The organism is Lactobacillus kefiranofaciens (genome assembly GCF_900103655.1).
Lineage (GTDB): Bacteria > Bacillota > Bacilli > Lactobacillales > Lactobacillaceae > Lactobacillus > Lactobacillus kefiranofaciens.
On record NZ_FMXC01000008.1, the window covers coordinates 1 to 57,671 of the forward strand.

At 38.4% G+C, this 57,671-nt stretch carries 53 protein-coding genes, 1 tRNA gene and 4 pseudogenes (1 of these 58 running past the window's edge); 53 read left to right on the top strand and 5 right to left on the bottom strand.

The window, feature by feature from the left end; genetic code table 11:
• Window positions 1–139 precede the first annotated feature (139 nt).
• From dhaK to BLP58_RS04495, 20 genes and pseudogenes are all read left to right on the top strand, one after another.
• Window positions 140–1,135, top strand: a complete 996-nt coding sequence (gene dhaK / locus BLP58_RS04415) for a dihydroxyacetone kinase subunit DhaK (protein WP_013853669.1) — start codon at window positions 140–142, stop codon at window positions 1,133–1,135.
• Window positions 1,136–1,147: 12 nt separating this feature from the next.
• On the top strand, window positions 1,148–1,732 hold the full coding sequence (gene dhaL / locus BLP58_RS04420; RefSeq protein ID WP_025084140.1) for a dihydroxyacetone kinase subunit DhaL: 585 nt from the start codon (window positions 1,148–1,150) through the stop codon (window positions 1,730–1,732).
• Window positions 1,729–2,100 carry a dihydroxyacetone kinase phosphoryl donor subunit DhaM gene (gene dhaM, locus BLP58_RS04425; protein WP_013853671.1) on the top strand — a complete coding sequence of 124 codons (372 nt, stop codon included), beginning with the start codon at window positions 1,729–1,731 and terminating at the stop codon, window positions 2,098–2,100. Before dhaL ends, dhaM begins: the two co-directional genes overlap by 4 nt.
• A gap of 248 nt (window positions 2,101–2,348) precedes the next feature.
• Window positions 2,349–2,747, top strand: a complete 399-nt coding sequence (locus tag BLP58_RS04430) for a hypothetical protein (protein WP_013853672.1) — start codon at window positions 2,349–2,351, stop codon at window positions 2,745–2,747.
• 162 nt (window positions 2,748–2,909) lie between these two features.
• Window positions 2,910–3,422, top strand: a complete 513-nt coding sequence (locus BLP58_RS04435) for a S8 family serine peptidase (RefSeq protein ID WP_236695769.1) — start codon at window positions 2,910–2,912, stop codon at window positions 3,420–3,422.
• Window positions 3,352–3,984 (top strand): S8 family serine peptidase, encoded by a 633-nt coding sequence (locus BLP58_RS04440; protein WP_081462941.1) that lies wholly within the window; start codon window positions 3,352–3,354, stop codon window positions 3,982–3,984. The genes BLP58_RS04435 and BLP58_RS04440 overlap by 71 nt, the downstream gene beginning before the upstream one ends.
• A 6-nt stretch (window positions 3,985–3,990) precedes the next feature.
• Complete coding sequence (locus BLP58_RS04445) at window positions 3,991–6,540, top strand: Fn3-like domain-containing protein (protein ID WP_025084143.1); 2,550 nt, start codon at window positions 3,991–3,993, stop codon at window positions 6,538–6,540.
• 38 nt (window positions 6,541–6,578) lie between these two features.
• On the top strand, window positions 6,579–8,900 hold the full coding sequence (locus BLP58_RS04450; protein ID WP_025084144.1) for a mucin-binding protein: 2,322 nt from the start codon (window positions 6,579–6,581) through the stop codon (window positions 8,898–8,900).
• A gap of 16 nt (window positions 8,901–8,916) precedes the next feature.
• Window positions 8,917–9,972 (top strand): mucin-binding protein, encoded by a 1,056-nt coding sequence (locus tag BLP58_RS04455; RefSeq protein ID WP_025084145.1) that lies wholly within the window; start codon window positions 8,917–8,919, stop codon window positions 9,970–9,972.
• Entirely contained in the window at window positions 9,959–12,805 is a 2,847-nt protein-coding gene (locus BLP58_RS04460; RefSeq protein WP_049775952.1) for a mucin-binding protein, read from the top strand. Before BLP58_RS04455 ends, BLP58_RS04460 begins: the two co-directional genes overlap by 14 nt.
• A complete protein-coding gene (locus BLP58_RS04465) occupies window positions 12,802–13,065 on the top strand; it encodes an LPXTG cell wall anchor domain-containing protein (protein ID WP_013853673.1) in 264 nt (87 codons plus the stop codon). Before BLP58_RS04460 ends, BLP58_RS04465 begins: the two co-directional genes overlap by 4 nt.
• 240 nt (window positions 13,066–13,305) lie before the next feature.
• Window positions 13,306–14,595 (top strand): YSIRK-type signal peptide-containing protein, encoded by a 1,290-nt coding sequence (locus BLP58_RS11765; protein WP_013853674.1) that lies wholly within the window; start codon window positions 13,306–13,308, stop codon window positions 14,593–14,595.
• A gap of 162 nt (window positions 14,596–14,757) precedes the next feature.
• Complete coding sequence (locus BLP58_RS04475; protein WP_013853675.1) at window positions 14,758–18,786, top strand: mucin-binding protein; 4,029 nt, start codon at window positions 14,758–14,760, stop codon at window positions 18,784–18,786.
• Window positions 18,750–18,887 (top strand): annotated as a pseudogene (locus BLP58_RS12735) (mucin-binding protein); the annotation flags it as partial. The gene BLP58_RS04475 and the pseudogene BLP58_RS12735, both read left to right, overlap by 37 nt.
• Window positions 18,888–18,917: 30 nt before the next feature.
• Window positions 18,918–20,243 carry an LPXTG cell wall anchor domain-containing protein gene (locus BLP58_RS04480; RefSeq protein ID WP_025084148.1) on the top strand — a complete coding sequence of 442 codons (1,326 nt, stop codon included), beginning with the start codon at window positions 18,918–18,920 and terminating at the stop codon, window positions 20,241–20,243.
• Window positions 20,244–20,319: 76 nt separating this feature from the next.
• The gene (locus BLP58_RS12085; RefSeq protein ID WP_158306205.1) at window positions 20,320–20,934 is read left to right on the top strand and encodes a mucin-binding protein; all 615 of its coding nucleotides are present in this window, start codon (window positions 20,320–20,322) and stop codon (window positions 20,932–20,934) included.
• 12 nt (window positions 20,935–20,946) lie between these two features.
• Window positions 20,947–21,582: pseudogene (locus BLP58_RS12090) on the top strand (mucin-binding protein); the annotation flags it as partial.
• Between the two features lie 60 nt (window positions 21,583–21,642).
• Window positions 21,643–22,347: a mucin-binding protein gene (locus tag BLP58_RS12095; RefSeq protein WP_013853677.1), complete on the top strand. Its 705-nt coding sequence runs from the start codon at window positions 21,643–21,645 to the stop codon at window positions 22,345–22,347.
• Window positions 22,348–22,468: 121 nt separating this feature from the next.
• Window positions 22,469–22,729, top strand: a complete 261-nt coding sequence (locus tag BLP58_RS04490; RefSeq protein ID WP_013853678.1) for a bacteriocin immunity protein — start codon at window positions 22,469–22,471, stop codon at window positions 22,727–22,729.
• Window positions 22,730–22,776: 47 nt separating this feature from the next.
• A complete protein-coding gene (locus BLP58_RS04495; RefSeq protein ID WP_013853679.1) occupies window positions 22,777–24,060 on the top strand; it encodes a phosphatidylserine decarboxylase family protein in 1,284 nt (427 codons plus the stop codon).
• A 61-nt stretch (window positions 24,061–24,121) separates the two neighbouring features.
• On the opposite strand, the gene BLP58_RS04500 is transcribed toward BLP58_RS04495, so the two are convergent.
• Complete coding sequence (locus BLP58_RS04500) at window positions 24,122–24,442, bottom strand: PspC domain-containing protein (RefSeq protein WP_013853680.1); 321 nt, start codon at window positions 24,440–24,442, stop codon at window positions 24,122–24,124.
• 208 nt (window positions 24,443–24,650) lie between these two features.
• Here BLP58_RS04500 and BLP58_RS04505 point away from each other — a divergent pair, with 208 nt between their 5' ends.
• The 6 genes from BLP58_RS04505 (at window position 24,651) to BLP58_RS04525 (ending at window position 30,144) form a co-directional block, all read left to right on the top strand.
• A complete protein-coding gene (locus BLP58_RS04505; protein WP_013853681.1) occupies window positions 24,651–25,682 on the top strand; it encodes a LacI family DNA-binding transcriptional regulator in 1,032 nt (343 codons plus the stop codon).
• A gap of 96 nt (window positions 25,683–25,778) precedes the next feature.
• Complete coding sequence (locus BLP58_RS04510; RefSeq protein WP_013853682.1) at window positions 25,779–26,867, top strand: PTS sugar transporter subunit IIC; 1,089 nt, start codon at window positions 25,779–25,781, stop codon at window positions 26,865–26,867.
• The gene (locus BLP58_RS04515) at window positions 26,867–27,325 is read left to right on the top strand and encodes a DUF3284 domain-containing protein (RefSeq protein ID WP_013853683.1); all 459 of its coding nucleotides are present in this window, start codon (window positions 26,867–26,869) and stop codon (window positions 27,323–27,325) included. The genes BLP58_RS04510 and BLP58_RS04515 overlap by 1 nt, the downstream gene beginning before the upstream one ends.
• A complete protein-coding gene (locus BLP58_RS04520) occupies window positions 27,322–29,544 on the top strand; it encodes an alpha-galactosidase (protein ID WP_013853684.1) in 2,223 nt (740 codons plus the stop codon). Before BLP58_RS04515 ends, BLP58_RS04520 begins: the two co-directional genes overlap by 4 nt.
• Before the next feature lie 138 nt (window positions 29,545–29,682).
• Window positions 29,683–29,820: a Panacea domain-containing protein gene (locus BLP58_RS12310; RefSeq protein WP_013853685.1), complete on the top strand. Its 138-nt coding sequence runs from the start codon at window positions 29,683–29,685 to the stop codon at window positions 29,818–29,820.
• On the top strand, window positions 29,821–30,144 hold the full coding sequence (locus tag BLP58_RS04525) for a Panacea domain-containing protein (protein ID WP_013853686.1): 324 nt from the start codon (window positions 29,821–29,823) through the stop codon (window positions 30,142–30,144).
• Between the two features lie 517 nt (window positions 30,145–30,661).
• Here BLP58_RS04525 and BLP58_RS04535 read toward each other — a convergent pair.
• A tRNA-Leu gene (locus BLP58_RS04535) sits at window positions 30,662–30,745 on the bottom strand.
• Between the two features lie 88 nt (window positions 30,746–30,833).
• Between BLP58_RS04535 and BLP58_RS04540 the strand changes: the two genes are divergently transcribed.
• From BLP58_RS04540 to BLP58_RS04600, 13 genes are all read left to right on the top strand, one after another.
• Window positions 30,834–32,132 (top strand): serine hydrolase, encoded by a 1,299-nt coding sequence (locus BLP58_RS04540; RefSeq protein WP_013853688.1) that lies wholly within the window; start codon window positions 30,834–30,836, stop codon window positions 32,130–32,132.
• 3 nt (window positions 32,133–32,135) lie between these two features.
• Entirely contained in the window at window positions 32,136–32,984 is an 849-nt protein-coding gene (locus BLP58_RS04545; protein ID WP_013853689.1) for an NAD(P)H-hydrate dehydratase, read from the top strand.
• Window positions 32,985–33,104: 120 nt separating this feature from the next.
• Entirely contained in the window at window positions 33,105–33,776 is a 672-nt protein-coding gene (locus BLP58_RS04550; RefSeq protein ID WP_013853690.1) for a L,D-transpeptidase, read from the top strand.
• A gap of 143 nt (window positions 33,777–33,919) precedes the next feature.
• Window positions 33,920–34,795: an Rpn family recombination-promoting nuclease/putative transposase gene (locus BLP58_RS04555; RefSeq protein WP_013853691.1), complete on the top strand. Its 876-nt coding sequence runs from the start codon at window positions 33,920–33,922 to the stop codon at window positions 34,793–34,795.
• A gap of 269 nt (window positions 34,796–35,064) precedes the next feature.
• On the top strand, window positions 35,065–36,750 hold the full coding sequence (gene argS, locus BLP58_RS04560; RefSeq protein ID WP_013853692.1) for an arginine--tRNA ligase: 1,686 nt from the start codon (window positions 35,065–35,067) through the stop codon (window positions 36,748–36,750).
• A 108-nt stretch (window positions 36,751–36,858) separates the two neighbouring features.
• A complete protein-coding gene (locus tag BLP58_RS04565) occupies window positions 36,859–37,776 on the top strand; it encodes a class II fructose-bisphosphate aldolase (RefSeq protein ID WP_013853693.1) in 918 nt (305 codons plus the stop codon).
• 72 nt (window positions 37,777–37,848) lie between these two features.
• The gene (locus tag BLP58_RS04570) at window positions 37,849–38,337 is read left to right on the top strand and encodes an NUDIX domain-containing protein (protein WP_013853694.1); all 489 of its coding nucleotides are present in this window, start codon (window positions 37,849–37,851) and stop codon (window positions 38,335–38,337) included.
• A 21-nt stretch (window positions 38,338–38,358) separates the two neighbouring features.
• Window positions 38,359–38,628, top strand: coding sequence for a hypothetical protein (locus BLP58_RS04575; protein WP_013853695.1), 270 nt, complete (start codon window positions 38,359–38,361; stop codon window positions 38,626–38,628).
• Between the two features lie 256 nt (window positions 38,629–38,884).
• Window positions 38,885–39,550: a hypothetical protein gene (locus BLP58_RS12100; protein WP_013853696.1), complete on the top strand. Its 666-nt coding sequence runs from the start codon at window positions 38,885–38,887 to the stop codon at window positions 39,548–39,550.
• Entirely contained in the window at window positions 39,551–40,252 is a 702-nt protein-coding gene (locus BLP58_RS04585; protein ID WP_013853697.1) for a GHKL domain-containing protein, read from the top strand. It abuts the gene before it with no gap.
• Between the two features lies 1 nt (window position 40,253).
• Window positions 40,254–41,033, top strand: a complete 780-nt coding sequence (locus BLP58_RS04590; protein WP_013853698.1) for a LytR/AlgR family response regulator transcription factor — start codon at window positions 40,254–40,256, stop codon at window positions 41,031–41,033.
• Window positions 41,034–41,240: 207 nt separating this feature from the next.
• Window positions 41,241–41,849 carry a hypothetical protein gene (locus tag BLP58_RS04595; RefSeq protein WP_013853699.1) on the top strand — a complete coding sequence of 203 codons (609 nt, stop codon included), beginning with the start codon at window positions 41,241–41,243 and terminating at the stop codon, window positions 41,847–41,849.
• Between the two features lie 49 nt (window positions 41,850–41,898).
• Window positions 41,899–42,348, top strand: a complete 450-nt coding sequence (locus BLP58_RS04600; protein WP_013853700.1) for a hypothetical protein — start codon at window positions 41,899–41,901, stop codon at window positions 42,346–42,348.
• A 144-nt stretch (window positions 42,349–42,492) separates the two neighbouring features.
• Here the strand turns inward: BLP58_RS04600 and BLP58_RS04605 are convergent, their stop codons facing one another.
• On the bottom strand, window positions 42,493–43,143 hold the full coding sequence (locus BLP58_RS04605) for a Crp/Fnr family transcriptional regulator (RefSeq protein ID WP_013853701.1): 651 nt from the start codon (window positions 43,141–43,143) through the stop codon (window positions 42,493–42,495).
• Between the two features lie 155 nt (window positions 43,144–43,298).
• Between BLP58_RS04605 and BLP58_RS04610 the strand changes: the two genes are divergently transcribed.
• The 6 genes and pseudogenes from BLP58_RS04610 (at window position 43,299) to BLP58_RS04640 (ending at window position 47,325) form a co-directional block, all read left to right on the top strand.
• Window positions 43,299–43,853: a hypothetical protein gene (locus BLP58_RS04610; protein ID WP_013853702.1), complete on the top strand. Its 555-nt coding sequence runs from the start codon at window positions 43,299–43,301 to the stop codon at window positions 43,851–43,853.
• Window positions 43,854–43,993: 140 nt separating this feature from the next.
• Window positions 43,994–44,197, top strand: coding sequence for a hypothetical protein (locus BLP58_RS04615; RefSeq protein WP_013853703.1), 204 nt, complete (start codon window positions 43,994–43,996; stop codon window positions 44,195–44,197).
• Between the two features lie 9 nt (window positions 44,198–44,206).
• Window positions 44,207–44,707: pseudogene (locus BLP58_RS04620) on the top strand (GyrI-like domain-containing protein); the annotation flags it as partial.
• Between the two features lie 419 nt (window positions 44,708–45,126).
• A complete protein-coding gene (locus BLP58_RS04630) occupies window positions 45,127–46,020 on the top strand; it encodes a peptidase dimerization domain-containing protein (RefSeq protein ID WP_013853705.1) in 894 nt (297 codons plus the stop codon).
• A 2-nt stretch (window positions 46,021–46,022) separates the two neighbouring features.
• Window positions 46,023–46,841 (top strand): DUF3100 domain-containing protein, encoded by an 819-nt coding sequence (locus BLP58_RS04635; protein ID WP_013853706.1) that lies wholly within the window; start codon window positions 46,023–46,025, stop codon window positions 46,839–46,841.
• On the top strand, window positions 46,834–47,325 hold the full coding sequence (locus BLP58_RS04640) for a hypothetical protein (protein ID WP_013853707.1): 492 nt from the start codon (window positions 46,834–46,836) through the stop codon (window positions 47,323–47,325). Before BLP58_RS04635 ends, BLP58_RS04640 begins: the two co-directional genes overlap by 8 nt.
• Before the next feature lie 116 nt (window positions 47,326–47,441).
• Here BLP58_RS04640 and BLP58_RS04645 read toward each other — a convergent pair whose 3' ends face one another.
• Window positions 47,442–47,726 carry an HU family DNA-binding protein gene (locus BLP58_RS04645; RefSeq protein WP_013853708.1) on the bottom strand — a complete coding sequence of 95 codons (285 nt, stop codon included), beginning with the start codon at window positions 47,724–47,726 and terminating at the stop codon, window positions 47,442–47,444.
• Between the two features lie 331 nt (window positions 47,727–48,057).
• Between BLP58_RS04645 and BLP58_RS04650 the strand changes: the two are divergent.
• The 4 genes and pseudogenes from BLP58_RS04650 to BLP58_RS04665 all read left to right on the top strand — a co-directional run bounded on the left by BLP58_RS04650 (window position 48,058) and on the right by BLP58_RS04665 (window position 52,578).
• Window positions 48,058–49,356 (top strand): annotated as a pseudogene (locus tag BLP58_RS04650) (extracellular solute-binding protein).
• A gap of 121 nt (window positions 49,357–49,477) precedes the next feature.
• Window positions 49,478–50,296: a triphosphoribosyl-dephospho-CoA synthase gene (locus BLP58_RS04655; RefSeq protein WP_013853709.1), complete on the top strand. Its 819-nt coding sequence runs from the start codon at window positions 49,478–49,480 to the stop codon at window positions 50,294–50,296.
• Window positions 50,297–50,389: 93 nt separating this feature from the next.
• Window positions 50,390–51,478, top strand: coding sequence for an ATP-binding protein (locus tag BLP58_RS04660; RefSeq protein ID WP_013853710.1), 1,089 nt, complete (start codon window positions 50,390–50,392; stop codon window positions 51,476–51,478).
• 56 nt (window positions 51,479–51,534) lie between these two features.
• On the top strand, window positions 51,535–52,578 hold the full coding sequence (locus BLP58_RS04665; protein WP_013853711.1) for an FMN-dependent dehydrogenase: 1,044 nt from the start codon (window positions 51,535–51,537) through the stop codon (window positions 52,576–52,578).
• Between the two features lie 51 nt (window positions 52,579–52,629).
• Here the strand turns inward: BLP58_RS04665 and BLP58_RS04670 are convergent, their stop codons facing one another.
• On the bottom strand, window positions 52,630–53,487 hold the full coding sequence (locus tag BLP58_RS04670; RefSeq protein ID WP_013853712.1) for an RluA family pseudouridine synthase: 858 nt from the start codon (window positions 53,485–53,487) through the stop codon (window positions 52,630–52,632).
• Between the two features lie 89 nt (window positions 53,488–53,576).
• Between BLP58_RS04670 and BLP58_RS04675 the strand changes: the two genes are divergently transcribed.
• The 4 genes in view from BLP58_RS04675 to BLP58_RS04690 are tightly spaced (at most 18 nt apart) and all read left to right on the top strand, a layout consistent with a single transcriptional unit that may run on beyond the window.
• The gene (locus BLP58_RS04675) at window positions 53,577–55,634 is read left to right on the top strand and encodes a PBP1A family penicillin-binding protein (protein ID WP_013853713.1); all 2,058 of its coding nucleotides are present in this window, start codon (window positions 53,577–53,579) and stop codon (window positions 55,632–55,634) included.
• An 18-nt stretch (window positions 55,635–55,652) separates the two neighbouring features.
• Window positions 55,653–56,003 carry a YlbF/YmcA family competence regulator gene (locus tag BLP58_RS04680; RefSeq protein ID WP_013853714.1) on the top strand — a complete coding sequence of 117 codons (351 nt, stop codon included), beginning with the start codon at window positions 55,653–55,655 and terminating at the stop codon, window positions 56,001–56,003.
• 8 nt (window positions 56,004–56,011) lie between these two features.
• Complete coding sequence (locus tag BLP58_RS04685) at window positions 56,012–57,229, top strand: metallophosphoesterase family protein (RefSeq protein WP_013853715.1); 1,218 nt, start codon at window positions 56,012–56,014, stop codon at window positions 57,227–57,229.
• On the top strand, window positions 57,210–57,671 hold the 5' portion of the coding sequence (locus BLP58_RS04690) for an ATP-binding protein (protein WP_013853716.1). The gene runs 2,037 nt beyond the window's last position; only the first 462 of its 2,499 coding nucleotides appear in the window; the start codon lies at window positions 57,210–57,212; its stop codon lies beyond the right edge, outside the window. Before BLP58_RS04685 ends, BLP58_RS04690 begins: the two co-directional genes overlap by 20 nt.

Genomic DNA, 57,671 nt, shown 5'->3' on the forward strand with positions numbered 1-57,671 from the left:
TCAAAAAATAAAAAAACGAAATTATCTGTTATTAAAGAATTTCTTCAATTCTAGGATCTTTTTTGCATCGGCTGAACTTTCAGATTGAATTAGGTTAGAATAATAGTTGAACCCGATTCCATTAGAAAGAAGGATCTTTATGAAGAAAATTATCAATGATCCACATGATGTTGTCCCAGAAATGGTCGATGGGATGACGAGATCATATCCACAATATATTGAAAAGATCGAAGGTACGGAAGCCGTTGTTCGTAGCGATAAGGACTCGATGAAGGGCAAGGTCGGTATCGTCAGTGGTGGCGGTTCTGGTCATGAACCAACTCACGCCGGCTATGTCGGTGAGGGGATGCTGAGCGCCGCTATCTGCGGACAGGTCTTTACTTCACCTACGCCTGATCAGATCTACGCTGCAATTAAGGCTGTTAACCAAGGCAAGGGCGTTTTCTTAGTTGTTAAAAATTATTCTGGCGATGTGATGAACTTCGATATGGCCAAAGACTTGGCCAGCATGGATAATATTCCGGTTAAATCAATCGTGGTTGATGACGATATTGCCGTTGAAAACAGTACCTTCACTCAAGGACGTCGTGGTGTTGCCGGCACGATCTTCATGCACAAGATTTTAGGTGCAGCCGCACAACAAGGCGCCAGCTTGGACGAAATCGACGAATTGGCTCATAAAGTTTTGCCAAACATTAAGACGATTGCCGTGGCTCTTTCTGCCGCAACTAACCCAGAAGTAGGTAAGCCAGGTTTTGTTTTGAAAGATGACGAAATCGAATACGGTGTCGGCATTCACAGTGAACCAGGCTATCGCCGTGAAAAGATCAAGCCATCTAAGGAATTAGTTGAAGAATTAGTTGGCAAACTGAACGATGAGATGAAGCTTGATGGCAATAAGAAGTACGCCTGCTTAGTTAACGGCATGGGTGCAACGCCGCTGATGGAGCAATACATTTTTGCCAATGATGTTTTGAATAAATTGCAAGAATTCAACATCAAGCCAAGCTTCATGAAGGTCGGCAACTATATGACTTCTATTGATATGGCTGGGATTTCATTAACCTTGTTTGAAATCAAAGACGACAAGTGGCTCGACTACTTGAACTATCCAGTTAAGACGATTGGTTGGTAGAAAGGACAAAAGATGACATTAACAGTTGATACATTATGCACTTGGATGAACAAGTTCGCAGATAAGGTCGAAACTAATAGGCAGCACTTAAGCGATTTGGATACGCCAATTGGTGACGGTGATCACGGCTTCAACATGGATCGTGGCATGAAGGCCGTTGAAGAGAAATTAGCAACTAAGCCAGCTGACTTGACCAGCGGCTTTAAGACGATTGCTATGGCCTTGATCTCTACTGTCGGTGGAGCTTCTGGCCCATTGTATGGTACGGCTTTTCTAGAAATGGCAAAGAAGAGCGCTTCTACTGATGATCTTAATGAACTGCTGGAAGCAGCTCTTGCCGGAATTGAGATGCGCGGTGGCGCTAAGCCGGGCGACAAGACGATGGTCGATGTCTGGGATAAGTTGGTTCCAGAGGTAAAGGCTGGCAATTTGACTGAAGATAAAATTAAAGCCGCAGTTTTGGCAACTAAGGACATGGTTGCACATAAGGGACGTGCTTCATACTTAGGCGAACGTTCCAAGGGTCACATCGATCCTGGTGCTGAATCAAGTGGCTACTTATTCGAAGCAATGCTGGAAACGGAGGGCTTATTATGAGCTTAGGCATTACATTAGTGTCGCACGTGCCCGACATTGCGAATGGCTTGCCCCAATTATTAAAGCAAGTAGCCAAGGACGTGCCAATTACCACGGCTGGTGGTACGAATGACAATGATATTGGCACAAGTATGGAAAAGATCATGCATGCTTTTGATGAGAACTCCGCTGATGAGATCTTGGCTTTTTATGATTTAGGCAGTGCCAAGATGAACTTGGAGATGGCGATGGAAATGAGCGACAAGAAGGTGCACCTCTACGATGTGGCCTTTATTGAGGGCGCATATACAGCGGCATCCCTGATCCAAGCAGGCGTTGGCTTAGCCGATGTTGAAAAACAATTAAAACCGCTGAAAATCAAAGATTAATCTCCAAAAATAAATTAGATCCGAGTCAATTCGACGCGGATCTTTTTTTATCTATAAAATAACAATAATGAATAAATTATGATATTAATATAATTACTGAAAATCACAAGTAGTTTTTTATTAAATCCTAGTGTAAAGCTAGTTTATATGCATTAACCTGGCCTAATATATAAATCGATTTTGTTTGTTTTTATGCTAAAATAACTTTCGATAATGATAATTATTAAAATTTTATTGGAGGGAAACAAGTGAAAGGCAAGAGTAATTACAATTTAGTTGACTATTCTTACGTATTTTCTGCAAAGAAGAAGTTGGAGCTGGAACACGGCAAGAAAGGGACCGTCGTTTTCGGCAAGATGAAGAACAAGTGGGCCGTTGCGGCTGCTGTTGCGCTGGCATCAGGCTCGGTTGTTTTATTTGCACCTAATGGTAAGGTTCAAGCCGCTGAAGTTGATCCGAATGTGAAGACGGAACAAGTTGAGACTAAGCAGGCAGAACAAGGTCAGTCTAAGAATGATGCGGTTGTAGAGGATGACAAGACTGCTACGGCACCAGAGAAAAAGGCTGCTCCAGTTGAAAACAACGCGCAAAAGGCGCAACCTAAGCAAGCCATAAAATCCGCAGATGATGACGAAACAGATGATTAAGGCGATCAAGAGACGCCAAATCAACCTGTAGGGGATGACGAAGCTGATCGAGCTTATTATCGAAGTCAAAACAAGCCTATCAATACTCCTGATCATATTAAAGGTAATGTTCAAGGCGCACGGGACCAAGGCTATAAGGGTGAGAGCATTGCCGTAGCTGTAATTGATTCTGGTGTTGACACCACTCACAAGGACTTTCAGACTGCACCGAAGAATCCTAAGTTTTCAAAAGAAGACATGGAAAAAATTATTTCTAAGTTAGGTCATGGTCGTTACGTTAGCCCTAAGTTCCCTTATGTTCATAATATGATTACTGGTGATGACGATCAGATTAAAGAAAATGATAAGGCTACAGCTCCTGAAGGCGAAGGCCCTCACGGCCAACATGTAGCTGGAATCATTGCAGCTGATGGTCATTCTAATTCTGATCATAATGAATATGTTGTTGGGGTAGCTCCAGAAGCTCAATTAATGTTTTTGAAGTACTTTAGTGATGATGGAACTACAGGGGATGTAGCTGAATCAATTTATGATGCTGTTAATGCAGGTGCTGATGTAATTTCATTATCGCTTAATAGTGCACCTAATGTACCAAATATGAATAATGCCGATCAAAAAGCAATTCGCTATGCAATTGATCATGGCGTGGTTGGTTGTTTCTATCTCAGCATCTAATGATGGTAATTCAGCTGCAGTCGATGCTACGAATAATATTTCAGATAAGGATGATTATGTACCAGGTTTAAATGCAGGGAATTATCAGCCATTTAACTCAGGCACTATTGGCGATCCGGCCGACTCTCCAGATCCTATTACCGTAGCGGCTGAGCAGTCAATGCAAGGCGAAGATAGCGACATGGGAGAATTTACATCCTGGGGTCTGCTTCCTGATTATACTTTAAAGCCAGATGTATCAGCTCCAGGTCGTGATATTCTTTCAACGGGAAATGATAATCAATACGTTAAAATGGATGGTACTTCAATGGCGGCACCATTTAACTCAGGCGTAGCTGCCTTAGTTATCCAACGATTAAAGAAGACCAATCCTAACTTGCATGGTGCTGCTTTGGTTCAGGCAGTAAAGGGTCTGATCATGAGCACTGCTAATCCGCAATTGGATATAAATAGCGATAGCAATGCGATTGTCTCTCCTCGTAGACAAGGTGCTGGTCAAATTGATGCCGGCGCAGCAACTGCGTCACCAGTTTACATTACTACTGATGATGGCACTAGTTAACTTAGCTTGCGCAATATTAAAGATTCCACTAGCTTTAACTTGATTTTCCATAATTTGAGCGATCAGGAACAAACTTATACCTTTGATGATTTAGGCGGAGGCTACACTGAACAACGTGATCCGGATACCGGTGTATTTGGTGATGTTCAATTAGCTGGTGCACGTGTTAATGGTGAAAACAGTATTATTGTTGCTCCTAATTCAACTGCTAAGTTTACTTATACATTAAAGTTAACCGGCATAAAGCAAAACCAATTGGTTGAAGGTTATGTGCATTTTGCTGGTGATAATGGACAAGCGGATCTTTCTGTGCCATATCTTGGCTACTATGGCGATATGACTAATGAGCATGTCTTTGATAAGAATGCTAATGAAGATGATACTGATATTTTAGGTAATCGTCTGACTAATGAAGATAATTATCCACGTGGAATTGCGGATGAATATTCATTAAAAGAATTAGTTAAGCAAAAAAAGAAAGACCAAAAAGAGTATAAGTGGCAACAAGTAGCTAAATTGTATGAAAGCGGCGAGGTTGCATTCTCACCTAATGTTACTGCCTTAGGCAGCCTTAATGTAAATAATGCCTTTACAATCGAAGGCAGTAAGAAAGATGATGCTGGTTCCGCATATAGTCTTAGTTTAGGCTCGAATAGCATCGTTAATACCGGTAATTTAACTTTAGCCAACGTTACTATTAACGGCAGTATTCTGGGCAATGGTCAAGTTAATATTGCTGGCAATGTAACTTCCAACGTTGACGCAGTTAATGCTAAGACTTTAACTAATGACCAGTTGACCCAACAGATTGGCAATATCTGGAGAGGTGCTGATACTCGTAACTGGAAGGCTGCTAACATTCAGGCTGCTAAGCTTAATGTGGCTCAAGGTGCCAGCCTGACGATTAATCATTCCATTACTGGTGATGGGATTACCCAGCCTAACTACGGCAGTATTAATGTAGGAATCAATGGCAAGTTAAATATTAACCTCAAGGATGGCCAGACAGCTAACCGCGCTAATGAGCAAAATATTAGCTTAGATAATGCTAATGCTGGCGTGCGGATTCTGGATAACGGTACCTTTACTACGGATGATAGCGCGGCAGTTAATATTAATGCTGGACATGGACGCGCGATCGTGATTGATGAACCATTTGGTGGCAGAGTTCCTGTTCAAGATACAATTTTAGCTGAATGGGAAAACGGTCGTACTGGCGATCGTTCTGCACAAGCAGCTCGGCACCGTAATACGATGACTTTAGGCAACAGTACCCAGATGAAGCTTACTGGTCGTGGCGGTATTTTGTTAGGCTACACTGCTACGTTAACTACTGGTGATCACAGTATTATTCATATTGATAACCAAGGCAATGGTGAAGGGCTGCTGCTTGATGCTAATAGTAAAGTAGAGGTATCACCTCATTCACAGTTATTGATGACCTCCAACGGTAAGGATAAGACTGGCAGCTATGACGGTGGCAACTACATTGGGATGGGTCAAGATGGCCAATTCCGGGTAGAACATGATGCTACTTTCCGCTATAAATTAATTAATGCCGGCAACGGTATGGATCGTTCATGGGCAGATAACTTCAATATTATTTCACAAAATGTTGGTGCTCACCCCGAAGTTTATGTGGGCAACGATGCAGTCTTTGATGGACAAAGCGATTATTCACAATTTAATGGTGAAATCTTCTCCTTCTCTTTGGATAATGGTTCACCTAAGAATGAAGACTTCTTTACTATTGATGGTGCTAAATATGTCAACTGGCAGCGTAATGCGGTAGTTCCGCCTGTTCCAGGCCCAGTGGGTGGTACTTCTCCCCAAGGGAACCTGTATTACTCAATGGCTAGAAGCATTATTGGTGCTTCAGGCAAGAAGTATTACATCTTTAAGTGGAATAACGCCAACTTAAACGGCAGCAATTACACCTTTACTGATACTAGTTCAGATGCGATCAAGCAATCGATTGACAACTTCAAGAACTCTTCCTATGAATGGTGGAGTGGCATTGATCATCTAGCTACTTCTTATAGTAGAAAAGGCAATGCAGCCGAGGCTCCAGGACATGACGTGTCTGCTAGTGATATTACTGGGGTAGATACGACTGGTGAAAAGCATGGCATTCCGGTTAATAAGTTCTCCAGTACGCCTTCAGATGATACGGGTTTTGATCCTAAGAACTCACAGCGTTTAGTATTAGTAGCAACGATTATTCCTACGCAGGTTGATGATACTCAGCAAACTGAGGATCCTTATCAAGTTCAAGTCAAATATGTTGATAATTTGGCTCCTGGACAAGCGGAACTTCATCAAAAGGGGATCAACGGTTTAGTAAGAACAACCAAGACAACTTATTACAATGTCGATCCCGCAACTGGTGAAAAGACAATAGATACCAGTAAGGGTATAGATGGCCACTCAGTTACGACAACCGTTTTGAATAAAAAGCGGGATGAGAGATCATCTATATCGGTAAGCAAAGCGCCACGATTGATTATTACTATCAAGGCGGGGATGCAGATAACAATGCCCAGCCGATTCGAGTAGATAACCAGAATCTCTCAGCCACGGTTAGTGCTAGTCCAGTGGTCACCAATGCTCAAGGGGATGTCATCTTTAATAAGGCTGGCGATCCCACTGCTAATACAATTGAGTACAATGATAGTGCTGATATTGCTAAAGGTAAGGCAGCAGTTCAAAGATTAACCGGTTTGCCAATGGATCAAGTTAAAGTTTTACAAAACGATTGGGCTACGGCTGTCAAGAACCAGACTAATAAGTATGATATTACTGGCTTGACCAAGACCGCGATTACCCAAGCGGCTGAAAAAGCTGGTTTAAACCAAACGGTCCAAGTAGGCGTGCCCGAGAAGCTACCACATTATAAAGTGATCATTGGCTGCAATAAGTGGGAAAACAAGGCCGGCACGATGACGGTTAACTTTCTTGACCAAGCAACCAAGAAGGCAATTGCTACTCCTAACACTGCCTTATCGGTAAGCGTACAGTACATCACTAATCCTAATAATGGTGTTTCATATAATGGCAGACCGCAGGCCTTTGATAATGGTCAAAAGATTACCATAAATGATAATCAATGGAATCCGCAAAATGGCAACTTTACTTATGGCTATGTAAATCTTCCACAGACGATCACCGATGATGGCATTAAGTATGAATTAGTTAAGAACAATCCGGTTGATCCAGCTAATGCTCAAAGAGGCGATCAAGTCGGTGGCGTAGTTGGGACCTTTGCTAACAGTTATAATGCAGCAATTAATGTTTATTATCAAAAAGTGAAGACGCCGACTCCCGTTGAAGAGGGTTCGGTTACCGTAATTTTCCATGATGATACGACTGATACCCAGATTCCTGATGTTGGTTATAGTTCCGGTGAAAAGCCAGCTGGCACGAGTTTTGATTACAATCCAGCTGAACAAGAAAAAGAGCTAGAAAATCAAGGCTACGTTTACGTAAAGACCAATGGCACTCTTCCTAGCGATGGTAAAATTCCTGCTAAGAAGATAGCAGTAGTCATTTATATGGCACATGGCGTGCAGCCGGTAAATCCTGGTACTCCAGAAAAAGATATTCCTAAGGGCACTCCTGAAGAAGCACAGCCTAAGAACTTGACTGAAGAGGCAGTGCGTCATATTCACTATGTCTTAGATGATGGTTCAGGCAAGCCGGACGCCCAGAAGCCTCCAATGACGGGCTTACCAGCTGATACAATTAGAAAGCAAACCGTAACCTTCACTGGCAATACTTATGTTGATAAAATTACCGGTCAAATTGTTAATGCTAAGCGAGTTGATGGCAAATGGATAGTTGATACTGCAAGTACGGCTGTTCCGGGTATTAATTGGACAGCTAATAATGATGGCAAGTTTGCTGGTTTTGATACGCCAGTAGTCAAAGGCTATAATGTTGTGCCAACTAGCGTTGGTGAACAAAAGGCTGTGCCGAAGGACGACATTAACGTTTATGTAGTTTACAGTAAAATGCCAATTACTCAGCAAGCTAGCGTGACGGTAATTTATCACGACGACACTGCTGACCAAAACTTGCCTGGTGGCTGGACTTCTGGCAAAGAAGACCAAGGTACGCCGGTTAAGTATACTCAAGCTAATATTAATCAAACGGTCGCAGATTATGAGAAGAAGAACTATCACTATGTCAGAACCGATGGCACGCTTCCGACTGAAATACCAGCCCAAAATGTTACCGTTGTGGTTCACCTAGCTCATAATATGATCCCGGTAAATCCTAATACGCCAGATAAGCATGGGGTAAATCCGGATCAACTAGAAGCAACCTATACTTCCACTTTGCATTATCAAACTAAGGCTGGCAAGACGCTTGCTCCTGATAGCAGTCAATCATCTACTTGGACGCGGCAGGTCACCGTTGATGCGGTTACTAATAAGGTGGTCGATAAAGGACAATACACCACTAACTGGCAATTAATAGGACACGATAATAAGTACAATAACTTCAATGTTCCAGTCGAGATTGGCTATATAGCAGAGAAGACAACTAAAGATGGAGCTCCGGTAACTACTATCGTGCCTGGCCAACTTAAGGTCCAAAGAAACTTGGAAGATACTGTTATTTATGACAAGTTAGCTAAGATAATTCCAGTCGATTCAGCTCACCAGCCAATTCCTGGGGTAGCAGCTGTGCCATATCAGAATGATCCCAGTGATCCAACCAAGATTTTGCCAGATGAAGAGAGTCCACAGGTTCCTGCTACTTGGCAGATTGAGCCTAAGCAGCCAGCGGGCGTTACTCCAGATATTAAGACCAATATCGCTAAGGTAAATCCAATCGATCCAACTAAGCCAACGGAGATTATTTATCAAAAGACCCCAATAGGAGATTATTTATCAAAAGACCCCAATAGTTGAAGAGCAGCAGGCTACTTTGCAAATTGTGGATCAGGATGCCAATGATGCCGTACTTGATAGTTATACTAGTCAGGGCAAGGCAGATGCTGAGATCAATTTCACTAATTACACGCCGCAAGTAGTCGTAGACTGGGTAAATAAAGGTTATGAAGTAGTTAATGCGAAGAATGACAACGATTCAGCTATCGCTGCCAGCTTAACAGGTACTGATCCAGCTAAGTGGAAGTTCGGTAATTTTGATAATAATCAGAAGATAGTTCAAGCCTTTACTATTACGTTGAAGCATAAGCACACTACTTTTAATCCGCAAAATCCGGGTCAGCCTAATGAGCCACTTAACCCGAAGGATCCAACAGGCCCAAAGGTAACCCAAGCAATGCTTGATTATCAAGAAACTTATACTGCAACTGTTCATTATGAAGGTGCTGGCAAAGATACTCCTGTAGATAATGTCCAGAGATCAACGTGGACGCGGTCTATCACTGTTGATAATGTAACCGGTGGAATTCTCAATACTACTCCATGGGTAAGTACAGATTCTTATAAGAATGTGCCAACGCCAGTGGTTCAAAGCTACCATGCTAATAAGGCTAATGTTCCAGCTCCTAAGAATGAACGCAAGGATATTATTAACTATGTTCTATACGCTCCAAATGGTGCAATCGTACCAGTAGATCCAGATGGCAATCCAATTCTGGGCGTTAAGCATCCGGTCTTCCCAACTGATCCAACTAATCCAACTAAGCCAGCTGTTGGCAAAGTACCAACTGCCCCAGATGGTTGGCTCCCAACTAAGCCAAATGAAAAGCCAGGCGATCTGATTAGTCCAGATCCTCAGAATCCATCTGCAGATGTTAAGGTACCATTCCATAAGCAAGAGACTCCACCTCCTGTAATTACGGAACAGAAGGCACAGGTACAGTATATTGATCTTGATGAACATGATAAGATCATGTCACAATCACCAATTCTTACTGGTAAGTCTGGTGCTAAGATTGATTATTCAACTGCTAAGTCAATTAAGACTTATGAAGATCAGGGTTATGTATTAGTCAACGATGGCTTTTTCTGATAATCCAGTATTCAATGATATTCCTGATCAAACCCAAATCTTTAAAGTAACGTTCCGTCATGGACAAACAACCGTCACACCTGAAAAACCAGGTAAGCCAGGTCAGCCGATTAATCCGAATAATCCTGACGGCCCTAAGTATCCAACTGGTACAGGGATTAATGATCTTGAAAAGTCAGGTAAACAAATAATTCATTATGTTGGTGCTGGTGAGAAGACTCCGAAGGATAACCAACAAGATACTACCTTTACTAGAAAGATTACTTTTGATAATGTAACTGAAAAGATTATTGATTCCGGCACCTGGACACCTGCTAGCCACCAATTCACGGTTGTGAATACCCCAGTTGTTCAAGGATATGTAGCAGATGTCAAAGCAGCCGGTGGCTTTAAGGCAACGCCTGCTGATCCAGAGAAGACTTACATTGTAACTTATCAAAAGATTGGCAAGATTATTCCAGTAGATCAAAATGATAAGCCAATTCCAAATGCCCCAACGCCTGAATATAAGAATGATCCTAATGATCCAACTAAGGTAATTCCTGATGAAGATATTCCAACTGTTCCAGGTTATGAACCAAAGAATCCAGGACAGAAGGTAACGCCAACTAATCCAACTAAGGATACCGAGGTGCCTTATGTGCAAAACGTAGTTGAAGGCAAAATTGTAGTTGACTATATTGATAGTGATGATCATGACGCTATCCTAGCTACTAAGACTTTAACTGGCAAGATGGGTGAAAAGATCACCTATACTACTAGTGCTGAGATTAGGAATTTAACTAATAAAGGCTATGTATTAGTTAAGGATGGCTTTACTGATAGTCATGATCATAGTGAATTTACTAAAGAAAATGATAATCAGGTATATCAGGTTATCTTTAAGCATGGCACGATTGATGTGACTCCTGAAAACCCAGGCAAACCAGGTCAGCCGATTAACTCTAACGATCCAAATGGGCCTAAGTATCCTAATGATACTGGTGAAAACAGCTTGAAAGTAGTGGGTCGCCAGATTATTAAGTATGTTGGTGCGGGAGCTAATACTCCTAAAGACATTACGACTGAGACGACGTTTACTCGGCACTTCGTCATCGATAAAGTTACTGGTCAAATCATTAATAAGGACACTGCCTGGACGCCGGCAAGTCATACGTTTGATGTTCATCAGACTCCAGTAGTAAAGGGCTATGTAGCCGATGCTAAAGAAGCCGGTGGCTTTAAGGCAACGCCCGCTGATCCAGAAAAGACTTACACGGTAACTTATAAGCAAGTAGGCAAGATTGTGCCTGTTGGTCCAAATGGTCAGCCCATTCCTGGCGCAGAACAGACACCATACAAGAATGATCCTGATGATCCAACTAGCGAATTTACTAAAGAAAATGACAACCATGTATATCAAGTTATCTTTAAACATGGTCTCCAACCAGTAAATCCTGATCATCCGGGTAAACCGGGTCAGCCGATTAACCCTAACGATCCAGATGGACCTAAATATCCAACCGGTTCAAATGAAGTGACCAAGACTGTAACGCGGACCATTGATTATGTTGATAATAAAGGTAAGACCCTTCATGCTCCAGTTGTGCAGACGGCTCACTTCACCGGTGCCGGAGTTCTTGACAAGGTTACCGGTGAATGGCAGACGCCAATTGCTTGGACTGGCGATGGCAAACTAGCTGGTGTTGCTAGTCCTGAAATTGCTGGTTATCATATAGTTAGAGTTTCTCAAGATAGCAGCAATAATGTGAATGTTGCTCCAGTTACTGTTAATGAGGCAACTAAAGATTATGACGTAGTTGTAACTTATGAACTAAATCCTACCAAGCCTGTTATTGTCGCAGCTACAGGAAGCGTAACTTATTATGACCAGACGACTAAGCAAGATCTAAAGGTAGTTGATTTAAAGGGGAATGTAGGTGAGAAGATCACTTATACTACTCAACCAACTATTGATGACTACTTGAATAAAGGTTACAAGTTGGTATCAAGCAACTTTAAAGATGGAGCTGAAAGTTTTAAGAAGAGTGGCAATAAGTTCACTGTCGTCTTAGAGCACGGCACGATTGATGTCACTCCTGAGAATCCAGGCAAGCCAGGTCAGCCAATTAATCCTAATGATCCAGATGGCCCTAAGTATCCTAATGATACTGGCGAGAATAGCTTGAAGGTAGTAGGTCGCCAGATTATCAAGTATGTTGGTGCAGGTGATCAGACTCCTAAGGACATTACGACTGAGACAACATTTACTCGCCACTTCGTCATCGACAAAGTTACTGGTCAAATCATTAATAAAGATACTGCCTGGACACCAGCAAGTCATACGTTTGATATTCATCAGACTCCAGTAGTAAAGGGCTATGTAGCTAATGCTAAGGAGGCTGGTGGCTTTAAGGCAACGCCTGCTGATCCAGAGAAGACTTACACCGTAACTTATCAAAAGATTGGCAAGATCATTCCTGTAGATCAAAATGGCAAGCCAATTCCAAATGCGCCAACGCCGGAATACAAGAATGACCCAGATGATCCAACTAAGGTTATGCCTAATGAGCCAGTGCCTAAGATTGACGGTTATACTCCAAGTGCTTCGAACATTACTCCGCAAGATCCGACTAAGGATACGCCAGTGATTTATAATAAGAATCAAACTCCGGTAACACCTAATGAGCTGAATAATCCAGAGCCAACGGTTCCAGTTACGCCAACTCAGCCAACGACTCCTGAACAACCGGTAACTCCGACTCCTGTTCATCCAGAGAAGCAGCAGAGCTGCCACGGAATGAAAATACGACTGTTCGTCCACTGGGTGAAGGCAAAGATGAACATACCGTGAATACTGTGGCTCCTCATGGAGAAAAGATCGATAAGGTTCACACGGTAGCTCCTCACGGACAGCGTTTTAAAGTAAACAGAAATGTGACTGTACCGCGTGCTCAGTCAGTTAACACTGTGAAGAGCAATAGTCAGCATTCCGAATTGCCACAAACTGGTAACGATCAGCAAACTAATGCAGCTGCTTCTATCTTAGGAGGTGCTGCAGCAGCAATCGGCATGATCGGTTTAGCTGGTGAGAAGAAACGCAAGAAGAATTAGTCATTCTAATAATTGAATAGAAACGAAAAAGATGATCTGTAGTGGGTCATCTTTTTTGTATATGTCGGTCTAAAAACGGTATGCAAATTTAAGAAAAGGCACATAAAAGACAATAAAGTAAAAATAATGGAACAAATAGTTCAATATATTCATAACAACCGTTATACACATATGTTATTATTAATATGTAATGATTGAATAATTGACAATAAAGGGATTTTTAGCATACAGAGGCTTAATATGTTATCGAAGAATAATTACTCAGAAAAAATTCGTGATATAGAACCTAAAAGGGATAGGTTTTCTATTAGAAAATTTACTGTTGGTGCGGCGTCAGTTTTAATTGGCCGCACTTTTTTGAGCTTAGCTAATGGACAAACAGTTAAAGCTGATACTCCAAATGGAAACGATGGAGCTAAGGGTGACGGCAGTGATGTCCAACAAGCTTCGGATCAACAAGCAACTAAGACACCAAGCAAGGTAGTCGTTGAAAAGGCAAATACTGAGCAGACCAACGCTTCTGCTAACACAGGTAGTGCAAACAATAATCAACAAGCCGCTACTTTCAAGGAAGTACAAGGCAAAACTGATCAAACAGATACTGCTTCAGTTGATGCTGACAAGACAACTACTTTCACTGTGCCAAAGACTGATGCTAAGGCTAAGGCGATTACCGTTGATGAAGCTAAGGCGGAGAAGGACAGTAATTCAACTGCTAAAATTGATAATACGCGTAAATTTGAACGAACAATTAATGTTCAATTGCCTAAAGGACGTAAATATGGTGATGGTTCTGATAAGCAGACTATTAATCAAACTGTTCAATTTAATCGAGAAGCTACGATTGATAAAACTACTGGCAAAGTAGCTAGTTACGGCGACTGGCAAGCCGCAACTTATCAAGGGACTAATATATCAGCTGATAAATGGGATAAGGAAGATCTGGGTCTTTCTGGTTATACTGCTCATGCCAAAACAGCTGATAATAAAGATTATCAGTTAAAGGATGGTACTACAGTTCCAGAAGTTGATTTCAATAAAAAGCAACTTGATACTCCTAAATACAAAGCCTTACAAAAACAAGTTATTAATATTACCTATACTGCAAACGATATTAAGCGTACGATCGACTTTGTTGACCGGGACTCTAAGGATCAAACTGTAGTTGGTACTCAATCAGTTACCGGCAAGACTGATACTAGTGTGACCTATAGCTTAGATGGTGATAATAAACTTAACGTGCCAAATGGTTGGCAATCAACTTATAAAGACGTTACTTTTAGTTTTACCGGTACTGACAAGGATAAGGCACCAATTAAGGTTCCTGTAGTTCGGCAAACTATTACTGATCCTAATGCTCCAGATTTGAACCATACCGTGACTGAAACGATTACTACTAAGTTGCCTGATGGTAGAACTTTCCTTGATAATAATGGCAAGGATACTGGTTTAAGCGAAAAGTCAGATCAAGTTAAGATCAATTTTACTCGGACCAAGACTGCCGGTGATAATCCAACTTATAGTGATTAGAAGTCTACTACAACCTTTAGTGGCATCAAAGATCATCCAGGTGAAGCCGTAACTGAATTTCCAACAATTACACCAACTAAGGTTGATGGCTATACTCCGGTTGTTACAGTAAATGGTAACAATGTTTCATTAACTAATGGTCAAGTACCTGCTCAATCAGCATTGAATGGTAAGGATTTAGCTAAAGATATTAACGTAAATATTACGTATAAATTGACTAATCCAGATGCCAAGATTACGCATACTGTAAATTACGTTGATGCTAATAATATTGTTGGTACTCAAAACTTTACTGGTAAACTTGAGACTAAAGCAACTGAAAATATTAAAGCTCCTGATAAGTGGACATTTGTTAGTGACGATGGCAAGGTAGCAGGCAATACTGGTACATTAGATATTAATTTTGGCACTAAGGATAGTTCTCAAAATATCAAGGTTACGCATAAGATCGATACTAGGACCGAAGATAAAACAGTTACTGAAACTATCAATTTAACTGCGCCTGAAGGTAGTTACTTTGAAGATAAAAATGGCCGGCATTTAACTACTCAAAGTATCCCAGTACAGTTGCATGTAACTAAAACTAGTACTACTGATGAAGTAACTGGTAAACCAGTTAATGTCGAATGGAAATCGAATACGGTTGATGAAAATAAACAGCCAATAACTGAATTCCCAGCATATACTTTGCCTAAGTTTAATGGATATACTGCTCAAACTAAGCAAGGGACAATTAAAGACGGCCAGTTAAGCAGTTTTCCATTATTGCAAGATGGTCAACCAGTAAAGGACTTTAACGTAAATATTACGTATAAATTGACTAATCCAGATGCTAAGATTACGCATACTGTAAATTACGTTGATGCAGATAATAATGTTGTAGGCAAGCAAGACTTTACTGGCAAGCCTCAAACTAAAGCCACTGAAACTATTACTGCGCCAGACAAGTGGACTTTTGTTAGTGACGATGGCAAGGTAGCAGGCAATACTGGTACATTAGATATTAATTTTGGCACTAAGGATAGTTCTCAAAATATCAAGGTTACGCATAAGATCGATACTAAGACTGAAGATAAAACAGTTACTGAAACTATCAATTTAACTGCGCCTGAAGGTGGTTACTTCGAAGATAAAGACGGTCAGCACGTAACTACTCAAAGTATTCCTGTCCAGTTACATGTGGTTAGAACTAATACTACTGATGAAGTAACTAATAAAACTGTTAATGGCGAATGGAAGCCTAATACAGTTGATGAAAATAAACAGCCAATAACTGAATTCCTAGCATATACTTTGCCTAAGTTTAATGGGTATACTGCTCAAACTGAGCAAGGGACAATTGAAGACAGCCAGTTAAGCAGTTTTCCATTATTGCAAGATGGTCAACCAGTAAAAGACTTCAAGGTTAATATTACTTATCAATCAACTAATCCTGATCAACCAGATAATCCAGGAGACCATGGCGACAAGCCAGATCAACCAACTAAAGCAGACGTTAAGGTAACTATTCACTACCTTGATCAAGATAGTAATAATCAAGCAGTTGCTAATGGCGATCAAGTTGAAACTGGTAAGGCCGGCGACAAGATTAACTGGCAATTTAATAAAGATGGCAAGGTTGAATTAACAGTACCAGCACATTACGTACTTGGCGACAACAAGAGCAATCCAGATTGGAGCAAGATCCCAGATACTTTCTCAGATAAAGATCAAAGCTTAAATGTTTATGTCAAGCATGTACAGAGCGCAGTAAGTGCTGCCGACCATGAAGCTGATCCGAACTTCCATGGTGAGATTACCAGAACAATTACTAATAATCTTCTAGGTCAAAAGCCACAAATAATTGTTGACCGCGTGGATTACAGCAGAAACGGTGTTAAAGATGAAGTAACTGGCGTCATTGCTTATGGTGACTGGAAGTTATCTTCAGTTGACTCAGCAGGTAAGCCGGTTGATGGCTTCAGAGAATTAAACTTCTCTACTAAAGGCTACCAGGTAACGATTACCAATGGTCAAAGCAACAAGATTGCTGGAACTATTTTACCAGCAGAAAAGATTACTCCAGATTCTAAGAATGAAGTCTACACTGTTAACTGCACTGCTCAAACTAAGCCAGGCGAAGTAGTCATTGATCCAAGCGAAGTCGGTAAGGCTGCTACTTTGACTATTCAATATAAGGATAGCGATAACGGTGGTGCCAACGTCTCAACCAAGACTTTCAATGGCAAGGTTGGAGATGAAATTAACTGGCCAATGCAGGACGGCTACGTCAGCTTAACCACACCAGAGCATTATGTCCTGGATTCCACGAAGACGAATAGCTATCCAACTAAGTTTGCGAAGACCAGCCAAACGATTGACGTTTACTTGAAGCACAAGATTGATCAAGTTAGCGGTGGTGATCACAAAGACAATGCGGATCTGTACCAAAAGGTAACCAGAACCATCAATATTACTCAACCAGGTCAAACCAAGCCGACTCCAGGCAGTCAATCAGTTGAGTATTACCGGATCAAGAAGCATGATGAAGTAACTGGCAAAGACGCTTACACTCCATGGACTTCAATGAGTGTTAGCGCAAAAGATGGCAAGACGCCAGTAACTAATTACGGTGAATATGCATTACCAGTTCATGACGGCTATGTAGAAATCGCTACCGAAAACGGCAAACAGTTAAAGGTTACTAACCACAAATTACAAGCTGAAGCTTCACTGGTAAATGGTCAACCAATTAATAGAACCGTTGATGTCATTTATCAAGCAAATTCAACTAAGCCAGATCAACCAGACAATCCAGGTGACCACAAGGGTGATCATGGCAACAAGCCAGATACACCTGAGAGCAAGCAGTTGAACTGGCAAGATCATCAAACTGATCGCAACTTCTATCGTGTTATTACTAGAACCGTTGTCTACAAGATGCCAAATGCTGCTACGCAAGATAGTACAGATTATGTAATCTTCTACCGCAACGGTGAACAAGATGCTAATGGCAAGATTACTTATGACAAATGGCAAGCAGCTAAGGACAAGACTGGTCAAGTTAAAGATAGCTTCTCAGCAGTTAAGGTCCCTGAAGTTGCAGGATACAAGGCAGTAATTACTGATCAAGCCGGTCAAAAGCTGGATGCTATTCCAAAACTTGCTGTTACCCCAGACACTAAGGATCAAAAGCTGGTTGTTACTTACGATGCAGTTAAGCAGCACTTTGTCATGAACTATATCGATAATGCTGATCCAACTCATCTGGTAGCTACACAAACCATCACGGGTGATCCTGGACAAAAGGTTGACTTCAAGATGAATGTGCCAGAGAACTGGAAGCTAGCTCCAAATCAAGGTGAATATCATACCATTACCTTTGGCAACACCGACTCTAAGCCAGTGAATATCAAGGTAGTTCATAATACTACTCAAGTTACTGGTAACGTTGATGGCAACCATGATCAAGACGTTTATCGAGAAATTATCAGAGTCTTCAACGTCCTTTATCCAAAATATACTAAGCCGACTCAAGGCAGTCAGACATTAGATCTTAGCAGAACGAAGACCTATGATCCAGTTACTAAGAAAACGACTTACACGCCATGGACGGTAATTAGTACCAAGAATGGTCAACGTGTTAATGAATTTACGCCATATACTGGTGTTACGGTAGTTTCCGGTTACGATATTGTATCTAAGGAAAATGGCAAGGTCTTAGCTGTAACTGTTAATGGCAATACTGTCGCAATTCAAGCCGAATCTGCCGTTGATGAACACGGTAATCCAGTTAACCGCGTGGTTGAAGTAAGTTTTGTTAAACAAGGCAGTGGCCAAAATCCAGCTGATCAGTCAGGACAGGAATTTAGCAAGACCATCAACTATGTCGATAACGATAATCACAATACAGTAATTGCTAGTCAAACCGTTTCTGGCAAGAATGGTCAGACGGTGCAAGTAACTTTGAACGTACCAGAGCACTGGCAAACTGTGCAAGGCGGCACTACTACTTCAGTGACGATTAATATCTTGGTTCACAGACTGTTTATATCAAGCATAAGGTTGATGAAATTAAGACCAGCACTGATGCTAAGAATAGCAACGACCCTGATTTCTATCAGACGGCTAGTCAAACTGTTCCAACTGCAAATGGTCAGACTACTAAGCAGGATATTCCGTTCTACAGAACTGGAACTAAGGATGAAGTAACCGGTGAAGTTAAGTTTGATCAACCTACTTGGAAACCAGTCGATCAGAATAATAGCAAGTTTAAGCAAACTACGCTTCCTGCTAAAGATGGCTATGATGTCGTAGTCACAGTTAATGGCAAGGAAACTAAGTTGATTCCTGATAAGAATGGCAAGTATGAGATTAATAATTCAGCCCTTGATCAATTTGGTCGACCAGCTAATGTAGAAGTTAAGTATGTTGCTTCTGGTTCTGAACCTGTTGCTCCAGATGATCCTGATGCACCAAATCCAGGCGTACCTCAGGATGAAGTAAGGCACCTGATTAACTTTGTTGATAGCAATAATCAGGTAGTTGGCAGTCAGACTGTTTCAGGTGAAGATGGCAAGACAATCTCGGTTAAATTGAATGTACCAGAACATTGGCAAGTTGCTAAAAATGGTGCCACTACTACCTCAATTACCCTTGATCAAGCTAAGAATGATCCAACTACAATTACAATTGAACATAAGATTGATCAGATTACTAATGCCGAGCAAGCTAAGCAGAGTGGCAATGACTTGTTCTACAAGGAAGTTAAGAGAACCTTCATTATTAATGATCCTACGACAGCTACGAGATCAATGTTCACTACGTTTGCGGCTGTGCCAAATGCGGATGACAACGTCCAGATTGTGTCATTCTACAGAACTGGTAGCTATGATGAGGTAACTAAGAAGGCCAAGTTTACTGCAGATTGGAAGCCAGGTGATGGTAAGACTGCTTCCTTTGCTCCAAAGATAATTAAGGGCAAGGCTGGCTACAATGCATACTTGGTAATTGATAAGGATCATAAAGTTCAATTAAGGGCAAATGCCAACGGTGACTATGAATTCCCTAGTGAAGCAGCTACCCAAGATGCCAACTATGTCATTGATTTTGAAAAGATTCCAGATTCAAATAGTGATCAACATAATCAAAATTCAGGTAGTACAGGCACTGGTACGACAACTACTCCAAGTGGCAGCGGTGCAGCTGATAGCGCATCAACTAATAATCAGTCAAACAGCCAAAATAATATTCAAGATCAAACTGCTAATAGTCCTACAACTAATGATGAAAGTAGTTCAAGTGCGGCTTCAGCTGATAGCAGTAATGCTGATAACAATGATTACGATGATGCTGATTATGACGATAGTGACGACGATTACGATGATAGCGATAATGCTTCCACAACCACTGCGGCAAGAAAGACGGCATATTCTAATAACAATGTCCCTCGTAGTCAAAATTCTCAAAACCGTGGTACTAATGGCATCGTTCATGCAGCTGAAGTTAATGCTAGTGCCGTATCAGGTTCAAGCATGACTTCTAATGCTAGTCGAGCTGCTTTACCAAAGACTGGTGAAAATAGTGATTCATTAGCTGTTTTAGGTGCAGGTGCCCTTGCAATTAGCTTGATTGGATTAGCCGGCGTCAAAAAACGGCGTGAAGATTAATAAAATAGATATATCTTATGCATTTTCTGCATTATAATGGAATTAGTATTTATTAATTAGAATATGGAGAATTAGGATGATGTCTCTGTTTAGTAAGAAAAAGAATAAGGTCGTTGTTAATTACATCGACTTGGATAATGATGGAGAAAAGATCGCCACTTCTGGTGAATTGATCGGTGATGCCAGAACGACGATTGAATATAGTACTAAAAAGCAAATTAGTGTTTTAACTGCTCAAGGCTATAAGTTAGATAGCAATGATTTTGATCCGAAGGGAAAGACACCAACTTTTCCAGAAGATGATGATCATGTCTATGTAGTTTCCTTTAAGCATAATTTGATTACGGTTGATCATGAGGATGCTAGTTTAGGCATTAAGAAGAGCGACTTAGAAAAGGTGGGTACGCAAACTATTCATTATGATGGTGCAGCTACCAGAACCCCTAAGGATAGCGTCAGTCATGTAACTTTCAAATGTAGCGTTACATACGATCAAGTAACTAAGAAGATAGTTGATCGTTCTGATTGGACACCTGATGCACAGTCATTTATCATGGTGGCTACGCCTGAAGTACCGGGTTATATCACTAGTCAAAGCGTTGTTGGTGGTGACACGGTTACGCCAGATGACTGCGACCGCGATTATATAGTTAGCTATGAGATTAACCATAAGTTATCTACCGCTGATTAAAAGGTAACTGTTAAGTACGTTGACTTAGATCTAGGCAACCAAATTATTACGGCAGATACTTTAACGGGTAAGCCTAATATGCCGGTTGATTATGATCCTAAGGCCACGATCGAATCATTGACTAGTCAAGGCTATGCTTTGGTTAAGAATGACTATAACCCAGCTGGGGAAGTACAATTCTTTGGCAGCAATGATGATTATGTACCTGTCTTCGTAGTTACGATGAAACATACAATTGGTGTTGTTGATCGTGAGCATCCAGATGATAAGATAGCTCAGGAAGAATACACCAAGGAAGTTAGCTTTACGGTTAATTATGCTGGTGCTGAAGACGCCACTCCGGCAGCTAATGTCCAGACCGCTCATTGGAACCGCAGCTTAACTGTGGATAAGGTCAGCGGTGAGATTATTGAAGATGATGATCAAATCACTGATTGGCAAGTAGACCAAGATAGTTTTGCCGACGTAGCTACTCCTGTAGTCAACGGCTATCATGCCGATCAAAAGGTCGTTAAGGGTGGAAAGGTAACTAAAGAAGATGTTACCAAGACTGTCAATTATGTCGCTAATGGTCACGTGGTACCAGTAGATCATGATGGCAATCAGATTGAATCTGCTCCGCAACCAGTTTTTGAAACTGATCCGTAAGATCCTACGCGTGTACTTGATGAACAAGCTGTTCCTAAGCTTGATGGCTACAAGTGTGATGTGAAGACTGTGGTGCCGCTTGATCCAAGTAAAGATGCTACGGTTACTTATAAGCCAGCTAAGGATGATGATGTCTTAGTTATTCCAGTAGGTCAAAAGAAGACTGAGTCTAAAGCAGCTCCTAGTGCAGAAAAGTCTGCTTCATTTGAAAATAAAGAAAGTGAAGCAAAGCCAAATCCTGCTACAGCTGCAGCGGCTAAGGCACAAGAGACAGCGGACAAAGAGAAAGAAGAATACTCTGCTAAGTTAAAGCAAATCCGCAAGCAGCATGAAGAGGATAAGTCAGATAAAGAACAAATCGCGATCATTAATTATATTGACCTTGACCAAAATGGTAAGCAATTGACCTCATCTGGTCCATTGACTGGTAAGCCAGGTGACAGCATTAATGACCTCTACAGTACGGATATTCCATTGAAGGCAATCACCAAGGCTGGTTATGAAGTCGTCTTCAACAGTTTTGATGATACTGATGCTGTCCAACGATTTGATAATAACGACTTGATGACGCAAGTCTTTACCATTGGTTTACGCAAAGCTAAAAAGCAAACTAGCTTAGCTGAGCGTCAAGCTGCTAATGGTTTGGACTTGATCAGAAACTTAGACTTCAACAACAAGGATGAGGTTGCTGCTATGGCTTTAGGTGTAGCTACGACTTTGATTAACTTGATTGGTTTAGCCGGAGACAAGAATAAAGATCGTTAATTGAATATTAGAAAACCGTCTTAGAAAATAAGGCCGTTTTTTGCTGGGAAAAAATCATTCAAAAATAATGTAAGCGAATACAAATAGCACTATAATGAGAGTAGAAAGAAGGTCATGCCTTATGACTAAAGAAAATGAAGAACGGATCATCAGAGACAAGATCGTTGCAATTATCGATCATGATGAAGAAGTTAAGAAGAATCCAGAATTAATGGAAATCATGCGGACGGCTTATGGTCGAAGGGATGCAGGCAAGCCAATGCAAGAAGTGGCTTTGGCTCTTGATAAATCTCTTGCTGGTTATATTATTAGTCACGGCAATGATACGCCAGACAGCATCTTGGATTTACATCAAGAAATGCAAAAGTTATCGGGAATTTAAGCTAAAAAACAGATTTGCTTATTTATTGCATAACAGAGGTACACAAAATGAGTAGACACAAGTTCAATGTAGGAAAATGGCTTCCTAGTGATCAAGAGTTTGAAGACAAGTGGATTAAAAAGGTTTATGAAGAGGCAAAAAGCGAGGAAAACCAAAATTTATTGCCACCAGTCCATGCTTTAAAAGAATTAATTGAATCCAACCATTATATTTGGAATCTGTTTGAAATGATGTTTGATGAGATTCCGCAAAAAGATGTGGATACGCCGGCTGGTACGCCGCAAGTACGCGATTATCATGAATTATTGTTGATGCTTAATCGGATAATTCAAAGAGCACCTGAATTCAACACAACTGGTTTGGTTGGCACGCCTATTAATGCTGTTTTGGATTATCCAATGGCCACACGTGTTGGCTATGTATTATTCAATGATCCGCGCGTTAATGCAAGAATGAAGGACATTCTAGATTACTGGGGACGCTATTTGCAGAGCCCAGCTTCGGCCTATGTATTGAATACTTCAGACAAAGGTTGGCTTTCTCAATATGCGCTGGATGAAATGGCTAAGGAAGCCGGTGGTAGCGACTTCTTAGATTTATTTGCTGTTAGATCTAATGATGCTGAGAAGAAATTTGGTTATACTTCATGGGATGATTTCTTTACCCGGAAATTTAAGCCTGGTATTAGACCTGTTGCATCCCCGGATGATAATGATGTTATCGCCAATGCCTGTGAATCTGCACCATTCCGTGTGGCTCGCAATGTGCCATTGAAGGCGAAGTTTTGGATTAAAGGGCAACCATATTCTTTAATCGACTTGTTGCATAACGATCCATGGACGGCCCAATTTGAAGGCGGTACTTTGTATCAAGCTTTCTTAAGTGCTCTTAGCTATCACCGTTGGAATAGTCCTGTTAGTGGCAAGATTGTAAAGGCTTATAACTTGGATGGTACTTATTATGGTGAGGCTTTGGCGCAGGGCTTTAAAAATCCAAATGGACCAGACAAGGTAGCTGCTAATAACTCGCAAGCATTTTTGACCGCGACAGCTACGAGAGCGGTAATCTTTATTCAAGCAGACAATCCTAAGATCGGCTTGATGTGCTTTGTTGCTGTAGGTATGGGTGATGTTTCCAATAATGAAATTACTGTCCGGATTGGGCAACATGTCAACAAAGGCGATCAACTAGGGATGTTTCACTTTGGTGGCTCCACTCATGTATTGCTGTTTAGACCTGAAGTGAAGGTTGATTTTGATTTGCATGGACAAAAGCCAGGTCTTGATACGACCAATATTAAGGTAAGAGATATAATTGCTCATGTTGAATAAATTGAACTAAATGAAAAACGACTAGGAATTTTGCTCCTAGCCGTTTTCTTATGACTTGAATTTAATTTTCGGATGAACCGTCTTTTGTGTTATCAGATTGGCCTTCTTCAGGCTTTTTAGTAAAATCGCCATCCATTGTATTAGGACGATCAGTCTGATAATCAGTACCCTTTTTCTCCGCCTTAGGAGCATTTTCACCAGGCTCTGGCATTACCATTGCTGCGATGATGTATAATGCGACACCAGGGAAAATACCTGTGAATAAAATTAAGGCAGCACCGATGATTCTGACCCAAGCTGGGTCAAGTTGGAAGTAGTTGGCAATGCCGCCGAAGACACCTGCTAAGATTTTGTTTGATGATTTAGTTAATCTCTTTTGCATAATAATAGCCCCATTTCTTTAATAAATGCTATTGTTTATCTTTATTATACAGCAAATGGGGCTAAGAATTGAGTTGCGTGATTGAAAGCTTGAACAGATAAATTAAAAGTAATCGGGCTAATATAGGAGGAGATTATTAATGTTTGTAAAAGTAAACAATGGTAAACTATAATTGTTTAGTTAAAAAGCGTAAATAAGGAGGAAAAATATGGTAAGTATTAGGGACGTAGCTAAAATAGCGGGCGTTTCACCGGCAAGCGTGTCGCGGATTCTTAACCATGATAATAGTTTTCATATTAATCAAAACACCCGCCAGCGAGTATTAGATACGGCTACCAGAATGAATTATTCCAAGACTAAAAGCAAACGTGGCCCTAAAGGGAAAAAAGGGATGGCGATCGGCTTGATTTTGCGTCATACAGCAGAAAATGAACCTAGCGACCCGTATTTTAAAAATATTCATACTGGAATTATAGACGAGGCAGCTAAATGGCGTCTTAATACAGAAGTCGTATTTCGTATGCATGATCGACATAAAGATCTTGATCAAATTTCAAAGTATGGTGCAATTATCTTAATTGGGCAAATGACGGATGACGCAATTGCAGCTATTAGAGCACGTAACAAGAATGTGATTTTAGTAGATGCTGCTCCAACTTTAGAAAACTGTGATTACATTTGTAATGATTTTGGCAAGCGAACACAGAAGATCTTGGATTATTTATATAAGTTAGGGCATCGCAATATTGTTTACATTGGTGGTAATTCAAGTGTCGTGGCATTAGATGGGAAAACAATCATGTTAAAAAATGATTCTCGAGCCAAAGCATATTCAGATTGGATGCGGATAAAAGGTTTAAACCAATATGAACATCTATATATTAGTAAGTGGTCGATGGAAGATGGCTTTAAACTTTGCAATCAAATGCTTTCGCAGATGAAAGAATTGCCTTCAGCAATTGTCGTGGGGAGTGATCCGATGGCTTTAGGAGTTTATAAAGCTTTGAAAGATCATGAAATTAAAATTCCAGATGAGGTTTCGATTGTTAGTTTTGACGATGTTGAAATGAATAATTATCTGACTCCATCATTATCCAGCGTGTATATGGATTCTAGCGAAATGGGAAAGACAGCCGTCCATTTAGCTAAGAATTTGATGATGGAAGAAAACAAGATGCCACTAATAATTACATGCAGAAGCGAATTTCATTTACGTGATTCAGTAAAAGAAAAAGAGTAAAAATTTTTTATTTTGTCCTTGTGTAAACAAATAATAAACAACTATTATAATAAATGTAAACAACAAAGCGGTTACATAAAAACGAGGGAGTTTATTATGAAGAAGTTTTTAGATTGGATGCAAAAAAAGCTAGTTCCTTTTGCATCTATTCTTGGACAAAATAAATATTTGACTAGCCTGCGTGATGGTATGATGGTTGCCTTCCTAGCAACAATGTTTGGTGCCATCATGGTTATTTTGCAAAATCTGCCACAGACCTTTGGCTTTGCTGGCTTTTTGCCAAAAGGAGTATTGGATTTTATCAATAATTTCTTTGCTCCAGTTGGTAATGCTACGATGAATATCTCGGCAATGTTTATTGCTTTTGGTGTGGCTTATCAATTAGCCGACAAATATAAGCAGCCTAAGGTCTTTGCAGGTGCAGTTTCATTATCATGTTTCTTAATGCTAACACTTGTAGGTACCGATAAAACGCAAGGCGCTTTCTTCCCAATTCAGCAGTTAGGTGCTCAAGGGATGTTCGTGGCAATTATTACAGGAATAGTTTCGTGTGAATTATATTGTCGCATCAGTATGAAGAATATCACGATTAAATTACCAGATTCAGTACCACCGATGATTGGTCAATCATTTGTTGCGATTATTCCTGGTGCAGTTCCATTATTCTTGTTTAACTGCATTCGTTTCTTCTTTACTTATACACCATATAAAGATGCGATTGACTTTATTTATAAAGTTTTGCAGCAACCATTAATGGGCTTAGGTGTTGCTTTAGTCTTTGCTTTTTGGTTAGCTAAATCTGCTAGAATGAAGACTACTATGAGAACTGTGTTGGTGCCTTCAATCTTCAATGTATCTGAGCCAATGACTTATGGTTTACCAGTTGTTTTGAACCCGATTATCTTTATTCCATGGATTTTGGCACCAATGGCATCGACATTAATTTCATATATTGCCATCGCCATCGGCTGGGTACCACGTCCAATTGGTGCGACAGTCGTTTGGTCAACTCCAATCTTTATTTCAGGTTGGCTAGGAACCGGTTCGGTTGCTGGTGCAATTCTTCAATTAGTAGATGTTGTTGTAATGACTTTGATCTTTATTCCGTTCTTAATGGTCTTAGATAAGTCATACGTAAAAGATGAACAAGCTCAAATGGCTAAAGAAACTACGGAGAATAACTAATGAGAGCAGATACTTTAACTTACCGGTATTTGTATCAAGCAGAGCCGGCACGACTATATCAGACTTTGCTTGATGAACAGCTTAAATATTTTAGCAATCATGACCCTAATATTAAGCAATTACATGTCGGCGATCAGATTACTACTAGTTTAAAGACTAAGGTACAAAAGCTAGATTCAGTTACAAGCATTAAAGTAACTAAGATGATTCCGAATAAAGAATTTCAGCTCTTAACGCATCAAGCTGGAAATCACAATATTACGCAAACTTTTGAATTTAAGCGGAATCCTAATGGTAAGAATGAATTGGTTTATTCAGAACAAACCAATATTCAAACCGTTAGAGGTCAAAGTTACTTTTTCATTACAGCATTGCTGTATAAGTGGTTCTATAATCGTGGAATGAAAAGAAAATTGCAGTATCTTGATCAGTTAGCAGTAAAGGGTGATGTCGCATGATCGATATAATCTCTAAGCAATATTTCCATTTACATAATGAAAAAATAAGTTATTTGTTTTATGTGATGAAAAATGGACAGCTGGGACACTTATACTATGGTAAAGATTTAGGTGACTTAACTGAAGATGATTTGCGTTATATAGCATGTCATAATAACAAAGCATCCGGCACGGTTAAGTTTGCGCCAGAATTTTCTACCTTTTCTCTGGCTGACCGAATGCAGGAATATCCTACTTATGGAACTTCGGATTTTCGTGAAGGTGCAATTAGCTTAGAACAAGGCAAAGATATATTATATCCTGACTTTAAGTATCAAGATTATAGTGTCAGTAATCAAAGGCCCCGAAATTTAGCTAAACCTGGTGCATATTCTGAAGCAGGAGAATCACAGACTTTGACTATTCGATTGCTGGATCAAGATCATCAATTGGAATTAAAATTATTTTATACTATTTTTAAACATAACAGCGCAATTGTTCGTAATAGTCAGATCAGGAATATTGGCAATGATGATATTAAGATTCAAAACTTGCAAAGCCTAACCTTGGAGCTGCCTACTTCTGATTATGATTTTTTGCAGTTGTCGGGTGCATGGATTAAGGAGCGTCACATCAAAAAAAGACCCTTAATTCAAGGGATTACTAAAATTGAATCCTTGCGTGGTGCGTCTAGTCATCAAGAAAATCCATTTATCGCGTTAACCGCAAAAAATGTGTCGCTTAATCATGGTGAAATTTATGCCAGTAATTTAATTTATTCTGGGAACTTTGTTAGTCAAGTAGAGGTAGACGAGTGGGGAACTGGTCGCTTGATGACTGGTATTAATCCTGCTACCTTTACTTGGCAATTGAAGAAAGATGAAGTTTTTGCTAGTCCTGAAGCAGTTATTTTCTATACTAATCATGGTTATAACGGCTTGATGACGCAAACACATCAATTTGCAAAACAGCATATTATTGATCGAAAATGGCAGACTATTAAGCGACCAATTGTGATTAATAGTTGGGAAGCATGTGTTTTTGATTTTGATGAAGCTAAATTATTGAAGTTAGCCCAAGAAGCTAAGAATCTAGGAATGGAATGTTTTGTCCTAGATGATGGTTGGTTTGGACATCGTGATAACGATCGGACATCATTAGGTGATTGGTCTGTTGATCGCAAGAAGTTCCCACAAGGACTAGATCATTTTAGCAGTGCTTTGCATAAGATGGGGATGCAATTTGGATTATGGTTTGAACCGGGAATGGTTTCCCCTAATACAGCCTTGTTCAAGCGACATCCTGATTGGGTCGTGCATCATCCTTATTCACGTTATAGTATTGGGCGAGGCCAATATGTGTTAGATTTTGCTAACCCTGAAGTTGTTGATGATATTTATCAACAAATGGCAAGAATAATTAGTAAATGTCATGTTGACTATCTTAAGTGGGATATGAATCGTAATATTACGGAAGCATATTCTCCTTATTTGAAAAAGCTGCATTTGCCACAAGGAGAGTTTTTCCATCGCTATATTTTAGGTGTTTATCATTTATACGAAAAGTTATTAACTAGTTTTCCTCATCTATTAATTGAAGGTTGCGCTAGTGGTGGTGGACGTTATGACTTAGGTATTATGTTTTATAGTCCGCAAATTTGGCCTAGCGATGATAGCGATGCGGCTGAACGACTTGATATCATGTCTGGTACAATGCTGGCATATCCTTTATCAGCTTTTAGTAATCATGTTTCTGCAGTTCCTAATGGACATGTTAGAAGAATAACTAGTTTGAAATTTAGACAGGATGTAGCTTCATTTGGTCCGCTGGGTTATGAATTAGACTTAAACGCACTTTCTTTCCCTCAAAAACAAGCAATCCATGACCAAATTGAATGGTATAAGCAAAGACGTGATTTACTTGTTAATGGGTCATTTAGACAACTGATACCTTTAGATGATCACAATAAATATGCGTGGAGCGTAAGCAAAAGCAAAGAACAAATAATAGGATTTTTCCGCAAATTAGCTAAACCGAATGATACGCTTGATCAATATCTTTCCCTCTCTGATTTGAACCTTAAAGCACATTATACGATTAATCAACAAATGACTGTTAGCGGAAAAATGTTAGCTAGTTTCGGCTTACGTGAACCATATCAGTTTAATGCTTCTAATGCAAATACGGCTCAAGTAGCAGGTGATTTTCAGTCATACTTATTCGAACTAAAACAAGATTAGCAAAGACATCTCCGATGAGTAAAATTGGGGATGTTTTTTGTTAAATAAGTATTAAAGCGACAATTCTTCAATCGCTTACATTTATAGATAGTTATAAAATTTGTGATGAGAAAATTAATGAAAAGGGAGGACTGCATTATGTATAACGTATTTCAAGTAGTGAATTGGTTACGTGTTAAAAATAATGCAGAGTTAAACTCATCTGAAAATGCAGAGAAAGCTATGAAGCTTTTGTATTATATTCAGGCTGCAAGTCTCGTAATTACAGGCAAATGAATGTTTGATAATGACATTGTTGCTTGGAAATATGGACCTGCTGTTGAAGAAGTACATACAAAGTATTTTCACCAAAGAAGCATAGTAGATGATGTAGCCAATGATCCTAAAGCAATTGCTGATTATAAAGAACTAGAGAGTGATCAGCAAACTGCAGATATCTTGAATAGTATTTATGAAATTTATGGACATAGTTCAGCATATGATCTAATGCGTCAGACTCACAAAGAGAAGCCATGGCGAGATACTCCTCAAAGTCAGGTTATTAGTGACGATAAAATAAAAGAATATTTTAGAGATGTATTTGTGATCAATGAAAATTAAAAGTAGTAAAAATTTCTCCGGAGCTAATTTTCCCGATCAGGCACCTATTAATAGACACCATATTTCTAGACTTGCATTTAATTTTTCGTTTTTGACTAAGCAGAAAGATTATAACTTAAAATCAAAGAAATTAAGTAAATCTGTTAAAGTTAAATTATTAGAGCAAATATCTTCCTTGTCTGAGGATGATAAAGTGATTATTTTAAATAGACCGAAAGACTAGGGCCTGGAGTTGTTGCCAGAAGAAATGGTTAAATTGCGAATTAATTCTGAATTTAAAAAATGAGGTCGATATGATGAGTGTGATGATAATTATTGGGTCTTCAGGTTAAGTAAAAAGGAAAGAGTGATTGGTAAGATAAATGAAAATATATTCTATATCTTAGCAGTAGATCCTAAGTTTGATTTATATCAACATGGTTGATCATTTAAGCCAGCTTTCAGTTGGCTTTTTGCATATGTAAAAAGCCTAATTGCTATTCAAAAAAATCTAGCATCCCTGCTAGACTTACCCTTATGCCCGCTAAAGGATTCGAACCTTCACTCAGTCACCTGAACAGCGACCTGAACGCTGCGCGTCTGCCAATTCCGCCAAGCGGGCTTTTTTAATTCGTACATGAATAATAATACCAAATATTTGGTAAAATGTAAGCATAAATATCTTATTATTTAAAAAAGGATGGAATTTCATGGTTTTTAGTAAAAAAATAAAGCGAGCTTTGATTAGTTTCGTTGCTCTTATTTCATTAGTTTCGTGTAGTACCGCTTTTTCATTGCCAGTATCCGCTGATGCGGCTAATAGCTATCAAGCAGATCAAGTCAATCTGGCCGTGAAATCAGCAATTGCAATTGATAGTGATTCTGGACAGATTTTATATGCCAAGAATGCAGATAAGACTTTGCCAATTGCCTCAATGACTAAATTGGCAACGGTATATCTTACTTTAAATGCAATTAAGAATAAAAAAATCTCTTGGAATCAAAAAGTAAAGCCAACTGCACCGATTGTTAAGGTGGCTAATAATGCTGAATATTCTAATGTGCCACTGAAGATGGGGCATTCATACACGATTAAACAGCTCTATCAAGCTACTCTGATCGAGTCAGCCAATGGTGCGGCTATATTATTGGGGCAGACAATTGCCGGCTCACAGAAGGCCTTTATTAATCAAATGCGCGCGCAGGTTAAAAAATGGGGCATTGAAGATGCTAAGATTTATACGGCTTGTGGTTTGCCAAATGGTAATTTAGGTAAAGATGCATATCCTGGCATTAATAAAAACGCTGAGAATACTATGTCAGCCAAGGATATGGCGATTGTAGGTCAGAACTTGATCAAGGATTTTCCAGAAGTCTTAGATACTACTAAATTGGCTCACTTGGATTTTAAAGATCAGGGTAAGACAACCAAGATGGCTAATTTTAATTGGATGTTAAAGGGCCTTTCACAATATGATCAAGCATATCCAGTAGACGGTTTGAAAACCGGTACAACTGATGCGGCTGGTGCCTGCTTTATCGGCACTATTAAGCATAGTGGTGCCCGCTTAATTACTGTAGTAATGGGTGCACGTCATCAAGATGGGACGGATCCTTCACGCTTTATTCAAACTAAAAAGTTAATGAATTATATCTTCACTCAATACCGTCCAGTAACTATGAATGCTGGCAGTCAACTAAATGGCGCCAAGTCAATCAAGGTTACTGATGGTGACAATGCTGCTACTAATTTGGGTTTGAAGAATAAGACTACTATTTGGGATCCAGCAGATGGCAAGACTTTGGTTGCTAGTTTGAATAAAAAGGCGGTTGAAGCTCCGATTGCTAAAAATCAAGTGATCGGCGACTATCAATTGAAGTCTGGCAATGAGAAGATTGTTTCAATAACCAATCCAAATGGGATGAATGTACCAGCCAAGGCCTTGGGTGCCAATGGCAAGGTCAATATCTTCGTTAGAATCTGGCGCTGGATTTTCGGAGGCAGATAATAAATGACGGAAATCACTGAAGATTTATTAAAAAAAGTTATTGTAAAAAGAAAAAGCGATAGTTATAAGGGTAAGTATGGCCGAATTTTGTTAATCGGTGGCAGTGAAAATTATGGCGGCGCAATTATTATGTCAACTGAAGGAGCGGTTAATGCTGGTGCTGGTTTAGTAGCTACGGCTACGCATCCAATGAACTTGACAGCTCTTCATGCTCGTTTACCTGAAGCAATGTTTTTAGACTGGCATGACGCGCAACTAGCTGATTTAATCAAAAAAATGGACGTCATTGTTTGTGGCCCAGGCCTGGGGATGAGTGATTTAGCTAAGCAAATTATGGTCATCCTGCGGCGTTGTTGTAGTGAAAAGCAGACGGTAGTTTTAGATGCTAGCGCGCTCGATTTAATCAGTGAGGACAAGACCTTATTGCCAGCTAACGCGGGACATCTAGTTCTGACCCCACATCAGATGGAGTGGCAACGTCTTAGTCAAATCAGAATTCCATTTCAAACAGACAGTGCTAATATCGCGGCGCTTAATCAATTAATTCCTGATAGCAACGCGATGTTAGTGCTGAAGTCTAATCATACGCATGTTTATGATGGTACAGGACAAATTTTCGTTAATCCAATTGGTAATCCTGGAATGGCAACAGGCGGTATGGGTGACACGCTCGCAGGCATTATTGGTGGTTTTGTAGCGCAATTTGGCCCTAGTACTGAAACTGTTCTGGCGGCAGTATATATGCATTCACTAGCTGGTGATCTGCTTTATCAGGATCATTATGTAGTTAGACCAACAGAAATTGCTAAGGTATTACCAAAATTAATGAAAAAGTATTCAGAACTTAGCTAAACATGTTAAAATCTTAGTTGTAATAAAATACATCCCGATAGGGATGTTTTTTTAGCAAATGTTTCGAATGACGCGAAATATTGTTTGAATTAAGATTTAAAAAAGAAGATTAACATATTTATGAAAAGAAATATCATTATTGGAGTAGCAAGTATTATCGTTGCCTTTGGTGCAATTATCGGTTTGGCTAAGGCTTGTGCGCCGCAGACTGATCCTACCCCAGCATCATCGGTGGCTACTCAAAGCAAGAATAAGAAGACTCATCACAAGAAGGCCAAGAAGATTAATGCAGCAATTTATCGTCCTTATAAAGATCCTAAGGATCTAAGAAAGGCTGGCACTTGGAAAAAGAAGAGCGAAACTAAGAAGCATCCTAAGATCAACCCTAATGAAACCGATTTAACTTTGCGTGTTTCGCTGAAAGGCAACCGTACTTATTTGCTAAGAAAAGGCAAGGTTATTTACACCATGCTGTCTACGGGTGGCATTTACAAAAAAGGTAAATCTTTAACACCAACTGGTAAGTACACCATTCAAGGCGGTCGCGGAGATAGTTTCTTCAATTATAATTTAGGTGAGGGCGCCAATAACTGGACTAGCTGGAGCCCTGATAACGTGTATCTTTTCCACTCCGTGCCAACTAAGGGTGATGGTACATATAATCTGAAAGAGGCTAAGAAACTTGGCCAAACGCAAGGTTCACATGGCTGTATTCGCTTGAGCGTGCCAGATTCTCGCTGGATCATGAATAATATTCCTAATGGTACTAAGGTAGTAATTAAAGATAAATAGAAGATCGCTGCTCAGATTAAGAGTAGCGTTTTTTTGCTGATAAGATTAATTTCTTAAATTTCTCACGAGAAAATCGTCTTTTTTGCGTAATAAATAGTAGGAGTGCTTTTTTCACTTCAAATTATGTAAAGGACGGTATAATTATGGTACGAAATGAAAACCATAATCTAACAATTACTCGTGATCCTATTTTCGGCCATGTTTTTAGCAAACCAGAAAATTATCTGCATTTGTTGCGCAGTATTCTTCCGGAGCGGGGTATAACTGAAGTTGAAGTTACGCCGCAAAAGCAATTGAACAAGAAATTGTGGGGAAGAAATGTGATCATGGATCTCTGGGCAAAAGACAAGCAAGGAGAAATCTTTGATGTTGAGATGCAAACCAGTAAACAAAAATGTGCTGGCGTGCGCTTTCGATATTATCAATCCGTAGCGGATCAGGATTCTTTGAAGTCGGGTGAAAGTTTTGAACAAATCAGAGAAACTTACATTATTTTTATTTACCCGTTTGATCCATTTGGTGAGGGGAAATATATCTATGAAAGCGTAACGCTGCTAGATAAAGGCAACCCTGATTCCTATGCAAATACAAAAACACATTGGATTTCAATTAATGCCAATGGTTACAAAGGTAAGATTACACCGGAATTAAAGGAATTTCTAGATTACATTAAGCATGGGTTGACTGAAAGCAGCAGTAGCTTTATCAAAAAAATCGATCAAGAGCGGTTAGATTACATTAGAAGTCCAGAATGGAGGGAAGCCAAGATGAGTTTAGATATGCTATTAGCTGATGAAAGAGCAGAGGCTAGAAAAGAAGGAAAAGCGGAAGGTAGAGTAGAAGGTCGGGCAGAAGGCAAACTTGAAGCTCAAAGAATAGGTGTCAAAAAATTTGTCAAAAGATTTCGGGAAATAAATCAGTCTGATGCTTGGATTATGTCCAAGTTAATCACAGATTATGGTGCTGATTTTAGTAAATCCGAGTTGGAAAAATTAATGCAAGAAGCGGAACGAGAATAGTTTTTATATTAAATTAGTAGCAAGACCTATTTTTTCCTGTTATAATCATCTGTGCTAAGTGGTTAAAAGTAGTAATTATTTTCTGTTTTAAGCGAATCTATGTTGGTGGAAGATAGGTATTAGGAAATAATGAAGGCGTGTTTAACTGTCAAAAATAAAGAATTTTAATAAGCGGATACTTTGTATCAATATGAGTGGTACCGCGGGTTAATGCTCGTCTCTTTCTACAGTTGTAGGAAGAGGCTTTTTTATTTGAAAAGAGGAAAAAGATGGACTTTAAAAACGAAGTAGTTGATTTAGTTGCAAGCCAAGTTGAGTTACCAAAAGAAAAAATCGCTGCCTTAATCGAACGTCCTAAGAATGCCAAGATGGGCGACTATGCCTTCCCAGCATTTATTTTGGCTAAGACCATGCACAAGAATCCAGCAATGATTGCTCAAGACATTGCCGGGAACTTAAGTAGCGACAATTTTGCTAGCATCAAGGCGGTTGGACCTTACGTTAACTTTGCAATTGATCATGAGAAATTGGTTTCTTCAACCTTGAAGGAAGTTTTGAGTGCTGGAAAACATTATGGTGATCAAAAATTAGGTGAAGGCAATGTACCAATCGATATGTCTTCGCCTAACATTGCTAAGCCAATGTCAATGGGACACCTTCGTTCAACCGTAATCGGTAATTCTATTGCTAAAACCATGGAAAAAGTGGGCTATACTCCAATTAAGATTAACTATTTAGGAGATTATGGTACCCAATTTGGTAAGTTGATTGCTGCTTACAAGCATTGGGGCAATGAAGAAGACGTTAAAAAAGATCCTATCATGAATCTATTCCATTACTATGTAAGATTCCATAAGGAAGCTGAAAAAGATCCAGAACTCGATGATGAAGGTCGTGAATGGTTTAAGAAGCTTGAAGATGGTGATCCTGAAGCGGTTAAACTGTGGAAGTGGTTCCGTGAAGTTTCGCTGAAAGACTTTAAGCGTATTTATAAGGAACTTGGTGTAACCTTTGATTCTTATAGTGGTGAAGCTTTCTTTAACGATAAAATGCAACCGGTCATCGATGAATTGAAGGAAAAAGGCTTGCTGCATGAATCTCGTGGTGCTCAAGTTGTAGATATGGGACCTGATGAAAACCCAGCAATTATCGTTAAATCTGATGGTACCTCAATTTACTTAACCCGTGATCTGGCTGCTGCTGAATGGAGAATGAAGGAATACGACTTCGTTAAGATGCTCTATGTGGTTGGTAACGAACAAGCACAACACTTTGTTGAGCTTAAGACTGTTCTTAAGAAGATGGGTTATGACTGGGCCGATGAGATTCACCACGTACCATTTGGCTTGATTACTCAAGGCGGTAAGAAGTTGTCTACTAGAAAAGGCAATGTGGTCTTCCTCGATCAAGTATTAAAGGATGCGGTTTTTCTTGCTAAGAAGCAAATTCAAGAAAAGAACCCAGACTTGGCCAATCAAGATCAAGTTGCTCATGATGTTGGTGTAGGTGCGGTTGTCTTCCACGATTTGAAGAATGACCGGTTAGACAACTTCGACTTCAATTTGGAAGAAGTCGTTCGTTTTGAAGGCGACACTGGTCCTTATGTTCAATACACCAATGCTCGTGCACAGAGTGTACTCAGAAAAGCAGCTGCCATGGGCAAAAAGCCAGCAGAAGATGATTTAGCACTTGATGACGATTGGGCATTTGCCGTAGCTAAAGATTTAGCTGATTTCCCAAGAATTATTGCTAGAAGTGCAGATAAATTTGAACCATCGGTTATTGCTAAATTTGCTTTAGACTTGGCTAAGAAGTTTAACAAATACTATGCAAATGTGGAAATTTTAACTGACGATGATCAAATCGGTGCTCGTCTTGCTTTGGTAGAGGCAACTTCAATCGTATTGACTGAGTCTCTAAGACTTTTGGGCGTAAATGCACCTAAAGAAATGTAATGAAAAACGTGGAAAATAAAAAATAGCGCTTACATTTTGTGAAAAATTGTTCATAAAGCAATTATTAGGGTACAATATGCATGTAAGATATTTAGGAGGTATTTTTTAATGGCTTATTTTGACAACGGTAATCAAATCTTTAAAGATGCTCGTAAGAACCATTACGCTGTAGGTGCTTACAACACTAACAACTTGGAATGGACTCGTGCAGAATTGCGTGCTGCTGAAGAAACTAGAACTCCATTGTTGATCCAAGTATCAACTGGTGCTGCTAAGTACATGGGTGGTTACAAGTTCGTTAAGGACATGGTAGCTGACCAAATGGATTCAATGAACATCTCAGTTCCAGTTATTTTGAACTTGGACCACGGTGACTTTGAATCAGCTAAGGAATGTATCGCACTTGGTTACTCATCAGTTATGTTTGATGGTCACAAGCTTGATACTGAAGAAAACTTAGCTAAGACTAAGGAAATTATTAAGTTAGCTCATGAACGTGGTATTTCAGTTGAAGCTGAAATCGGTAAGATCGGTGAAAACGAAGGTGCCGATGGCGGTGAATTAGCATCAGTTGAAGACGCTAAGACTTTCGTTGCTGCTGGTGTTGACAAGCTTGCTTGTGGTATTGGTAACATCCATGGTGTTTACCCAGCTGGCTGGAAGGGCTTGAACTTCGACCGTCTTAAGGAAATTGCTGAAGCTGTTCCTAACGAACCACTTGTACTTCACGGTGGTTCAGGTATTCCTGAAGACCAAGTTAAGAAGGCTATTTCACTTGGTATCGCTAAGGTTAACATTAACACTGAATTCCAATTAGCATTCCAAAAGGCTACTCGTGAATACATCGAAGCTAACAAGGACCTTGACAAGGCTAACAAGGGTTACGACCCACGTAAGTTACTCCTTCCAGGTACTGAAGCTATTACCGATGCTATGAAGGAAATGATCGGTTGGTTAGGTACTAAGACTATCGATGACGAACTTAAGGATGCTTCATTCGACCGTTCATCATTAAACGAAGAATAATCATTTGATTATCAATTAGAATAAAGCTCAGCTTTTGCTGGGCTTTATTTTTTTGCAAAAGAGGATTTAGCTATGCAGGAATTAAGTATTCAATTGTCAGATACTAAATGGCCATTAACTTATACTGATCATGATCGCCAAATTGTACGAGCAATTGTGGTCGATGATCAACAAGATTTCTATTTTGTTAGGGCTAAGCGTGATGATAATTTTGGTAAGGCAACTTTAATTGAAACTTTTGGTGGCGGTGTTGAGGCCAGTGAGGATCTAGAGACTGCGCTTAAGCGAGAGCTCAAGGAAAAATTAGGTGCTGAAGTTGAAATTATTACGAAGATTGGCGTAGTTAGTGATTACTATAATTTGATTCATCGCCATAATATTAATAATTATTATCTTTGCGAAGTCACTTCTTTTGGTGAAAAACATTTAACTAAGGATGAAATAGAAGATTTTCATTTGTCGACTTTAAGGTTGAGTTATCGGGATGCCGAAGAAGAATATAAAAAATGTGCAGAAACTAAAATTGGTAAATTAATTGCGGCCAGAGAGTTACCGGTTTAAAGTGTTGCTGGGTGAATAATTATGCGTGAGATACCGGTAAAACAAGTAAAGTCATTAATAAAACAGCTATTGAAAAGTAAAGAATCAAAACGTGTGGTGTTGCTTACTAAGAAGAAAGATCGTTCACTAACAATTGAGAGTGATGGCGAACAGATGAAATTAACAGAGCAGGGGTATGAAAATTCTGTTAATACATTTGCGATTGCTGATAATGTGGCAAAGCATGCTTTTACTGCGACATTTAAGCGTGAGTTTCCACGAAGTCATCAGGTTTATGTGAGTGAGAAGTGAGATTTAATTGTAATTAACTAATATGTATGTTTAGCTGATTTTTAGCTTATAATTAGAAGTTGAATATCTTAATTATTGATTAAAGTATGGTTCAACCTTTGTTGAGCTTTATTTTTTTGTAAATATGATGTCAAAATAGTGTGAATCTGATGAATTTAGGCGCAGAAAGGTAAAAATGATATTATATCCATAGTTTGTAACAATGTAAGTGGATAAATTTATATAAAAATGGAGACGTGGAAAATTATAAATTGAGATGACTAATTTGATTTTAGGTTTAATTGAACAGACAACATTTATAATAATTTCTGTTTTATTTGATATTTTATCTTTTAATAAAATATCGCAATCTGTAAAGAAAAAATATGATAAATTATTTTTGTTTATTTTTACTTTAAGTGTTGTTCTTCTAAATATATTTTGTGTTATTTTCTTCAATAGATATGATCTAATAATGACGTTATATGAAATATTAGGACTATATATTTATTTTGGATTGATAAGAAAAAATAATAAGAAACTTATTTTGGGATCGGCTATGTTTTTTAGTTTAGTTGATTTTATTTTAGATGTTGGTGATAAGTTAATAAATTCGCTTTTTTTAATATTTAAATTAAACAGTAGAATATATTTGTGGGATATATGTTTGAGTATTATTGGAATAGTTTTTGTGTATAGATTTAATTCTCAAATTAGAATGTATTTAACAGACGTAAATAGTACTATTTTTTTAGGAATTATTATTTATTTATATTTTTCAATTGAATTAGTTAATAACTATTTATTCTTTAATCAAAGACCCGTTGAGGTTGCTAATATCCTTTTAAGTCTATTAATGCTTCAAACAATTTTTGCAATTGTATTGTATATGGGAATTATTCATATTCAAAGAGAAATTAAAACTAAGCAACAGCAGCTTTGAATGCAAGCTGAAAATGAACAGTTAAAAGAATATTCCAACTACCTTGATAAAAATGAAGATGAATTGCGTCGTTTTAAGCATGATTATCAAAATATCTTAAATAGTTTAAGAATTAGTGCTGAAAAATGTGATACGGAGTCTGTAGTAAAACAATTATCTGAATATACTGATACTCAGTTTGATGAAAAAGCGCTTCGCAAATATAAGGGTGTTAACCATGTCCATATTGAGGAGCTAAAAAGTATTGCCATTGCTAAACTGGCGAAACTGTATAACGAAAATATTGACTATAGTTTTGGTTGTGAGGTAGAAATTTATAAAATTCCGCAATCAGTTAATATTTTAGATATAATCCGGATTATGGGCATTACGTTCGACAACGCAATTGAAGAAAGTCAAAAATTAATTCAAATGACAGGTAACAAAGATAGTGCGAAAGTTGATGCAATGTATTACCAAGAGGATGGTAACTTTGAATTTAGGATTAGAAATCGAATAGGTATGATCGACAAGGTAAATCTCAATAGACTTAATCAAGAAGGTTATACTACTAAAAAATTTCATTCTGGCATTGGCTTAGCAAACGTAAAGCAAATCGAAGCGAAATATGAAAATAGTATGCTCATTGATTATGGTATCGAAGATGACTGGTTTGATTTTGATTTAACAATTATGCCAGACGATATGGAAGAAAATTCTTAAAATGAAATATTCAGTATTTATTTGTGATGATGATCAAAGTCAAATAAATATTATTAGTAAATTTCTAGGAAAAGCTGAAGGAATTATTTCTGATAATTACGATATTGTTTTTGATATTGCGTCGGCAAATAATTTTGGTAATGCAAAGAAATATTTAGAATCAAATCCATATGATGGTGGTATTTATTTCTTAGATATTGAATTAGAAAAAGAAATCGGCAAAAATAATGGGTTTGACTTAGCTGAATTGATTAAGAAGCAAGATAAAAAAGCACAAATTATTTTTATTACTACACATGCTGATCTATCTTTAATTTCTTTTGAAAGACGCTTGGGCCCAATTGACTATATTGTTAAGCCTAAAAATGAAAATGAATACATTCAATTTCAACGACGGGTAGTTAAAACTGTAGAAATTGCAATTTCTAACTTAAAGAACTCTGACTTTGTTCAAAAAATGACTTTTCATTATAAAGTTGGTAGGCAAATTAGAAATGTAAATATTGATGATATTATTTATATTGCTACTACAGATACACCACATAAGTTGGAGATTGTTAAAATGAACGGCCGAGGACAATTCTTCGGCAGTATTAGTAAATATGCGAAAGAAAATTCATCTCTAGTAAAGATTAGTCAATCTTGTTTGGTGAATCCAAATAACATCGAATTAATTGATTTGAAAAAGTATAAAGTTACCTTTGTAAATGGTGATACAGCAGATTTCTCACTATCTGAGTATGGAAAAATGAAAAAATTGTTCGATAAAATTAAAAATTAATTTTGATGTCAGATTTTAGTTTTTTTACGGATTTGCTATCAAGTAGGCTGTCTTTTGACAAAATGGTCTAGGGATGTAAAATCTTGCTATGATATTCATATAGGCTACTAAAGGGTAGTTAGTAACTTATGGGTATGAAATTTTGTAAGTATAAGAGGGATGTATTTAGAATGAAGTTACAGAAACTGTTTACTGGTGGCATTTTTATTGGCTGGAACTGTGACCATGCTTTCAGCTACACCTAAGTTAGTAAATGCCGCATCTACTAGTTCTGCTCCTGTTGCAGCCGTCAAAAACAAGGCTAGCTTTACCAAGGAAGGCTATATCATGCGCATTCTTAATGATAAAGATGCGTCAAAGATTTATGTTGGTAAGTCCAACTACAAAAAATTAGTTAAAAATATCACGCCTTCAAAGAAAGCAAAAACTATTAGTCCTATAAAGATTCAAAAAGTTAAGTTTAGAATAGAAAAAGTCCTTAATGTTAAGGGACGTGGTGCTGGTGCACCAGTATATTTGGTTGCTTCCAAGGATAAGAAATATTCTAGTTGGACCACTCAATCTGGTTTGCAATACTATTACTTAAATAGCAAAGCAATGAAGAATGTGAAAAAGCCACTTATGAGAATTGCTAATAGATTGAATACTAGTCTTAAGAAAGCAAACAACAAACGTGACTTCAATGCTGCTATGAAAGCTGCAAAAAAGTTACATGGTAATCAAAGAAAGTTTGTTTTACGTTCTTTGAAACAATTAAAGAAAGATGGCTCAATGAACGTGGGTGGAACTAATCTATTAATTTTTGGTTTGCAATAAAATAAATAAGCTCAGCGTTTACTGGGCCTTATTTTTGTAAAATTTAATTATGCATAAAAAACGAATAACTATCTTAATTAGTACATTTGCAATACTTGTCTTAATAGCTGGAATACTTTTTACCAAGAATTGTTGGCACAACAGTATTGTTGCTCGAATTCAAATTGTAAATATTAATTCTAAATCTAAAAAGATTTCCAATTATGATGTGCTTTCAAATAGAAAAATTAGAGAAATCCATGACTCACATGATTTTAGTATCGCAGAAAAAATAAAAGTTGATCCTAATATATTTGGTACATATACTAAGAAAAATCAAACTCATTTAAAATTATTAAAAAAGATACCATTGTATAATCAAGAACAGCGTAGAGTTAATGATGCTAATTATTGGAAAATGATAAATAGTATTGTTCAAAACGTTCACTCTGATATTTATAAGTTGACTTTGTTTAGGGTGCATAAACATTATTATGCTTATGTTCAGATTAATCAGTAAATTTTAGATGCAGGTACTCTTTATGAATTCAATCCAAAATCAAATAATCTAAAAAAGTTGTGCGATTTGGATGGAAAAGAAATCATAAATGTTAGTCAATAAAATAAAAGCTCAGCATTTGCTGGGCTTTATTTTTTGCATAATTTATCTTTTCACATTAATCCAGCGACCATGAACTTCAATTTTGCCATCTTTTTCTAGTTCTTTTAACTTACGGCTGAATGTCTCCGGCGTAATTCCCAAATAGCTGGCTAAGTCCTTTTTCTTCAGTTCTAATTTCACTTCATTTTTACCTTGTTCATTGGTCAAGTCATTTAGGTAAGCCAATATCCGTTCTTTGGCATCTAAAGTATTTCTAAGCACCGAATTGTGTTCAATTGCCACTAATTTTTCACCGAAATTATTTAAAAGCTTCAATGATAAATCCGGTGTTTTTTGCAAAAGTTTTTGAAAATCAGCACGATTAATTGAACAAACCCAGGTGTCCTCCACAGCTTCAACGAAGTTTTCACTTTCGCCTTGTTTGAATAAATGTTGTTGTTCCTCAATGTCACCTTTTTGGAGTATACCTAGCACAACTTCTTTACCATCTTTTGATAGGTTGTAGACTTTGGCCTTTCCCTGATCGATGACAATCATGCCATCTTTACCATCGTCAGGTTGCCTAATGAGACTTCCTTTAGGAAGACTTTGCTGGTGTTCGGAGACGGTTACTAGTTTTTCTTTTAATTCAATTGGTAAATCAGTAAAAAGGGCTGCATTACTTAAACAAGCAATTGGTGAATGTTTTGTCATGAGAATCATCTTTTCTAAAATTCTTGATTTAAATCAATTTTATCATAATAGCTTCTTATTATAATTAATTACGATAAGTATTGAGACAACAAATTATTACTCAAAGATTGTATGATGAATTTGAAAACATCAGAGTTTAGAAAGGATTTATCAAGATGAAAAAATATATTGCTCATATTACACCATTGAATGCTGAAAAGATTGGTTGCAAGGCTCACGGCACCGCTGAATTTACTGAAGATGGCGACAAGCTTCATGTCAAAGTAGAAATGCTCGATACTCCTAAGAATATTGAACACTGGGAACACTTCCACGGCTTTCCTGATGGTAAGGAAGCTCATGTTCCAACTATGGCTCAGGATAAAAATCATGATGGCTTCATTGATTTACCAGAAACTGAAGAAGTATCGGGTACAACCATGGTGCCATTAGATGATGCGCCGCAAGACATGAATATCCCTCACGATGGCTATCCAGTAGCTGATGAAAACGGTCATTACGAATATGAGGTTGATATTCCGTTAGAAAAATTGCAAGCTAAGTTCAAGGACGCTTTTGGCACTGAAGATCTTCAATTAGATAAACGTGTAGTTTATGTCCACGGTGTACCAAAAGATCTTGAATTGCCTGACACTGTTGGTGGCTGCGTAATGAGTTATGATGCTCATACAACTTTGCCAATTGCTGCTGGTAAAATTGAAAAAGCCTAATAGTTAAGTAAATACTGTTCGTGAGTAGCTAATGCTGATGGACGGTATTTTTTTGCACTCAATTGAGTGAGCTATCAGGGAAGTGTAGAATAAAAGATAATATTAATAAAATGAGCAGTTAAGAAAGAAGAGATATAGATATGAGTAAATACCATCAGCTGTGGCAATATATCAAGGATAACAAAAATGGTGACTTTGAACTTTCTTTTGATGAGATCGAGAAAGCAGCAGGATTGCCAATCGATCATTCATTTTTGCGTTATAAAAAAGAATTGCTTGATTACGGGTTTGAAGTGAAGAAAATTTCACTCAAGAATAAGACAGTTAAGTTTCATCAGTTATAGAGGCAAAGTATGGCTTACGATTTTAAAAAAGAAGAAAAGTAATTTTATCGTCCGAGTAAGAAGCCTGAATTAGTTGATGTTCCCTCGATGAAATTTCTAGCTGTTCAGGGCAAAGACAACCCTAATAGTGCAGACGGTGAATATCAATATGACCTTCAGTTGCTTTATAGCTTAGCTTATACGATTAAAATGAGCAAAAAAGGTACACATAAAATCAAAGATTATTTTGATTTCGTTGTTCCGCCATTAGAGGGCTTTTGGTGGCAAGACGGTATTGATGGCGTGGATTATAATCATAAGGAGAAGTTTAACTTCATTTCATGTATTCGAATGCCGGAGTTTGTGACTGATGATGTTTTTGATTGGGCAAAAAAGAAAGCTACGGCTAAGAAGAATTTAGATTTTAGTTCAGTTAAATTAATGACGCTGGCTGAAGGAAAATGCGTCCAAATTATGCACGTTGGTAGCTACGATGATGAACCAGCAACGATTGAGAAGATGCACGAATTGAGAATTGATCACCATAATCCTGTTTTAGTCTGTTTAAAATTTGTTCATTGCTACCGCCAAAGTCTCTTAATGCAGTAATCAGTTTTTTAATGTCAGAGATAGTAGCATTTGTAAAGCCTTTTTGTATACCTTTCTGCATACCTTTTTCTTCGGCTTCTTGTTCTTTTTCCAGCATTCTAGTTTCGTAGTCGATCATTTTGTCCCTCCATTCTGGATCTTCGTTCATGTCCTTGATCCGTGTTTGAATTTCGTCAAAAATTTTGTTCAAGTGGACAGGCCGGTTGTTGATTAGGTCAACTAACCCCAATTCATCGGCACTTTCTCCATTGGGAATACCTTTGCCATTAATTATAATTTTTTCTAGCCCGTCCTGCAATTGCTTAGCCTTGTTGTGGTCCTCGTAAGTGTGGTAAGTATATTTGATTCGACCCTCACCTTCTGAAGAATTTGTAGATCTGGACTGGCGGCAGAAACAAAAAGATGAGGGGAAGCTAACTTATTATGGTGGCAAACAAGAAGCTATTAAACAGGGAGTTTTTGATGATATAGATTATTGCGTTTCAGTACACGCTATTGGAGAACAATTTAAAAATCGTACTATAGAACTTAATTGTGATTTAGCAGGCTTTAATTTTAAGTATTTTGATTTTTATGGGAAGGCAAGTCATGCGGCCTTTGCGCCAGAAGCTGGAGTTAATGCTCAAAGTATTGCCACATTGTTTACAACAGCACTTGCTATGCAGCGTCAGCAGCTTAAAGATCCTAATCGAATTCGCTTTAATCCTGTAATGATTGGTGAAAATACTGAATCAATTAACGTAATCCCTGATCATGTCAAAATGGGTTCTGATCTAAGATTCTTTAATGTGAATTATGCTCAAACAATTATGCAGCATTTTGATAATGCGGCTAAAGGATGTGCTCTAGCATTAGGCGGGCAAGTTGAGATTAATACGCAAGTAGGCTATTTACCGCTACATTCAAATCGTGATATGAATGCGTTGGTTAAAAAGACGTTTGAAGCGGATGATAGAATACCAGACCTAATTGATGATCGTGGCTATACGATGGCAGCTGGTGATATTGGTGACGTAGGCTTTCTGATACCCACTATTCAAATCGGTTATGGCGGCTGGAAAGGAACTATTCATGGTTCGGACTTTAAACTAATTAATCCTGAATTTGTACTAAAAATTTTCCCAGAGTTTGTGTTTAATAGTGTACTAAATATTTCGCATAATTTAGAAAAGGTAAAGTCTTATCGACATAGTAAAGAAGAGTATTTGCAAGCTCTAGAGGGGATGGAGAAATAATAATGAAGTACATTAAAAACTATGGGCCATTAATTTTGCTGGTTCTGTTGATTGATCTAATAGCTGAAATGATTGGGATGCAAATTTTTTCATTAGGTAAAATAGAAGTTTCAATTTTGCCATTGGTGTTTGCCGTAATTTTCGCTATTTTAATTTATTTAATTCCTTGGCATCCCATTAAACGCTTATATAATGACAAGCGAGTTAAATTCGCAGGCAAATATATGATTTTAATTATGTTGCCACTAATGGCTCGCTATGGTGCTAAAGTAGCTCCTAAGATTAATGAAATCCTCTCAGTAGGCTGGGTATTTTTAGTGCACGAACTGGGTAATTTAGGGACAATTCTCTTCGGCTTGCCTGTAGCGTTGTTTTTAGGATTAAGACAAGAAGCAATTGGTTCAACATTGGGGTTAGGCAGAGAAGGAGAGTTAGCTTATATTAGTGAAAAATATACCCTTGATTCACCAGAAGGACGAGGAGTATTAGTAATCTATTTGATTGGAACTATCTTTGGTTCAATTGTATTTTCGATTTTAGCTCCTTTATTGTTGGGAATGGGCTTTAGCTATAAGGCCGTTGCGATGAGTTCCGGCGTTGGTTCTAGCTCGATGATGACAGCTGCTTCAACGGCTTTGGCTGCGATTGTGCCCGACCATAGTGAAACTATTTTATCTTTTGCGGCCGCAAGTCAATTGTTAACAAGCTTCATTGGCACATACATTATGTATTTCTTGGCCGTGCCCTTGCAGAAATTCATGTATATTCACATCACGCATTTGTTAGATCATAAAAAAGAGGAGTATCCAGAATATGATTAGAGAGAATAACTTTTTTAAATTGGGTCGCGATGCATTAATTTTAGCATTAAGCGTTAGTTTAGTACTTTTTGTTCAATGGATAAAGTTATTGAAAAATTCGAAAAGTACGCCTATTACAACGGATACTTTCATTGGATTAGGTCTATTATGGTTGTTTTCTCTTTTGGGGATTATCATTAGCATGTTAATGAAAAGAATGCCTTGGAAGATTGTTCAAGGTTTTCCGATTCTAGGTTGGGTTTCAATTGTATCGTTAATTTTTTGTTTAATCAGTTCGTATTGCGTTAGAGTAATTAATGCCGTTGACTTTTTATCTTTGACTACTTCGGTATTAGCTTTTGCAGGCATTTCCGTCACTTATCAATTGAAGGATTTAAGTAAAATCTCTTGGAAGATTTTGATAGTTGCTTTATTTGTATTCTTCGGGATGTACTTCATGGATGCTCTAATATCACAGATTGCCCTTAATTTAAGTGGAAAATAAACAAGAGACTAGATTCTACATGGAGTCTAGCCTCTTTCTTTGACTTACTGAGGTTAATTTTCTATTAATATAAAAAAGCCACGAGCTATTCTCGTGACTTCTTTAAGTAAAACAAATTACTTGTTAACTTCAGCCTTGAAAGTCTTACCTGGCTTGAATGCTGGAACGTTAGTTGCAGCGATTTCAATTTCTTTGCCAGTTTGTGGGTTGCGACCCTTACGAGCAGCACGGTGACGAAGTTCAAAAGCACCGAAACCAACCATTTGAACCTTGTTGCCTTCAGCAACGTTGCTCTTAACAGTTTCGATGTAAGCGTCTAAGACCTTGTTGATGTCGCTCTTAGTAGCATCAGTCTTTTCAGCAATTTGGTCTACTAATTGTTTCTTAGAAATAGTTTCCATGAAATATACCTCTTGTCTCATAAAAAATAGGGAGTCTGATTCATCGAAACAAGGCGATATTCGCCTCGTATCAATAAAGACCAGTATCTAGGTTAACAGAAAAAGCCTCTACTTAAAAGTATAAAGTTACTAATTTAACAAAGAAATAATTTTTCATGGAAAGAGTCTAAATCTTAATCGCTGTAGACTTAAGGGGGTTTGATTTTGAATTAGTCATGTCTGCAATACCACAATTCATCTCTAACTACAAGATGTTGTATCTAAAATTATTTGTGCTACAATTCTTAGTGCTTTGAATTTTAGAATTTAGTTTTTGGAGGAATGTCTTTTGATGAAAATTGGTAAAAAGTTAATCACATTCGCGGTAGCTGGTCTGGCATTAGTAGGTACCGCCGCTTGTTCAAAAAATACAGGAAATTCTGATGCTGATGAAAAGATTCCCGCTAAGATTAACAAGAAAACGTCAATTGTCTTTTGGCACGGGATGCACGGTGCGCAAGAGGCAACGCTTAAGCAATTGACTAATGAGTTCGAGAAGAAGAATCCTAATGTGAAGGTTAAGCTTGAAAACCAAGGCTCATATATTGACTTGCAAGGCAAGTTAACTTCAACCATGCAATCACCCAAGAACTTGCCTACTATTACCTAAGCTTACCCAGATTGGCTGTATAACGCCACTCAAAATAAGATGCTGGTGAACTTGACCCCATACATTAATAATAAGAATGTAGGTTGGGGCAGTGCCCAGAAGTCTGGCATTAGAGCTGAGCTTTTAGATGGTGCCAAGATTAAGAATACCCAATATGGGATCCCATTTAACAAGTCGATCGACATTTTGGTTTATAACAAGACCATGTTTAAGAAATATGGCATTAAAAAGGTGCCAGCAACCATGGCTGAGTTGAAGCAAGTTTCTGAAACTATTTATCAAAAGAGTCACCACCAAGTTGTAGGTGCCGGCTTTGATTCCTTGGCTAACTACTACACTTTAGGCATGAAGAACGAAGGCATTAATTTTACCGATAAAATTAACTTTACCGGTTCTGCTTCTAAAAAGGTAATCAATTACTACGCTGATGGAATGAAGAAGGGCTACTTCAGAGTTGCTGGCTCAGAACATTATTTGTCAGGTCCTTTTGCTAATGAGAAGGTCGCAATGTTCATTGGTACTTCTGCTGGTGAAAGTTACGTTAAGCAAGGCATTGGCGGCAAGTTCGAATATGATGTTGCTCCTCGTCCTGGTAAATACACGATGCAACAAGGTACAGATATCTACATGTTTAGTCAAGCTTCAACGATGCAAAGAGCAGCTGCCTTCAAGTACATGAAGTTCTTGACTTCAGAGGCCTCACAGCTTAAGTGGGCTAATAAAACTGGCTATATCCCTGTAAATACTAAGGCAGTAACTACTAAGCAATATGTTGATAATAAGAACATTAAGTTACCAGCTAAACTTAGCCAAGCAATGAAGCACTTGTACAGTGTTCCAGCTGAGAAGAATTCTAATGCTGCATACAATCAATTGAACAGCATTATGCAAAATATTCTGTCTGCTGCACAAAAGAAGCAAAATGTTAATAATCAAAGCGAAGCAGGCAAGCAAAAGTTTGATGCTGCTTGGAAACAATAGAATATAGTAAAAACAGCTTTGCGAAAGCAAGGCTGTTTTTTATTGGTGCTACTGACGGTGATAAATTGAATAAATGATAAAATAAAATCAAGATCATAATTAAATTTAGAAAAGGATAAATATGACACCATTTGAAATTGCGCAAAATGCTGAAAAGGCACTTTTATATGAAGTTGTAACTAATCCTAAGCCGGGGTTAGTTGATCCTGCCGATCGTGGCCCTCATCCCGATATGAATGTTTATTTGTTTGTCGATAGCAGTTTGAGTTTAAGAAAATATTTTGTCCAAGCGGCTAATATTGGCAATAATTTTAATGGAAAAGATTTACGGCAGATGTTTAATTTGCTACGGCAAGTTGGCATTAAGGCTGAAAAAAAGATGTTTACGGCAACTCATGAAGTCAATACGCATAAGGGTGCTATTTTTTCACTAGGCTTATTTGTATGTGCTAGTGCTTATTGCCAAAATCATACGGCAGATGAATTTACTGTGATTCAAAAGATGACGCAAGGATTAGTTGAGCATGATTTAGGGCAAAAAAGTGAGACAGCAGGAGAAAAGCAATTTTTGCAATATGGTAAAGGTGGCGTGAGGGCAGAAGCTGAGGCGGGCTATCCTTTAGTACGAGATGTTGCTTTACCATTTTTAATGCACACGACAGGTGATTTAAATGCACGTTTATTAGATACCTTAATGAAGATTGTGAGTGAAATTGAAGATTCCAATTTAATTAAACGAGCAGGAAATATTGAAGTAATTGCATGGGCGCATCAACAAGCTAAAAAATATTTAACCTTGGGCGGCTATCAAACTGAAGCTGGAAAGCAATTTATGTTGGAACTGAATCAGACCTTTAAGGAAAGAAATTATAGTTTGGGTGGCAGTGCTGATTTGTTGATTATTACGATTTTTATGGCGTTGCAGAAAGAAATTATTTAATGGGTCTGTTTTGCTTTTACATTTAAAAGGATTTAAAATAAAAATAGACATTTAAAAGAATTTAAAGAGAATTAAAAGAAAATGGAGACAAAAATGAAGAATCCATTTAATCCAACTTTTGGCGATGTTCCACAAATTTTCTTAAAGAATAATGCTGATAGTGAACTTCATAAAATAATTAATATGATTGTTGACAGTGATTATGCACGTTCCATTTTTATCACTGGCGTTCGTGGAATGGGTAAAACTTCATTGATGATGAGCGTTTCGGAATATTTTGAAAAAAATAGCGGTTATTATATCGTTGATTTGATAAATAAAGAAGGAATAGTTAATTCATTAGTACGGTTATTAGCTAGTCAAGTAGGTTCTCAGCTTCAAAAAACTTTACGTGATATTACTGCTTTTTCAATAGATAGTCCTTTAGGTGGTATTAGCATTAATAAGCACAATGAAGCATCTAATATTGATGTTGCGTTAAATGAATTAATGGCAGGAATTGAAAAACAACATAAAAGAGTATTAATTACTTTGGATGAGGTTGATAATAGTAAACCGATTAGAGACTTTGTTCAGATTTTTAGTTCATTGAAGTGCAAGAAGTATCCAGTATATTTAGTTATGACAGGTCTGCCAGATTTAGTATTGAACTTGCAGAATGATGATAAGCTTACTTTTTTACTGCGGTCAGATAAGGTAGTAGTTAAACCGTTGCAGAAATTAGATATTTTTAATACTTATCTTAGAATATTTAAGTGTGATTCCAATGTGGCGACTAGAATGGCTCAGATGACTAAGGGCTATTCTTATGCGTTTCAGCTTTTAGGCTATCTGTTGTTTGATCATGTTCAAGATCAAGTACCAAATATGGTAGATGTTGACGCTATTGCACCAGATTATAAAAATTATTTGTACAATAATGCTTATCAGAAAATTTTTGCAGAAATGTCTGATATGGATAGAAAATATTTGTATGCAGTTTGTGGAAACCATAAATTAGATGAAGTTGCAAAAATTATGGGTAAAAGCAATGTATTTGTAGCGCAATATCGGCGTCGAGCACTAGAAAGACATCTGATTGTACCGACGAAATTAGGTTACGTCTCTTTTACTTTGCCATATTTTGAAAATTATCTTAATGAGACTAAAAATGTGGATTCAATTTTTTATTTAGGCTATTAATTAGTAATTTTTAATAAAAGATTAAGAAACTATAAAGTATTTCAGAAAGGATTTTTATGAATAATAAAGAAAACGATGCATTAACTAGTGCTTCTGAAACTATTGATGTCAGTTCTGGTTCATCTTTGATGGAAACGGAAAATAAAAATGAAGAAACTTCAAGTCCTTGGCCTGGTCCTAAAGGAATGATTCCGGTCACTAGTGGTAAGGCAGACGATGCAAATGTTCATAATCGGGTCTTTTTGGATAATATTTTGGTTGAAATGCGGGTAATTGACTCTGTTGAGCCTGATTTAAGCACGACAATTTTAGGCAAAAAGTATGCATCCCCGCTTATGCCAGCTGCAGTATCGCATTTGAATAAAGTCTTAAGTGATCAAAGTAGAAAACCAATGCAAGAAAAAGCGGTTGCCGCGCGCAATATGGGCTTGCTTAACTGGATCGGCATGGAAACTAATGAAGAATATGGCGAGATTATCAAACAAGGTGGCGATACTATTCGGATCATTAAGCCATTTGCAGATCACCATAAGATTTTAGATGAGATTCAATTCGCTGAAAAAACTGGTGCCGTTGCTGTGGGGATTGATATTGATCATATTGCTGGCAAGAATGGCAAGTACGATGTAGTTGATGGCATTCCGTTAGGCCCAATAACCATGGAAGATCTAAAACAATATGCAGCAAGTACTAAGTTGCCATTTATTGCTAAAGGCGTGTTGTCAGTTTCTGATGCGCTCAAGGCAAGGCAAGCTGACTGTAAGGCAATTGTGGGTTCGCACCATCATGGTCGTGTTCCATTTGGTGTTCCACCATTATCTGTCTTACCAGAGATTAAAAAAGCTTTGCAAGGTAGCGGGATGGAAATCTATGCCGATGGCTCATTAATGAGCGGCTATGATGCCTATAAGGCTTTGGCAATGGGTGCCGATGCCGTGTTAATTGGACGCGGAATTTTATCGGAATTGTTAAAGAATGGTACTAAGGCAACCGAAGATAAGCTGAAGAAGATGAATGAACAGTTAGCCGAGATGATGATGTATACCGGCATTAAGGATACGAAATCATTTGATTCTAGTGTATTGCATTATCAAAAATAATAAGTCGAGAAAAAAACAACGTAGTCTAGAGGATAAGGCTACGTTGTTTTTTTACAGTTGAATTTTTTCTTCTGGCAGTTTAGCATCTAATTTTTCAAAAGAAAAGGGCTTAATCAGTGAGATCTCATAAGCGTCTAGCGCCAGCTCTTCACCGGCAAAATTCGGATTGTATAGCGGATCGCCAATGATTGGCGTACCCAGGGATGCAAGGTGCACGCGAATCTGATGAGTACGGCCTGTTTCCAGCGTCAGACGTACGATTGCACTTCCGTCATAGTTTCTTTTTAACACTTGATAATGAGTCACGGCGTGTAAACCATCAGGAGTAATCATTCTTTTTCTTTGATCATCAGGATCATGTCCAATTAGCTGATCAATTGTGCCTTGGTTCTCTAGTTTATCTGCATGATCAACCTTAGCTAAATAATCGCGGTGAAAAGTTTTGTTTGTTAATTCACGATTTAAAATAGGTACGACCGCTGGATTTTTAGCGATTAATAATAAGCCGCTAGTAAGCATGTCTAGGCGGTGAACGATGTAGGGACTATATCCTAGATAAGTAGCGCAATCGTTTAAGGCCGTAGTAGTTTCGTCTAAATTAGGGTGCGTCTTTTGCCCCTTCTTTTTGTTGATAATTAATAGATTCTTATCTTCATAGATTACATCAGGCAATTTGCCGCTGGCAGGATATTTTTGTTGAGCAGATTCGACTTGATCTAAAACAATGTCTATTTGATCACCGGGGAAAATTTCTTCATTAAAATAGCGATATTCTCCATTTATTTTTACATTTTGCTCAATTCGCAAATAGTGGCGCCACTTTCTAGGGATTAGCAACTTGCGTAAAACGTCGTTAACAGACATTGCCGCAAGATTTTTAGGATAAAAAAGTGTAAAATGATAAACCATAAAATTTTCCTAAGTCTCTTTCAATTCTAAACACGTGTTTTTACAATGTGATACAATTTTCTTATTTCTAATTATAAGGAGCAATGTTAATGAATAACGACCAACCAAGAAAAAGCTTTTTTAAAGATAGATGGCATCGCTTTGATAATCGCTTTTTCATCGGACGCTGGATTATTTTAATCCTGCTCACTCTCATTTTTTTAACTTGTACATATTATACAATTAAAGTTAAGACATCGAATATTTCTAATTTAAAGGCAGCGTTGTCAACGACAACGACTATTTATGATTATAAGGGCAAAAAGGCAGGCTCACTGTATTCGCAGAAGGGATCTTTTGTCGAATATAACCAGATCTCGCCTAATATTAAAAATGCCGTAATTTCAACAGAAGATCAGACTTTCTGGAAAAATCCCGGTTTTAGTATTAAAGGGATGGCTAGAGCAGCCTTGAGTTTGGTGATTCACCACGGACAAGTTACTGGTGGTGGGTCAACGCTAACGCAGCAACTAGCAAAGAATTCTTTATTAACGCAGCAGCAGACTTTCTCACGGAAGCTAGAAGAATTGTTCTTTGCTATTGAGATTAACCATGTTTATTCTAAAAAAGATATTCTGACGATGTATCTGAATAACGCCTACTTTGGCAACGGAGTATGGGGCGTGCAGGATGCTAGTCGCAGATATTTTGGCAAGAATGCCAGTCATGTGACGGTAGGTGAAGCGGCTACTTTAGCGGGGATGCTGCGTAATCCTAGTTTTTACAATCCCGTTGACCATATGGGTAATGCCTTGTCGCGGCGTAATTTAGTATTAAGCTTGATGGCCGATAATGGTAAATTAACTGCTGCGCAAGCTAAGGCTTATGCTAAGCAAGGTTTGCAGCTTGAGAATACTTTTAGAAATAAAGATGGCTACCGTTATCCTTACTTCTTTGATGCTGTGGTTGACGAAGCCATCAGTAAGTACGGTTTGACTGAAGAGCAGGTAATGAATAAAGGACTAAAAATTTACACGACTTTGAGCCAGAATTATCAAGGCCGTTTGCAAAATACCTTTGAAGAAAGCTGGCTCTTCCCTCAAGACGGGACTGATGGTACGGCTTGTCAAGGAGCTAGCGTAGTCATGGATCCAGGAACTGGTGCTGTGCGTGCTGTCGTTGGTGGTCGGGGCAAACATGTCTTTCGTGGTTATAATCGGGCAACGCAGATGAAGCGTCAGCCTGGTTCATCCATTAAGCCACTAGCAGTTTACGCGCCAGCTTTGCAAAATGGCTATCACTATGATTCGGAATTATCGAATAAATTGCAAAAATTCGGTAAAAATAATTATGAACCGCATAACGTTGATAATAGCTATTCTAACAAGATTCCAATGTATGAGGCCTTGGCTCAAAGTAAAAACGTGCCTGCAGTATGGCTCCTAGATAAAATCGGGGTAAGCAAAGGTGTTCAATCGGTAGAAAACTTTGGCATTAAGGTACCTAAGAGCGACCGCAATCTTGCTTTAGCTTTAGGTGGTTTATCTACCGGTATTTCTCCTTTGCAGATGGCTCATGCTTATTCGGCTTTTGCTAATAAGGGAAATTTGCCAAATAATTCTTTCTTTATCACTAAAATTACAGATGCCAGTGGTAATGTTTTAGCCGAGAATAACAATCCAGGCACGCATCGCATTATCTCCGAAAATACCGCTAAAGAAATGACTACCATGATGTTGGGCGTCTTTACTAGTGGTACGGGTCAAGCCGCTCAGCCGAGCGGTTATCGAGTAGCCGGTAAGACTGGCTCAACCGAGGTACCTAATTCTTATGGCTTTGGCACTAAGGATCAATGGATTGTCGGTTATACTCCCGATGTCGTCTTAGCTACTTGGGTCGGCTTTGACCGGACCAATAAGCAGCACTTTATGCAGGGAATTTCTGAAACTGGCATAACGCGACTGTATAAGGCAGAGATGGAAGGAATTTTGCCATATACTGCGCAAACGCAATTTACTGAGAAGTCACCGGGACAAATTATCAAAAATAATGGTTCGAACTTCGACTGGACCGGCGGTTTAGGAGAAAAAATTCAAGATGGCTTAGGTTCTGCGGGACAGAAGATCAATGAATGGTATAATGATGTCAAAGGGCTTTTTGGCCAATAAAATTTAGGAGGACCATGAATGGTTAATATTTACGATTCAGCTAACCAATTAGCAGAAGACTTAACGAAGACAGAACAATACAAGGCTTTAGCAGATGCTATCAAGGCTGTGCAAGCTGATGAAGAAAGTTCAGCATTGTTCAAGAAGATGGATGAATTGCAAACCAAGATTTTGCAAGCTCAACAATCGGGTAAGCCAATGGCTAAGGAAGATCAACAAGCTTACCAAGATCTGAACGGTAAGGTGCAAAAGAACGAAAAGATTGTTTCACTTCTTAAGACTGAACAAGACTTGTACAATCTGCTTGGTGATGTGCAAAAGACCTACACTAAGCCAATTAATGATCTTTATGAAGATCTTAGAAATTAAAATTCGCGATGAAATTTATTCACTTTGCAGATGCGCACTTAGATAGTCCATTTCGTGGGCTATCTTTTTTGCCATCTAAGGAATTTAACCAAATTTATCAAGCAGCCGATCAATCATTAACGAGAATCGTTGATCTGGCGCTAAAGGAAGATGTTGATCTAATTTTAATTGCGGGCGATACCTTTGATAGTGATCAACCGTCGCCGCGTGCGCAGCTATTTTTTGCTGAACAGATTAAACGCTTGACCGATCAACAAATTCAAGTGGTTATGATTTTTGGTAACCACGATCATATGAAAAAAGAAGACTTGTTGGTCAGTCCAAGTCCATACTTCAAATTACTGGGTGCTAACGAAAAAGTTGAAAAGTCTACTTTTACTACCCAAAGTGGTTTTGCTTATGATGTAGTTGGCTTTTCATATTTAAATAATCATATTACTCGCGATATGATGCCGGATTTTTCTGAAAAAGGCTCTAATTATACTTTTGGCTTAATGCATGCTCAAGAAAAGGAAAATGATAGCCACAAGAATGTTTATGCTCCATTTACGGTCAGTGAAATTAAAGAATTAAACTATGATTATTTTGCTTTAGGTCATATTCACGCGCGCAACAATTTATCGACTGCTCCTTGGATTGTTTATCCGGGCAATATTCAGGGCCGGCACATTAATGAGATGGGCGAAAAGGGATGTTACTTAGGTAAGATTGATGAAAACAGCAGAAAGACAACAATCGAATTTAAGCAAACCGGCCCAATTGTTTGGCAAAGTCGTGCAATCAATCTTGAGGCAGCGATTAGTAAAAATGATTTGCAGGCTAAGATTATCAATAGTTTGCAGGCTGAGCAAAAGTCGTATTTTAGTTTGCAGATTAAAGGTGCACAATATCTAACTGCTGAAGAACGGGAGCTAGTTCAGGATTCTGATTTTTGGCAAACTGTTTCCATGAATTTAGCTGCTGGGTCTCAATTAGTGGATGTTCGCTTTGAGATTAATAATAGTCTTGAATTAAATGACAGTGATCAACAGGCTTTTGACCAAGCAAAAGGTGAAATCTTTACTAGTGCAGAATTTAGCCAAATTGTTAAAGACTGGCAGAAGAAAGATCCGTTAACTGAAAAATTGGCGGCTGATCCCGATTTTATTGAAGCTGTTAAGCAATTGACCGAGGTTAAGCTAATGAGTAAATTGAAAGGAATTACCGATGAGACTGAAACAAATTAAAATTATCAATTTTGGGCAGTTCTCCAATAAAACTTTTGATTTGCCTAGCGACCAATTGGATGTTTTCTTCGGTGCAAATGAGGCGGGTAAGAGTACGACCGTTGCCTTCATCAAGCAAATTCTGTTTGGTTTTCATTTGCGCAGCAATTCATCACCCTTTTTTGAAGACTACACGCCACTAGCTCACGTTAGTCCGATGGGCGGTAGTTTAGTTTTTACTGCGGCTGACGGTGAATATGAATATGAGCTGGAACGCCTTTATGCCAAGGGTGACAAGACTAAGTGCGGTATTTTAACCGTTAAAAAAGACGGCCAGGTTGTGCCAGAGAGCGTCTTTTTTGATCAAATTCAGAATATCGACGGTTCGTTTTATGCCGATAGCTTTATTTTTAACCAAGAGATGCTGGGGCAAGTGACCAGCTTAAGCCAGGCGGATTTACTA

Coding starts and splice junctions, on each gene's coding strand:
- dhaK (WP_013853669.1), top strand. CDS start 140: ATGAAGAAAATTATCAATGATCCACATGATGTTGTCCCAGAAATGGTC.
- dhaL (WP_025084140.1), top strand. CDS start 1,148: ATGACATTAACAGTTGATACATTATGCACTTGGATGAACAAGTTCGCA.
- dhaM (WP_013853671.1), top strand. CDS start 1,729: ATGAGCTTAGGCATTACATTAGTGTCGCACGTGCCCGACATTGCGAAT.
- BLP58_RS04440 (WP_081462941.1), top strand. CDS start 3,352: ATGCCGATCAAAAAGCAATTCGCTATGCAATTGATCATGGCGTGGTTG.
- BLP58_RS04460 (WP_049775952.1), top strand. CDS start 9,959: ATGGCTTTTTCTGATAATCCAGTATTCAATGATATTCCTGATCAAACC.
- BLP58_RS11765 (WP_013853674.1), top strand. CDS start 13,306: ATGTTATCGAAGAATAATTACTCAGAAAAAATTCGTGATATAGAACCT.
- BLP58_RS12085 (WP_158306205.1), top strand. CDS start 20,320: ATGATGTCTCTGTTTAGTAAGAAAAAGAATAAGGTCGTTGTTAATTAC.
- BLP58_RS04490 (WP_013853678.1), top strand. CDS start 22,469: ATGACTAAAGAAAATGAAGAACGGATCATCAGAGACAAGATCGTTGCA.
- BLP58_RS04495 (WP_013853679.1), top strand. CDS start 22,777: ATGAGTAGACACAAGTTCAATGTAGGAAAATGGCTTCCTAGTGATCAA.
- BLP58_RS04500 (WP_013853680.1), bottom strand. CDS start 24,442: ATGCAAAAGAGATTAACTAAATCATCAAACAAAATCTTAGCAGGTGTC.
- BLP58_RS04505 (WP_013853681.1), top strand. CDS start 24,651: ATGGTAAGTATTAGGGACGTAGCTAAAATAGCGGGCGTTTCACCGGCA.
- BLP58_RS04510 (WP_013853682.1), top strand. CDS start 25,779: ATGAAGAAGTTTTTAGATTGGATGCAAAAAAAGCTAGTTCCTTTTGCA.
- BLP58_RS04515 (WP_013853683.1), top strand. CDS start 26,867: ATGAGAGCAGATACTTTAACTTACCGGTATTTGTATCAAGCAGAGCCG.
- BLP58_RS04520 (WP_013853684.1), top strand. CDS start 27,322: ATGATCGATATAATCTCTAAGCAATATTTCCATTTACATAATGAAAAA.
- BLP58_RS12310 (WP_013853685.1), top strand. CDS start 29,683: ATGTATAACGTATTTCAAGTAGTGAATTGGTTACGTGTTAAAAATAAT.
- BLP58_RS04525 (WP_013853686.1), top strand. CDS start 29,821: ATGTTTGATAATGACATTGTTGCTTGGAAATATGGACCTGCTGTTGAA.
- BLP58_RS04540 (WP_013853688.1), top strand. CDS start 30,834: ATGGTTTTTAGTAAAAAAATAAAGCGAGCTTTGATTAGTTTCGTTGCT.
- BLP58_RS04545 (WP_013853689.1), top strand. CDS start 32,136: ATGACGGAAATCACTGAAGATTTATTAAAAAAAGTTATTGTAAAAAGA.
- BLP58_RS04550 (WP_013853690.1), top strand. CDS start 33,105: ATGAAAAGAAATATCATTATTGGAGTAGCAAGTATTATCGTTGCCTTT.
- BLP58_RS04555 (WP_013853691.1), top strand. CDS start 33,920: ATGGTACGAAATGAAAACCATAATCTAACAATTACTCGTGATCCTATT.
- argS (WP_013853692.1), top strand. CDS start 35,065: ATGGACTTTAAAAACGAAGTAGTTGATTTAGTTGCAAGCCAAGTTGAG.
- BLP58_RS04565 (WP_013853693.1), top strand. CDS start 36,859: ATGGCTTATTTTGACAACGGTAATCAAATCTTTAAAGATGCTCGTAAG.
- BLP58_RS04570 (WP_013853694.1), top strand. CDS start 37,849: ATGCAGGAATTAAGTATTCAATTGTCAGATACTAAATGGCCATTAACT.
- BLP58_RS04575 (WP_013853695.1), top strand. CDS start 38,359: ATGCGTGAGATACCGGTAAAACAAGTAAAGTCATTAATAAAACAGCTA.
- BLP58_RS12100 (WP_013853696.1), top strand. CDS start 38,885: ATGACTAATTTGATTTTAGGTTTAATTGAACAGACAACATTTATAATA.
- BLP58_RS04585 (WP_013853697.1), top strand. CDS start 39,551: ATGCAAGCTGAAAATGAACAGTTAAAAGAATATTCCAACTACCTTGAT.
- BLP58_RS04590 (WP_013853698.1), top strand. CDS start 40,254: ATGAAATATTCAGTATTTATTTGTGATGATGATCAAAGTCAAATAAAT.
- BLP58_RS04600 (WP_013853700.1), top strand. CDS start 41,899: ATGCATAAAAAACGAATAACTATCTTAATTAGTACATTTGCAATACTT.
- BLP58_RS04605 (WP_013853701.1), bottom strand. CDS start 43,143: ATGACAAAACATTCACCAATTGCTTGTTTAAGTAATGCAGCCCTTTTT.
- BLP58_RS04610 (WP_013853702.1), top strand. CDS start 43,299: ATGAAAAAATATATTGCTCATATTACACCATTGAATGCTGAAAAGATT.
- BLP58_RS04615 (WP_013853703.1), top strand. CDS start 43,994: ATGAGTAAATACCATCAGCTGTGGCAATATATCAAGGATAACAAAAAT.
- BLP58_RS04635 (WP_013853706.1), top strand. CDS start 46,023: ATGAAGTACATTAAAAACTATGGGCCATTAATTTTGCTGGTTCTGTTG.
- BLP58_RS04640 (WP_013853707.1), top strand. CDS start 46,834: ATGATTAGAGAGAATAACTTTTTTAAATTGGGTCGCGATGCATTAATT.
- BLP58_RS04645 (WP_013853708.1), bottom strand. CDS start 47,726: ATGGAAACTATTTCTAAGAAACAATTAGTAGACCAAATTGCTGAAAAG.
- BLP58_RS04655 (WP_013853709.1), top strand. CDS start 49,478: ATGACACCATTTGAAATTGCGCAAAATGCTGAAAAGGCACTTTTATAT.
- BLP58_RS04660 (WP_013853710.1), top strand. CDS start 50,390: ATGAAGAATCCATTTAATCCAACTTTTGGCGATGTTCCACAAATTTTC.
- BLP58_RS04665 (WP_013853711.1), top strand. CDS start 51,535: ATGAATAATAAAGAAAACGATGCATTAACTAGTGCTTCTGAAACTATT.
- BLP58_RS04670 (WP_013853712.1), bottom strand. CDS start 53,487: ATGGTTTATCATTTTACACTTTTTTATCCTAAAAATCTTGCGGCAATG.
- BLP58_RS04675 (WP_013853713.1), top strand. CDS start 53,577: ATGAATAACGACCAACCAAGAAAAAGCTTTTTTAAAGATAGATGGCAT.
- BLP58_RS04680 (WP_013853714.1), top strand. CDS start 55,653: ATGGTTAATATTTACGATTCAGCTAACCAATTAGCAGAAGACTTAACG.
- BLP58_RS04685 (WP_013853715.1), top strand. CDS start 56,012: ATGAAATTTATTCACTTTGCAGATGCGCACTTAGATAGTCCATTTCGT.